The organism is Bacillus sp. V5-8f (genome assembly GCF_002863565.1).
Lineage (GTDB): Bacteria > Bacillota > Bacilli > Bacillales > DSM-1321 > Peribacillus.
On record NZ_PGUW01000011.1, the window covers coordinates 173,015 to 219,946 of the forward strand.

43 protein-coding genes, 4 pseudogenes and 1 riboswitch (1 of these 48 running past the window's edge) are annotated in these 46,932 nt (G+C 40.1%); of the genes and pseudogenes, 26 read left to right on the forward strand and 21 right to left on the reverse strand.

The genetic code is table 11. The annotated features are described in order from the left end of the window. Window positions 1-118, forward strand: the final stretch of a protein-coding gene (locus CUU64_RS14075) for an SDR family oxidoreductase (protein WP_101634293.1). The gene continues 860 nt to the left of window position 1, outside the view; 118 of the gene's 978 nt are visible here — the last part of the coding sequence; the start codon falls outside the window, past its left edge; it ends in the stop codon at window positions 116-118. Between the two features lie 72 nt (window positions 119-190). On the opposite strand, the gene pepT is transcribed toward CUU64_RS14075, so the two are convergent. After that, window positions 191-1,420, reverse strand: coding sequence for a peptidase T (gene pepT, locus CUU64_RS14080; protein WP_101634243.1), 1,230 nt, complete (start codon window positions 1,418-1,420; stop codon window positions 191-193). Between the two features lie 34 nt (window positions 1,421-1,454). Further along, window positions 1,455-3,083 carry an ATP-binding protein gene (locus CUU64_RS14085; RefSeq protein ID WP_257985529.1) on the reverse strand — a complete coding sequence of 543 codons (1,629 nt, stop codon included), beginning with the start codon at window positions 3,081-3,083 and terminating at the stop codon, window positions 1,455-1,457. A 370-nt stretch (window positions 3,084-3,453) separates the two neighbouring features. Between CUU64_RS14085 and CUU64_RS14090 the strand changes: the two genes are divergently transcribed. Together CUU64_RS14090 and CUU64_RS14095 are read left to right on the forward strand one after the other, a co-directional pair. Next, a complete protein-coding gene (locus CUU64_RS14090; protein WP_101634245.1) occupies window positions 3,454-4,836 on the forward strand; it encodes a M20/M25/M40 family metallo-hydrolase in 1,383 nt (460 codons plus the stop codon). A gap of 91 nt (window positions 4,837-4,927) precedes the next feature. Next, the gene (locus CUU64_RS14095; protein ID WP_101634246.1) at window positions 4,928-5,308 is read left to right on the forward strand and encodes a YkvA family protein; all 381 of its coding nucleotides are present in this window, start codon (window positions 4,928-4,930) and stop codon (window positions 5,306-5,308) included. Here the strand turns inward: CUU64_RS14095 and CUU64_RS21720 are convergent. The 3 genes and pseudogenes from CUU64_RS21720 to CUU64_RS14105 all read right to left on the reverse strand — a co-directional run bounded on the left by CUU64_RS21720 (window position 5,268) and on the right by CUU64_RS14105 (window position 8,294). Next, window positions 5,268-5,486, reverse strand: coding sequence for an SDR family oxidoreductase (locus CUU64_RS21720; protein WP_142383633.1), 219 nt, complete (start codon window positions 5,484-5,486; stop codon window positions 5,268-5,270). The two genes, CUU64_RS14095 and CUU64_RS21720, sit on opposite strands and share 41 nt — an antisense overlap. Further along, window positions 5,426-5,749, reverse strand: a pseudogene (locus tag CUU64_RS14100) (SDR family NAD(P)-dependent oxidoreductase); the annotation flags it as partial. The gene CUU64_RS21720 and the pseudogene CUU64_RS14100, both read right to left, overlap by 61 nt. A 271-nt stretch (window positions 5,750-6,020) precedes the next feature. Further along, entirely contained in the window at window positions 6,021-8,294 is a 2,274-nt protein-coding gene (locus CUU64_RS14105; protein WP_101634247.1) for a hybrid sensor histidine kinase/response regulator, read from the reverse strand. Between the two features lie 299 nt (window positions 8,295-8,593). Between CUU64_RS14105 and CUU64_RS14110 the strand changes: the two genes are divergently transcribed. The 3 genes from CUU64_RS14110 to CUU64_RS14120 all read left to right on the forward strand — a co-directional run bounded on the left by CUU64_RS14110 (window position 8,594) and on the right by CUU64_RS14120 (window position 11,672). Then, a complete protein-coding gene (locus tag CUU64_RS14110) occupies window positions 8,594-9,652 on the forward strand; it encodes a sulfite oxidase (protein ID WP_101634248.1) in 1,059 nt (352 codons plus the stop codon). A gap of 86 nt (window positions 9,653-9,738) precedes the next feature. Next, window positions 9,739-11,013 (forward strand): MFS transporter, encoded by a 1,275-nt coding sequence (locus CUU64_RS14115; RefSeq protein WP_101634249.1) that lies wholly within the window; start codon window positions 9,739-9,741, stop codon window positions 11,011-11,013. Window positions 11,014-11,213: 200 nt separating this feature from the next. Continuing rightward, window positions 11,214-11,672: a hypothetical protein gene (locus tag CUU64_RS14120; protein WP_101634250.1), complete on the forward strand. Its 459-nt coding sequence runs from the start codon at window positions 11,214-11,216 to the stop codon at window positions 11,670-11,672. A 54-nt stretch (window positions 11,673-11,726) separates the two neighbouring features. Here the strand turns inward: CUU64_RS14120 and CUU64_RS14125 are convergent, their stop codons facing one another. After that, a complete protein-coding gene (locus tag CUU64_RS14125; protein ID WP_101634251.1) occupies window positions 11,727-12,875 on the reverse strand; it encodes a CAP domain-containing protein in 1,149 nt (382 codons plus the stop codon). A 599-nt stretch (window positions 12,876-13,474) separates the two neighbouring features. On the opposite strand from CUU64_RS14125, the gene CUU64_RS14130 reads away from it, so the two are divergent. After that, window positions 13,475-15,163, forward strand: a complete 1,689-nt coding sequence (locus CUU64_RS14130; protein ID WP_101634252.1) for a glycoside hydrolase family 13 protein — start codon at window positions 13,475-13,477, stop codon at window positions 15,161-15,163. Window positions 15,164-15,223: 60 nt separating this feature from the next. Here the strand turns inward: CUU64_RS14130 and CUU64_RS14135 are convergent, their stop codons facing one another. From CUU64_RS14135 to cidR, 3 genes are all read right to left on the reverse strand, one after another. Next, entirely contained in the window at window positions 15,224-15,595 is a 372-nt protein-coding gene (locus tag CUU64_RS14135) for a hypothetical protein (RefSeq protein ID WP_101634253.1), read from the reverse strand. A 16-nt stretch (window positions 15,596-15,611) separates the two neighbouring features. Further along, window positions 15,612-16,130 (reverse strand): acyl-CoA thioesterase, encoded by a 519-nt coding sequence (locus CUU64_RS14140; RefSeq protein ID WP_101634254.1) that lies wholly within the window; start codon window positions 16,128-16,130, stop codon window positions 15,612-15,614. A gap of 200 nt (window positions 16,131-16,330) precedes the next feature. Next, window positions 16,331-17,227: a cidABC operon transcriptional activator CidR gene (gene cidR, locus CUU64_RS14145; protein WP_101634255.1), complete on the reverse strand. Its 897-nt coding sequence runs from the start codon at window positions 17,225-17,227 to the stop codon at window positions 16,331-16,333. 241 nt (window positions 17,228-17,468) lie between these two features. Between cidR and CUU64_RS14150 the strand changes: the two genes are divergently transcribed. Continuing rightward, window positions 17,469-17,738, forward strand: a complete 270-nt coding sequence (locus CUU64_RS14150; protein ID WP_101634256.1) for an IDEAL domain-containing protein — start codon at window positions 17,469-17,471, stop codon at window positions 17,736-17,738. A gap of 120 nt (window positions 17,739-17,858) precedes the next feature. Here the strand turns inward: CUU64_RS14150 and CUU64_RS14155 are convergent, their stop codons facing one another. From CUU64_RS14155 to CUU64_RS14175, 5 genes are all read right to left on the reverse strand, one after another. After that, window positions 17,859-18,347, reverse strand: coding sequence for a GNAT family N-acetyltransferase (locus CUU64_RS14155; protein ID WP_101634257.1), 489 nt, complete (start codon window positions 18,345-18,347; stop codon window positions 17,859-17,861). Between the two features lie 42 nt (window positions 18,348-18,389). Next, complete coding sequence (locus tag CUU64_RS14160; protein ID WP_101634258.1) at window positions 18,390-18,569, reverse strand: SE1832 family protein; 180 nt, start codon at window positions 18,567-18,569, stop codon at window positions 18,390-18,392. 303 nt (window positions 18,570-18,872) lie between these two features. Beyond that, the gene (locus tag CUU64_RS14165) at window positions 18,873-19,271 is read right to left on the reverse strand and encodes a (deoxy)nucleoside triphosphate pyrophosphohydrolase (protein WP_101634294.1); all 399 of its coding nucleotides are present in this window, start codon (window positions 19,269-19,271) and stop codon (window positions 18,873-18,875) included. Between the two features lie 104 nt (window positions 19,272-19,375). Next, the gene (locus tag CUU64_RS14170; RefSeq protein WP_101634259.1) at window positions 19,376-20,704 is read right to left on the reverse strand and encodes a polysaccharide biosynthesis protein; all 1,329 of its coding nucleotides are present in this window, start codon (window positions 20,702-20,704) and stop codon (window positions 19,376-19,378) included. Between the two features lie 369 nt (window positions 20,705-21,073). After that, the gene (locus CUU64_RS14175; RefSeq protein ID WP_101634260.1) at window positions 21,074-24,364 is read right to left on the reverse strand and encodes an efflux RND transporter permease subunit; all 3,291 of its coding nucleotides are present in this window, start codon (window positions 24,362-24,364) and stop codon (window positions 21,074-21,076) included. A gap of 153 nt (window positions 24,365-24,517) precedes the next feature. Between CUU64_RS14175 and CUU64_RS14180 the strand changes: the two genes are divergently transcribed. Beyond that, on the forward strand, window positions 24,518-25,369 hold the full coding sequence (locus tag CUU64_RS14180) for a TetR/AcrR family transcriptional regulator (protein WP_101634261.1): 852 nt from the start codon (window positions 24,518-24,520) through the stop codon (window positions 25,367-25,369). A gap of 134 nt (window positions 25,370-25,503) precedes the next feature. On the opposite strand, the gene CUU64_RS14185 is transcribed toward CUU64_RS14180, so the two are convergent. Next, window positions 25,504-25,698, reverse strand: coding sequence for an alpha/beta-type small acid-soluble spore protein (locus CUU64_RS14185; protein WP_101634262.1), 195 nt, complete (start codon window positions 25,696-25,698; stop codon window positions 25,504-25,506). A gap of 416 nt (window positions 25,699-26,114) precedes the next feature. Here CUU64_RS14185 and CUU64_RS14190 point away from each other — a divergent pair, with 416 nt between their 5' ends. Together CUU64_RS14190 and CUU64_RS14195 are read left to right on the forward strand one after the other, a co-directional pair. Next, window positions 26,115-26,816 (forward strand): fibronectin type III domain-containing protein, encoded by a 702-nt coding sequence (locus CUU64_RS14190; protein WP_101634263.1) that lies wholly within the window; start codon window positions 26,115-26,117, stop codon window positions 26,814-26,816. 71 nt (window positions 26,817-26,887) lie between these two features. Continuing rightward, window positions 26,888-27,703, forward strand: coding sequence for a uroporphyrinogen-III synthase (locus tag CUU64_RS14195; RefSeq protein ID WP_101634295.1), 816 nt, complete (start codon window positions 26,888-26,890; stop codon window positions 27,701-27,703). A gap of 109 nt (window positions 27,704-27,812) precedes the next feature. On the opposite strand, the gene CUU64_RS14200 is transcribed toward CUU64_RS14195, so the two are convergent. Further along, the gene (locus tag CUU64_RS14200) at window positions 27,813-28,166 is read right to left on the reverse strand and encodes a hypothetical protein (protein WP_101634296.1); all 354 of its coding nucleotides are present in this window, start codon (window positions 28,164-28,166) and stop codon (window positions 27,813-27,815) included. A gap of 392 nt (window positions 28,167-28,558) precedes the next feature. On the opposite strand from CUU64_RS14200, the gene CUU64_RS14205 reads away from it, so the two are divergent. Beyond that, window positions 28,559-28,954 (forward strand): VOC family protein, encoded by a 396-nt coding sequence (locus tag CUU64_RS14205; protein WP_101634264.1) that lies wholly within the window; start codon window positions 28,559-28,561, stop codon window positions 28,952-28,954. A 343-nt stretch (window positions 28,955-29,297) separates the two neighbouring features. Here CUU64_RS14205 and CUU64_RS14215 read toward each other — a convergent pair whose 3' ends face one another. Further along, the gene (locus CUU64_RS14215) at window positions 29,298-29,591 is read right to left on the reverse strand and encodes a hypothetical protein (protein ID WP_101634266.1); all 294 of its coding nucleotides are present in this window, start codon (window positions 29,589-29,591) and stop codon (window positions 29,298-29,300) included. 279 nt (window positions 29,592-29,870) lie between these two features. Between CUU64_RS14215 and CUU64_RS14220 the strand changes: the two genes are divergently transcribed. The 6 genes from CUU64_RS14220 to CUU64_RS14245 all read left to right on the forward strand — a co-directional run bounded on the left by CUU64_RS14220 (window position 29,871) and on the right by CUU64_RS14245 (window position 36,190). Beyond that, window positions 29,871-30,293 (forward strand): MarR family winged helix-turn-helix transcriptional regulator, encoded by a 423-nt coding sequence (locus CUU64_RS14220; protein ID WP_101634267.1) that lies wholly within the window; start codon window positions 29,871-29,873, stop codon window positions 30,291-30,293. 431 nt (window positions 30,294-30,724) lie between these two features. After that, window positions 30,725-31,909, forward strand: a complete 1,185-nt coding sequence (locus tag CUU64_RS14225; protein ID WP_101634268.1) for an MFS transporter — start codon at window positions 30,725-30,727, stop codon at window positions 31,907-31,909. Between the two features lie 85 nt (window positions 31,910-31,994). Continuing rightward, the gene (locus CUU64_RS14230) at window positions 31,995-32,405 is read left to right on the forward strand and encodes a DoxX family protein (protein ID WP_101634269.1); all 411 of its coding nucleotides are present in this window, start codon (window positions 31,995-31,997) and stop codon (window positions 32,403-32,405) included. A 434-nt stretch (window positions 32,406-32,839) separates the two neighbouring features. Continuing rightward, window positions 32,840-32,915: riboswitch (glycine riboswitch) on the forward strand. Between the two features lie 90 nt (window positions 32,916-33,005). Beyond that, on the forward strand, window positions 33,006-33,284 hold the full coding sequence (locus CUU64_RS14235) for an ACT domain-containing protein (RefSeq protein WP_101634270.1): 279 nt from the start codon (window positions 33,006-33,008) through the stop codon (window positions 33,282-33,284). A gap of 16 nt (window positions 33,285-33,300) precedes the next feature. After that, complete coding sequence (locus CUU64_RS14240) at window positions 33,301-34,662, forward strand: PFL family protein (protein ID WP_101634271.1); 1,362 nt, start codon at window positions 33,301-33,303, stop codon at window positions 34,660-34,662. Between the two features lie 295 nt (window positions 34,663-34,957). Continuing rightward, the gene (locus tag CUU64_RS14245) at window positions 34,958-36,190 is read left to right on the forward strand and encodes a benzoate/H(+) symporter BenE family transporter (protein ID WP_101634272.1); all 1,233 of its coding nucleotides are present in this window, start codon (window positions 34,958-34,960) and stop codon (window positions 36,188-36,190) included. A 134-nt stretch (window positions 36,191-36,324) separates the two neighbouring features. Here CUU64_RS14245 and CUU64_RS14250 read toward each other — a convergent pair whose 3' ends face one another. Further along, on the reverse strand, window positions 36,325-36,504 hold the full coding sequence (locus CUU64_RS14250; RefSeq protein WP_101634273.1) for a hypothetical protein: 180 nt from the start codon (window positions 36,502-36,504) through the stop codon (window positions 36,325-36,327). Between the two features lie 104 nt (window positions 36,505-36,608). On the opposite strand from CUU64_RS14250, the gene CUU64_RS14255 reads away from it, so the two are divergent. From CUU64_RS14255 to CUU64_RS14265, 4 genes are all read left to right on the forward strand, one after another. Continuing rightward, window positions 36,609-37,586 (forward strand): glycosyltransferase, encoded by a 978-nt coding sequence (locus CUU64_RS14255; RefSeq protein WP_101634274.1) that lies wholly within the window; start codon window positions 36,609-36,611, stop codon window positions 37,584-37,586. Window positions 37,587-37,700: 114 nt separating this feature from the next. After that, window positions 37,701-38,354, forward strand: a complete 654-nt coding sequence (locus CUU64_RS14260; protein WP_308302381.1) for a DUF975 family protein — start codon at window positions 37,701-37,703, stop codon at window positions 38,352-38,354. Window positions 38,355-38,547: 193 nt separating this feature from the next. Next, a complete protein-coding gene (locus CUU64_RS22060; protein WP_180954608.1) occupies window positions 38,548-38,700 on the forward strand; it encodes a hypothetical protein in 153 nt (50 codons plus the stop codon). Further along, the gene (locus CUU64_RS14265) at window positions 38,681-39,514 is read left to right on the forward strand and encodes a prohibitin family protein (RefSeq protein ID WP_101634275.1); all 834 of its coding nucleotides are present in this window, start codon (window positions 38,681-38,683) and stop codon (window positions 39,512-39,514) included. Before CUU64_RS22060 ends, CUU64_RS14265 begins: the two co-directional genes overlap by 20 nt. A 171-nt stretch (window positions 39,515-39,685) precedes the next feature. Here the strand turns inward: CUU64_RS14265 and katA are convergent, their stop codons facing one another. From katA to CUU64_RS14280, 3 genes are all read right to left on the reverse strand, one after another. Next, window positions 39,686-41,140 carry a catalase KatA gene (katA, locus tag CUU64_RS14270; protein ID WP_101634276.1) on the reverse strand — a complete coding sequence of 485 codons (1,455 nt, stop codon included), beginning with the start codon at window positions 41,138-41,140 and terminating at the stop codon, window positions 39,686-39,688. 450 nt (window positions 41,141-41,590) lie between these two features. Then, the gene (locus tag CUU64_RS14275; protein WP_101634277.1) at window positions 41,591-41,845 is read right to left on the reverse strand and encodes a hypothetical protein; all 255 of its coding nucleotides are present in this window, start codon (window positions 41,843-41,845) and stop codon (window positions 41,591-41,593) included. A 153-nt stretch (window positions 41,846-41,998) separates the two neighbouring features. Beyond that, the gene (locus CUU64_RS14280) at window positions 41,999-42,223 is read right to left on the reverse strand and encodes an alpha/beta-type small acid-soluble spore protein (protein WP_101634278.1); all 225 of its coding nucleotides are present in this window, start codon (window positions 42,221-42,223) and stop codon (window positions 41,999-42,001) included. A gap of 1,210 nt (window positions 42,224-43,433) precedes the next feature. On the opposite strand from CUU64_RS14280, the pseudogene sipW reads away from it, so the two are divergent. The 4 genes and pseudogenes from sipW to CUU64_RS14305 all read left to right on the forward strand — a co-directional run. Beyond that, window positions 43,434-44,003: pseudogene (gene sipW / locus CUU64_RS14290) on the forward strand (signal peptidase I SipW). Window positions 44,004-44,042: 39 nt separating this feature from the next. Next, window positions 44,043-44,324: pseudogene (locus tag CUU64_RS23180) on the forward strand (TasA family protein); the annotation flags it as partial. 586 nt (window positions 44,325-44,910) lie between these two features. Further along, window positions 44,911-45,537, forward strand: coding sequence for a M73 family metallopeptidase (locus CUU64_RS14300; protein WP_101634280.1), 627 nt, complete (start codon window positions 44,911-44,913; stop codon window positions 45,535-45,537). Window positions 45,538-45,949: 412 nt separating this feature from the next. After that, a pseudogene (locus CUU64_RS14305) lies at window positions 45,950-46,932 on the forward strand (hypothetical protein); the annotation flags it as partial.

The following is a 46,932-nucleotide window of genomic DNA, read 5'->3' on the forward strand; positions in this document are numbered from 1 at the left end:
GCGTGTGGCCCATCCATTCGAATTGGCACCTACCTATGTGTATTTGGCTTCCGATGATTCACGCTTTGTCACAGGCCAAGTGCTCCATGTCGACGGCGGGGAATCTACGCATTCATAATCATATTTTTAAGGGGTCAGTCCCCCGTTGCGCTAACGCTTTACCGCTCCGGGGGACTGACCCCTTAACTTGTTACCTTTGTTCAAACAACCTGGCTATTTCAATGATTACGTTAGTGGCTTTTTCCATATTGTCTACTGAAATATATTCAAATTTGCCGTGGAAGTTTTCACCGCCCGTGAAGATATTCGGGGTAGGCAGTCCCATGTAGGAGAGCTGGGACCCGTCCGTGCCGCCGCGGATCGGTTTTATGATCGGGTTGATGCCCAGGTTTTCCATAGCCTGATGGGCAATGTCGACAATTTCCTTTACCGGTTCAATTTTTTCTTTCATATTATAGTATTGATCATTCATTTCAAGATGGATGCTGTCTTTTCCGTATTTGTCCCCAAGCTCATTCACAATGTGCTCAAGAGCAGCTTTTCGATCGTTAAAAGCATCCCTGTCAAAGTCACGGATGATGTAATGAAGTTTTGTTTGTTCCACATCGCCATTTATGCCAAGAAGATGATAAAAACCTTCATAGCCTTCCGTAAATTCAGGAGCTTGTTGTTCAGGCAGCCGTCCGTTCAATTCCATGGCAATTTTAGCCGAATTTACCATCTTGCCTTTTGCTGTGCCGGGATGGACGTTCGTTCCTTTGACCGTAATTTTTGCCGCAGCCGCGTTAAAGTTTTCAAACTCAAGCTCACCAAGGGGCCCACCGTCCACTGTATAAGCGAATTTGGCATCGAAGGCGGCCACGTCGAATTTATGCGGGCCTCTTCCAATTTCTTCATCAGGGGTAAAAGCAACCCTGATTCTTCCATGCTTGATTTCCGGGTGTTTAATTAAATAAGCCATGGCAGTCATAATTTCGGCGATGCCGGCTTTGTTATCTGCCCCGAGGAGAGTCGTGCCATCTGTTGTTATTAAGGTGTGCCCTTTGTAATTAGAAAGCTCCGGAAATTCTTTCGGTGAAAGAACGACTTGCAAAGCTTCATTTAATACGATTTCATTGCCGTCATAGCTTTCTACAATTTGCGGGTTGACGTTCGCTCCGGTAAAATCAGTGGCTGTATCGACATGGGCCAGAAATCCAATCGTCGGAACATTCTTATCTGTATTGGAGGGGAGAGTGGCCATCACGTATCCATTTTCATCAATAGTAACTTCCGTCATTCCAATTGCCTTTAATTCATCAACCAGCATTCGTGCAAGAGTTAACTGCCCAGGCGTCGAAGGACAACTTGAGCTTTCTTCGTTTGATTGGGTGTCTACTTTTACATAAGAAGTAAAGCGTTCAATTATTTCTCTTTTCAATTTCTTCATCTCCTAGAATGTAAAATTGTTCCGTTCACGTAATTGGCAAAGCAATTTTTATTTTTGTACCAGAATCTACTTCACTTTTGATGGAAATTTTACCCCGATGTGCTTCAATGATCCTATAACTAACGGTTAACCCTAGTCCTGTACCTTTTTCTTTGGATGAATAAAAAGGCTCCCCCAGATGTTTTACCCGATTTTTCTCAATACCGCATCCATTATCTTTTACTGTGACCGTCACCCATTCCTCTTCTACCTGGAAGTCTATTTGTATCTTCTTAGAGGATGCCTCGAGGGAATTCTTTATAATATTAATGAAGACCTGCTTTAATTGATTCGCTTCACAGGATATCAAAGGGAGTTCATGTCTCACATCGAATACCATCTGTGCACCGTAAAGGTTCGCTTGTGGCTCTAATAAGGCCTTTACATCTGACATTAAATGAACAAGGTTATGCTCTTGGAATTTCATTTGCTGTGGTTTCGCAAGCACCAACAATTCACTTACGATTTGGTTGATCCGGTCCAACTCATTTAACATAATGGAATAATAATGCTGATGCTGGCTTTCCCGATCGTTGAGCAATTGGACAAATCCTTTTAACGAAGTCAGGGGATTTCTTACCTCATGAGCCACACTTGCCGCCAGTTCCCCAACGATGGAAAGCTTTTCGGTCTTCCTCAGCCGTTCTTCTGTTTCCCGAATATGGGTAACATCCTTTGCATAACTGATAATTCCTGCGATCTCATCATCGATAAGAATGGGGACGAAAGTGCAAGAAAATATCGCAATCTTGTCCTGGATACAAAAATGTACATCGCCTGTGTTTATTCCGGTTCTATGTTTTTTAACGTATGCAAAGGAGTCCATAAGTTTGTTCTTTTCTTTTTCTGAAGGGAAGATAAAGTCATTTATGGATGCACCTATTAATTGATTGTGGGACAAGCCAACAATAGATTCAAACTGGGGGTTCACATTAGTGAGGATTCCATTTAAATCCATCATATATACAGGATCGGGATTGTAATCAAATAATGATTTGTACTGCTGCCTGTTTTCCGATAATTTTTTCTCGGCCATGATCCGCTCGGTAATATCTCTCCCCATAACCACCAGGCCTTTTCTAGAACCATCATGATGGAAGAGGGGTACTTTAATTGTATCAAACGTTTTAAAACCGCCATTAGGCAATGGAATTATCTCTTCACACCTGGTGACTTTCTGCGCTTTCCACGCTTCTTCATCGGAAACTTCACAATACTTTAGCACTTCGTTATAAAAGTTTGAATATTCCGCCAGCTCCGAATCCCTTTTCCCTTTATAATCAACGCCCTTCAATTCGAAAAGATTTAATCCGAATTCATTGGCCTCAATCCATTTCCCGTCCCCATCTTTGAAATTCACAAAATCAACCATGGAGTTAATCAGCGTATGTAGGCGCCGTTCTTCTTCCTTTAATGCTAGGTATTTTTCATTTTTAGATAAAAAGAAATAGAGCAGCAAGCCAGTAATAAGGATAAAAAATAGCCCCTTTATCTTTTCGACTATTATTAATAGTTCCTGATCATTAATGTAACGATATAGAATGAAATCTGTAACAAACACCCATAAGGCACCAAAAAGTAGATATAAAAGCAAACCCTTATGTTTGGACATCATAATGTTTCTCCCTTACGATCATTTCTCTCTGTAATAATGAAATAAGTAAAACTCCTAAATTTATATTATATCAAAGCTGCAACTATAAAATATATAGAAAGTGCATTTAACTGTTGCAGAAGGGATGAAAAAACCCCGTTGATTTTTTCTCCCCCAAAAAATGTAGTTGGAATCCTCTAACCATTCCTTCGATTTATTTTAGAACACTCGTTCTTACCTAACAATCCTTACCAATATATTTAATAGAAAATGACATAAGGCCTATGTATGCAAGGGATTATATGGGGATTTTTGGTAGAATCATACCTATTTTAAATATTCGCAATATTATAAAATAGGCACTGAATCTACTAATTAAAGGAGGAATTCTATGAAAAAGCCTTTTATTTCGCTAGCGCTCGCTTCATCACTAACATTCAGCGCCGTCGGGACCCATGCCGTTTTCGCTCAGCCCGCCGAAGTAAGCCAGAAACAGACTGTCCATCCACAGGATAGGAAAGTCATTAATAATATTAATGTGAATAATATCTATAATACAATCGAATATCTATCAAAAACGCCGCGGGTGGCAGGTACAGAATCGGAATATAACGCAGTGCAATATATTAAGAAGCAATTTGAATCATATGGATATGAAACCGAAATCCAGCCATTCACGTTTGAAGCATATACACCTCCAAATACGGTCAAATTGACGGTTGACGGTTATGAGGGGGAGCTCAATCCAACCTCATTCACATATACGGTAAACGGCAATGTTTGGGGTGAACTGGTGGATGCCGGGTTAGGCACACAAGATGCACTTCAAAATAAGAATCTAACAGGAAAAATCGCTCTTATTCAACGTGGCCAAATCACTTTTGCTGAAAAAATATTAAACGCAAAAGCAAAAGGGGCGATAGGTGTTATTATTTATAACAATTCAGAGGGCGTGATTAACGGTACTCTTGGCGAGAATAACGAATATGTACCGGCCGTGGCGGTAACGAATGCTGAAGGGGAGGCCCTTGCTGCCAAATTAGGTAGTACTGCTACAATTACAATTGACGGAGCCAGTGTCGACAATAAAACCTCCCATAATGTAATTGCAACGAAACAACCTACAAACAAAAAGAAGGCAAATAGCAATATTATCGTGCTAGGCTCACACCATGATTCCGTAGCGGCGGCGCCTGGTGCAAATGATGATGCATCGGGGACAGCCATGACATTGGAGCTTGCCCGGGTGTTTAAAGAGCTCCCTACCGATACGGAAATCCGCTTCATCACGTTTGGTGCCGAAGAAGTGGGCCTTCTTGGTTCGGAACATTATGTTAATAACCTTTCAGAGGATGAAATTGATCGTACCATCGCCAATTTTAACCTTGATATGGTCGGCAGCAAGGATGCAGGAGACCTGGTGTTGATGACGCATGATGGACAGCCTAACCTTGTAACGGAGCTGGCACAAGCGTCCAGTACCCGTTTGAATGGAACACCGACACCTTATGAAGAGGGCGGGCGAAGCGATCATGTTCCATTCGGGGAAGCTGGAATTCCGGCTGCATTATTTATCCATGATCCTGCTGAGCCATGGTATCACACTCCAGAGGATACCATTGATAAAATAAGCAAAGAAAAACTCCAGGATGTCGCTGAAATCGTAGGTACAGCCATGTATGAAAGTGCCCGTTTTGACAATCAAGGGCCAAAAGAGAAAAAACAAAAACAACCAAAGGCACCACACTTATACTATGAAGAAGAAATAGAATAAAAGAAGGGGTCAGTCCCCCACCACTTTAAAGCAGTGGGGGACTGACCCCAATTTTGGTATAATAAAAAGAAAACCTGTTTAGGAGAACGGAATGATCAGTAGAATCAAGGCATGGGCAAGACGTCTAAAGAAACAATTATTCACCCTTTATTTTTCATATAAAGATCCCAGGGTTCCCTGGTATACAAAATTATTTACTGTTTGTGTAGTGGCTTATGCATTCAGTCCTGTTGACTTGATACCGGATTTTATTCCAATCCTGGGTTATCTGGACGATATCATTATCGTGCCACTGGGAATCACGATTGCATTACGTTTAATACCGGAGAATGTTATTAGTGACTGTTCAGAAAAAGCTTCGGAACTAATGAAAAAGGGAAAGCCTAAGAATTGGATTGTAGGGTCTTTGATTATTCTAATTTGGTGTCTGATTATAGTTTGGGCATTACTAGAGCTACGCCGCTTTTTTTAGATATGTTTCTACGAGCCAGATATAGTCCGCCGTTCGGATGGAGTACCTGGCCAGACATATAGCTGGAATCATCTGATGCTAAAAAGACATATCTTGTTGCCACCTCAAATGGCTGGCCTGCCGTGCAAATTGCTGGCACATAGCTTCCTCCCGCAGGTCTCCCGGAACCAACAAACATTCTCTGCCCAGCTGTTCAATCCTGCTTTTTGTTTCATTTGCATCCTCGTGCTCATTAAGATAATTAATGACAACATGAGCGCCTTCTTTCGCAAAAGCGTAGGCAACCGCCCGCCCTATGCCGCTATCCCCGCCTGTAATAATCGCTACTTTATCCTTTAATTTGCCGCTTCCTGTAACATTCGGATTTTCGGAAAAGGGCTTGGGAACCATAACGTGTTCTAGTCCAGGGTGCCTGTTCTGAGGCTGGGCAGGAAAAGCAATCTGAACCTCCTTGCATTTTGTCTCCTTACCTAGATACTTATAGACTGGGTACGTCCAGTTTCACCTCTCTAGATGAATTATAACAATCAGACAGAATTGTTCATTCAATTAATTACCTAAACGTTATGAAAGATATATTCTTTGACGCATTGATACATTCCTCATTAGCTTGTTCTTTATAGTCAATTGTAAGTGCCGCAAACTGTCGTACAAATTCTTAGGAGAACAAAAATAAGGACCTGAATCTCAGATCCTTGCAGAACTGCCTTATTTAACTTTGTAACGTTTTATTTAAAATGCTCAGCAAAATTTGAATATCAATAGGCTTTGTTACGTAATCTGTAAAACCCTTGTCGATTGTTTTCTTAATATCATCTGGCATGGCATTTGCACTTAAAGCAATGATGGGTACACCTGCGATGTTTTTACTTTTCTTCAGAGAATCAAAAACTTCTTCGCCATTCATATCTGGAAGGTTTAGATCTAGTAAGATAATATCTACATGTTGTTCGTTTGCTAATCTTAAACCTTCAATACCAGAACGGCCCACTATTAATGAAAAAGCAGGGTCTGATGCTAACACGCGGTCCAGTAGGTGAATGTTTGATTCATTATCCTCAATATATAAAACTCGTTTACGTGCAGTGCTACTTGGTTGAGAATGTGTATGTTCCAACATGAGCTTTTCGTGATGTACTCCAAGTGGTATTTCGATGCCTAATTCAAACCAGAAATCACTACCTTTTCCGACAACGCTTGATACACCGACTTCACCACCCATTAACTTTATGAATTGCTTCACCAGGGAAAGCCCAATTCCAGCTCCTTGTTCTGCCGTTCCGTCAATTCTATGAAACGGTAAAAATATATTGTTATATTCATCTTGAGGAATACCAATGCCATTGTCCGTTATATGAACAATAAGCTTGTTGGATAATGTTTGAATTGTTATTGCCACTTCACCATTGACCCGGTTGTATTTGATAGCATTTGTGAGAAGGTTCAATAATACCTGCTTCAAACGAAGCGGATCTGCGTATACAAAGATCTTGTTTTCATCATCAACCTGTTTATTTATTGTAATATTTTTACTCATCGCCTGTGGTTGAATACTTTTTATGCTTTCAGTAAGAACACTATTGAAATTTATAACTTCTGATTTTAGCTTTAATTTTCCTGAATCAATTCTGGATAAATCAAGAACCTCATCAATGAGATGTAATAGGTGTTTACCTCCATTTATTATTTCTTGTATAAAATCCAATTGTTCATCGGTTAAGGATTCATCCATTTCCAGTAATTGTGCAAATCCAAGTACACCATTCAGCGGAGTACGCAGTTCGTGACTCATTTTAGCCAGGAAATCAGACTTTGCCGTGTTTGCTCTTTCTGCTTCTTCCTTAGCTCTGGTAAGGGCCTTTTCCATTTTCTTTCGTTCTGTTATATCGGTGAATTCAAATATATTGCCGCTAAATTTGTCCTGCATATTAAATGGTATATAGCTGGATTCGAAAGTGTACCCGTTCTTGGTCTCCATTTCTTTTGTAATTTTTACTCTTTCTTCAACCGTAAGGCTATCCAGTTCAATTTTGGTAGTGTTTGTTTTTTCTTTCCACAAGTCATAAAATTGTCTGGCATGTTTACCGATATAAAAGTCTATTTCTTCCTCCAGTTCAAGCATTTTATGGATCTTTTTGTTAACTAAGGTTACCCTTCCCTCATGGTCAGTGGCAACGACACCACTTTCCAAATTATCAAGAAGTGTCTTTTGAAAAGCATAAGATTCTCTCAATTCCATTTCTTGTTCCTTCTCAATGGTGATTTCGAAGAATGATACTAGAGCTTTCGTTTCCCCAGATAAATTTAAAGGATTTGAATTTAATCTGAACCATCTCAGTTTCCCGTTCCGCTGTATGGAGGCTATTACGCCCAGTACCGTTTTTCCGGTTTTGATGGTTACGAACCCGGGCCAGTTTGCATAATCCAATGTAGAGCCATCTTCATTAAAGAACTCTATCCCATATTGGGCAGCAGAGGCTTCATCGTAAAAACCTGTTGTAAGCCCGGTTAATTTTTCTACATTATCGTTTAACGTAGTGATTTTCCCACTCTTATCTACGATCAAGATTGCTTCTGTCATATTTGTTACTACTGAACGGTACATTAATTCCCTATGCCTAATCTCCTCCTGTTGAACTTTTTGGTCCGATATATTGATGGATGTTGCAATAACCTCCACTACTTCTCCATTTTCTATTAAAGGTCTAAGGGTGGTTAAATAATAAACCCCATAGATAAAGGTTTCATATTGCAGGAATTCACCTTTCCATGCTTTCTCGAAAAACTCTGTTTTAGCTTTAGCGATATCTTCTGGATAAAAGTCGTAAATTTCTCGTCCGATGACATCATTGGGCGTCAGTCCCAACCTATAAAGTAATTCACCTTCACACATGGTATGTATGAAAGAATTACCGAGTTTTTTTACTTTAAAAATCATTCCTGTATTGCTTAGGTCTAATTGCGAAATGTAATGGGAATAAGGCATCTTTATCTCCTCACAATATATCTAAAAAGTAAAATGTACTTAACAGAAGCGAATGACAACTCTAACTCTTTCATTATAAACAAATACATAAATGAGTTTATTTGGTATTATTTTGAAATTGGTATAGATGTTATTGGAATTTCCCGTAAGCAAAATACTTTCAAACCATACAAATTTAATCAAAATAAATATCTTCTATGTATTATCGGCTCACGTCATTCCATTATGAAAAACGGGTCGTGAAATTACCTTGCGTTTCATAAAGATTAATACACCGATATCATATTACGGAGGACACTATGGAACATAATCGATTCTTAAAGGCTAGGCCCTATCTCACCACCCGAAAGTTAAGTCCGGAGAATCAAGAATCCCCAGTACATTTTATCAATGCAACAACATATCCCCATGACTATTTCTATAGGCGAAATCATTTTCCATACCCGGAACTTATATCGACATCTTTAACAATCGCAGGGCTTGTAGAAAAACCAACGAGCATCTCGCTTGAACAAATTCGCAGTTTACCGTCTAATCGGCTAAAGGTAGTCCTAGAATGTGCAGGAGATAAAAGAAATCTGTTTGAACCAAAAGTATATGGGGAGCAATGGGAAAAAGGTGCCATTAGCCAGGGGTACTGGAGAGGTGTACCATTAGGAGTTTTGCTTGAATACACTGGTCTCATAACAGGGGCAAAGGAAGTCGTGTTTGAAGCACACGATTATGGAAAACGGAAGGGTCTAGATCAAATTATTCCTTTCGCCAGAAGCCTGCCTCTGGAAAAAGCCTTGCATACTGATACACTGGTTGCTTATGAATATAACGATAAACCGATTCCTTTTAAGCATGGTTTTCCTTTCAGGCTAATTGTCCCCCAGTGGTATGCAATGGCGTCTGTGAAATGGGTCAAATCAATTACGGTAATTGATAAGCAATTTACAGGCCCGTTCCAGGCAATTGATTATGTCTACTATCCTAAGAAGGAAGAGGATACTGGCAAATTCCCTGTAACATCGTTAAATGTAAATTCGACAATTCAACAGCCATTAAATATGGAGATTTTAAACACCGGTAAGCATCTTATAAGGGGCATTGCCCTCACAGGACAAGGCAGGATCAGAAAGGTTGAAATCAGCTTTAATCGGGGAAAGACATGGACCCCAGCTATAGTGGAATCTGGTGAACAATATGCTTGGGTACGCTGGAAATACCTGTGGGAAGTACAGGAAAAAGGTGAATATACCATCTCATCTAGGGCCACGGATACATCCGGACGAACACAGCCGGTCACCTCGTATTGGAACAGAAAAGGCTACGGATATAATGCAGTGGATATGATAAAAATGAAGGTAGAGTGAATATTTTAAATATTTTCAAAAAATATCCCCCTCACTCCTTATTCAGGTTATAATAAAAGCATTATCAGTAAAGGTGGAAGCTTACGTTGACAAGGATTCACTATGGGTGGGTTATCCTTGGGATAACCTTTTTTTCAATTATTGTCGCCGGAATTATCCGTTCTTCTTCAGGTGTATTTCTTGTACCGTTTGAAGAGGAATTCGGTTGGGACCGGGCGTTTATTTCCTTATCATTCGCTATAAGTCTAGTGATCTACGGTTTTTCCGGTCCCTTTATAGCTGCAATGTTTGAAAACGTAGGAGTTAAAAAAATGATGCTGCTTGCCATGTCGGTGCTGATGCTCGGTATCGGATTTACCTTTTTTATGGAATATTCCTGGCAATTGATCCTGATTTGGGGCATTATTTTCGGTTTGGGTTCCAGCGTATTTTTAACCGTCCTTAGCACTTATGTGGCTAATCGCTGGTTCGAAAAAAGAAGGGGCTTGGTAATAGGCATTCTCACGGCAAGTACGGCTACCGGCCAGTTGATATTTCTGCCTGTTCTTGCGTCGATCATTGAGAAATCTTCCTGGCGATGGGCAATGGGGCTAATCCTTGCTCTAAGCATTGTTATGATACCATTGATATTGGTATTTATGAAAAACCATCCAAAAGAGATAGGGCTTACGCGTTATGGCCAGATGTCGGCTGAAACGGAAGCAGCAGCTTTCCAAAAGAAGAACCCTATCCATAACGCGTTTACAGTCCTGAAAGAGGCTGTAAAGGTAAAGCAGTTTTGGCTCCTTGCAGGTAGTTTTTTTATTTGCGGGTTGTCGACGAGCGGCTTGATTGGCACGCATTTTATCCCTTTTTGTATCAGCTTCGGGATTCCTGAAGTGACCGCAGCCGGGTTAATTGCTTTTATGGGGATTTTTGATTTAATTGGGACAACGTTGTCAGGGTGGTTGTCGGACAGATACGACAATCGCTGGCTATTGTTTGGGTACTATGGGTTTCGGGGACTTTCCCTGCTATTGCTTCCATTTGCCCTGGCTGAAAACTCAACTTTCTTTTTAATCGTATTTGCCATTTTTTTCGGTTTGGACTGGATTGCAACAGTACCCCCGACAATCAATCTCGCCACTCAGGCGTTTGGAATAGAAAAAAGCGGCATTGTCTATGGATGGATTTTTGCAGCCCACCAGGCCGGGGCAGGAGTGGCAGCGTTTGGTGGCGGGCTCATTTATACGATTTGGAATTCATACCAGCTGGCTTTTATATTAGCAGGCGTTTTTTGCTTGCTCGGTGGCGCGTTTGTTTTAGGGATTAAAAAAAATCCAGGAATTGCAGGTGAACTGCCAAAAGAACAAGCGCTATAATTAAACAAAAAGCTGTGCAGGATATAGAATCCACACAGCTTTCTTTCTAAATGAATATACGGAAAGTAGTGTAAAAGGTCCTTTTTATTTTCCGTAAAATTCACTATATTTTAACTATACATATCTTGCTAAAGTACTAGAAGGGCTATAAACCTAATGGCTTATAAAATAGTCAAATTTGTAAAAGAAAGGAATATAGTATGGACGGGAATTTTTTTGCTGACTATAAGAAGTTTATTGTACTGCCTGAAGAAGAAGTTAGTAAAGAAGAATATAATCCAAAGGATTATGCCTCATATTATATTCTTACAATATCACTTTATGATTCCCTGATCTCAAGCTGGAGAGAGGCTACAAAACACGAAATAGACATAGAAAAAAGTATTGAAACCGTATTGGAAGAGTTCAATCAAAGACAAAAAAAAGCATACCATCTCCAATTGCTGGAACTTGGCGATACGAAGCCTTATTTTATTTTGGCCCTGTCCTGTAAATCAAAATTTGAGGATGGGGAGACGGATGCACGTATTTTCTATTTTATAGACAAGATGATTTCGAATTCCTTTTATGTCGGCCAAAGCTGGTACAAGCTGATCGGAGAAAAAGGCAGAGTGGAACGGAAACTGTTTTGTTATTCGTTTAGAGAATATCCTAAATAAACGGGAAATGAGAATAAAAATGCTGTGTCCAATATGAACACAGCATAGACTCTATTATTTCGCATAAAAATTTTCTGTATAATAAGGGCGGGAGTTGGAATCGAAGGCGACCCCGACTCCCAACAGTTCAAAGTCTTTTTGCAGGATATTTTTTCTATGCCCCATGGAGTTCATCAAGCCTTCGTGGGCAAAGACCGAACTAAATTGGCCGGTTGCAAGGTTTTCACCGGCAGTCATAAACCTTACCCCATCGTCCTCCATGCGGTCAAATGGAGATTCTCCTTCAAGATTGGTATGGCTAAAATACTGGTTTTTTGCCATATCGGCACTGTGCTTGCGCGCTGTTTCTCTTACATGGGAATCCCAATTGAGAATGCTAAGATTATGGTTAACTCTTGTAGCGTTTGTTAAGTCGAATAATTGATATTCAAACCCTTCCATGAGGGCTGGGCTGCCCGGTGAATAAAAGTCCCTCTTGTTATTCTCGAGATCCTCGCTAATCATTTGAATGGAGGTTACTGTGTTCTTTTGGTGCTTATCATAAAAAATGGTGGTATAAGTACCATCGATTCGAAATACATCATAATCCCTGTCTTCTTCAAATTGATAGTAGGCCATACCCTTGCGGATTTTCGCCAAAGGTTCGCCTAGCTGTGAAAGAACTGTTTCTTTAGGCGTGCCTCTTTTGATTCCTTTCGTGGATGCGATGAGGTCCTGGTTTGTATACAACCCTGCTACTTTATTATTCTTATCATAAGCAACCATGAAGAAGTGCTGGTAGTTTTTGTGATAAGTACTCCACCTGACTCCGTACTCATTAACGGATGAACGTTTAGGGGCACCGGTTTTCTTTTCTACCTCAGCCTTTGTGTCACCAAGCCCTATATTGTACACTGTGAACACATCTTCTGTCGGTGTGGCAAGGTTTGGCCTTTCAAGTCTTTGCGACTCAACTTCCTGTTCCTCCTTAGGAAGTTGTTCAATCGCACTATCTATTTGTCCCACAAGCTGAACGAAACCATCTCGCAATGTATGAACTGCGTCCTCGAATTCCTGGCTTTGGGTAACGGATGTAATCTTAGATTCTATATTTTCTATAGATTGTTGAAGGTCCGTGTTATTGGCTGGTTTTCCAAATTCAGACCAGGAAACATAAATGACAAACGATAATAATAGTAAAAGAAATAACCGCCTCAGGCTCATCTCCTCCGTTTCTACTCATATTCTACCCAAAATTGGGGGAATATAAAAAGTATATGTCTTCTCTAAGCTGCTGTATGTTCCCGCTTTTACCTTCCATTTTTGTAAAAAAAATTTGTGAATCGATAGAAAAAGATATTCCCACCTGACTGCTCTAGCCCAGCCATCAGAGGAGATGGGAGAGATGGCAGCGAGAATGCTGTTTCAAATCCTGGAAAATGATTAGATGGTAGAAGGCCGGTTTATAACGGATGGTATTGTTGAAAGAATGCGGGTATAAAGGAAAGTGACAACATTTTTTATGTGCGCATTTACGTAATTTGCGAAATTAGTAGTGTTTATGCCGTTTCCAATTCTTATGCTTCCATTGGTTAATCAAACAAGTGCGGTTCGCCTCTTATATAATGGCTCTTGCTCCGATGAACATTGCCTATATTTCATCCAGAAATGAATCATCAGAGGGGTTATGAAGGGGTCGATTTAAAAAGCAAGGATAGGAAAAGATTGTTTATAAAATGTACAAGAGAAATTATCTGAAACAATTGCCTTTCCAGTGGCACCTGGAATAAATTGTACTATACCATACGATCGGAGTGAGAGGGATGACCAGAACCTGGTGGAAAGAATGCGTCATTTATCAAATTTACCCTAGAAGTTTCAAAGATTCTAACGGTGATGGAATTGGCGACTTGAATGGAATAAGAGAAAAGCTCCCTTATCTCAAGGAATTAGGGATCGATGTCATTTGGCTGTCCCCTGTATACAAATCCCCGAATGATGACAATGGCTATGATATTTCTGATTATAGGGATATCATGGACGAATTCGGGACGATGGAAGATTTCGACAACATGCTTATTGAAGCCCATAACGACGGGATCAAAATCATGATGGATCTGGTTGTCAACCACTCGAGTGATGAGCATGCTTGGTTCCAGGAATCCCGAAAGTCCAAGGATAATCCGTACCGAGACTACTATATCTGGAAAAAAGGCGTCAATGGGGAACCTCCAACCAATTGGGGGGCTGCATTTGGCGGTAGTGTTTGGGAATATGATGAACAAACAGGTGAATATTACTTGCATTTATTCAGTAAAAAGCAACCCGACCTAAATTGGGAGAATCCAAAACTTCGCGCAGAAGTATACGACATGATGCGTTTCTGGCTTGATAAAGGGATTGACGGGTTCCGAATGGATGTCGTGAACTTCCTTTCAAAAGATACCAACTACCCACAGGGAGAGATCCGGGAAGGAATGAAGTATGGGGATGGCGGCCAGTATTTTATAAACGGGCCACGGATCCATGAATTTTTACAAGAAATGCATAAAGAAGCCCTGAGCAAATATGACACCATTACTGTCGGAGAAATGCCTGGTGTAAACATCGAACAAGGCAGGCTATACACTGGGGAAAACAGAAACGAATTAAATATGGTGTTCCACTTTGAACATGTTGGTCTAGGTGATGGAAAATTTGGCAAGTGGGATCCAAACCCCTGGAAGCTCACAGATTTAAAGAGAATCTTCACAAAATGGCAAAAAGGATTGGAACATGATGGATGGAACAGTCTGTATTGGAGCAACCATGACCAGCCAAGGGCAATTTCGCGCTGGGGAAATGACTCGGAGGAATACAGGGTAGTTTCTGGAAAAATGATTGCAACCTGTCTGCATATGATGCAGGGCTCTCCTTATATTTACCAAGGGGAAGAAATCGGAATGACAAATGTGAAATTTCCAAGTATTGACGACTACCGCGACATTGAAACGTTAAATGCGTACCGTGATTTAACTGGCGGATCATTGACTCACGAAGAAATCTTCAAGGGAATACATGAACGAGGCCGTGATAATGCCCGGACCCCGGTACAATGGGACGCAAGCAGCAATGCCGGATTTACCACAGGTACTCCTTGGATCAACGTTAACCCGAATTTTAATGATATCAATGCTGCAGCTGTGCTACATGATGAAAATTCCATATTCCATTATTACAAAAATCTAATTCAGCTTAGAAAGCAAAATGAAATCATTGTCTATGGAACCTACGATTTATTACTGGAAGATGATGAACAGATTTATGCTTACACAAGGACACTCGGAGATGAAAAACTATTGGTCATCTGTAACTTCAGCTCAGATTCTCCAGTATTTACGTTACCTGACGGCGTTGAATTCTCTACAAAAGAATTGCTCATATCAAACTATAACGAGACCAGTGTCAATGATCCCATTGAACACATTACATTAAAACCTTACGAAGCAAGGGTTTATCGTTTAATAAAATAAAACGGGGTCAGTCCCCCGACGCGTTAAAGTATTAACGCGATGGGGGACTGACCCCTATCTTTATTGTATGATACTAGCGCCTACGAGGGATTCCGGTGTCATTCCAAGGATTAATAGGCTTATATTTGCATATCCGGTTTCTCTAAAGTTATTCAATGTTTCCTTCAAAACAGAGGCATCCATATCTTCCTTTAACTTTTGAACTTCTTTTTTATATAAGCGAAGCACAGAGCCTTGGACAAAATTCGGGGCACAATGGCTTGGGTCTTCATCCATTATTAAGCACCCCATATATTGATACTTGAATTGCAACGCACGTGTGAGGTTAACTACGTCCACCAATTTTTCAAAAAGGCCGGGATAGGAATTCTTAAGATTATCAATAGCTTGCTTGGTTTCTTTTAACTCGTCATGACTGGTTATCGTAATCATCTTTTTTCCTCCTTTTTTATTTATCCCAAGGTTTTTCCAGAGTAATATAGCGGGCTAATTCCTTACTCTTCTCTCTCCTGAATCTCCGCATTTCTGCTCTTTCTTTCCCTGTCTCATAGAGGAACTTTTCTTCCTCCGTTTCCGGGATCACTGCAGGAACTTCAACTGGGCGTTTATCCTCCCCAAGTGCTACAAAGGTTAGAAATGCCGTTGCGGCAATTCTGCGATCTCCCGTTAAAATATCTTCCGCAATTACTTTACAAAAAATTTCCATTGATGTTCTTCCTGTATATGTTACAAATGATTCCACACACACGGAATCACTTTGATGTATTGGACATAAAAAATCTATTGAGTCAGTGGAAGCCGTTACACATTCCTTAACGCGGGAATGTCTTCTTGCTGATAGAGTAGCGGCGTCATCAAGCTTCTTCATTAAAACTCCACCAAAGAGAGTATTATAGTTATTCAAATCCACAGATAATACTTGAGCAGTATTAACAATGCGGCTGTCTTTAGTTTTCTTAGCTTCCATTTCGAGCTCCCCTTTATGTGAATATCATGATGTATATAATGAAAACTCTATATCTAGTGTACGACCAAGGATTCTGTCAGTAAAATGGATAAAAATCATATGTTCCATAGACAATATCTATGTAAAGGTTTCCAATTGGCTATAGGACCATTCCGGTAAAAAAGACGGTCCCCGTAAAGAAGGACCGTCTGCAAAAAACATTACGTATTAAAGTGTTCATTACTCAGTTTTTCTTTAGTGAACTGGAGCCATTCCCTTGCAGCATAGGAGAGGTATAGATCTTTACCCCATATAATGGCAAGGTTCCAGCTGATGGAAGGATTTTTGATCCTGACAGATTTGACTTCATCCGACAAATGATGGCAAATGCTTTCCGGTAAAAGAGATACACCAAGCTTTGCCGCAACCATATCGGTAATAAATGACCATTGGGAGGTCTCAGAAATAATATGAGGATCAAAGCCTGCGCGTTTACAAGAATCAATGATTCTATCGTGCAAAACAAAATCTTTATTAAACAAGATAAACGATTCGTCTGCCAAATCCTCTAAATTCACTTCGGTACGGTTGGCAAATTGATGGGATGGATGCAGGATCAGATTGAAATCTTCTTCCATAAACGAAAAATGGTTAAACACCTCATTGTTGGTAGGAAGAACAATAACACCTAAATCCAGGAGATTATTCCCGACATATTCTTCTACTTTTTTCGAACCGTGCTCGATTATTTCAAAAGTAATACCTGGATACTTTTCATGAAAGGAACCGACAATTTTAAGAAAGGATCGCGCATCGAATATTGGAGGCAATCCAATACGAATATGCCCTTTCTTTAACCCTAGAAGGCTGTCGAGCTCATTTTCCAGGTTATTGAAAGCTTTATCAATCAACTTTGCCTGCTCCAAAATGATTCGGCCTGCATCTGTCAGAACCAATTTTTTCCCAGACCGATCAAAAAGCGAAACTCCAAGCTCTGTCTCAAGGTTTTTAATCATTTTGCTAATGGTTGGCTGGGTGATATATAAATGTTCGGCAGCGCGCGAAAAGCTATTAAATTTCGTTACTTCAATAAAATATTGTAAATGCTTGATATCCAATGCCTTTCCACCTGCTTAATTAGAATTCTGGGTCACTGTATTTCTTATTATTAGCATAACGATTGGACATGTACCATAACAAAATCTTTATTTGTAAAAATCTTAATAAGTATTAATAAAGTAAGTATTGTGTGTTTTCCACTTTTTAGAAAATGAAATTTGAAATGTTTTGTTATCTTTTTGTAAAAAGGGGTAAGTAGATAATAAATAAAATCAAAATCAAAGAAAGCAGGGAAAAGATATGAATCCAGAATACAAATCGAGAAAGTTTTTAAAGGACCAGTATATTAAGTCAACATCTGAATTAAAGGATACGGAAGACTTAAAAACCAAAAAAATCCTCGCTAACGAACATACAGAATATACAGCAGGGGCCAATCGAATCATCCAGAAAGTGCAGCAGCAATATCTTCAAAATAAACGATACATGGAAATTGACAAGGCACTTGATGAAAGGGATAAAGAAAGATTTATTGCTTTGACATCTAAAGGATGGGAACGAGTTCTATAAAAAGAGGAAAAGATCACATGGGGACTAATGCTTTACTAAAAACTTGTCCAGAGATACATGGTCAATTAATGGATGGCTGAGTACTCTGGACAATCTTATTTTTGGTAGAGACTTCTTCTTTTACAGCATCAATTGATAATAAACGACATCTTGCCATTCACCAAACTTAAAGCCAACCTCTTTGATGCAACCTGCAAACTGAAATCCGAATTTTTCATGCAGTTTAATGCTGGTTTCATTCCCAACGGTAATCAAGCTTATTACAGTATGATATTTGAGCTCTCGGGCCCTTCTGAGAATTTCTGTCACTAGAGCAGTGCCTGCCCCTTTACCTTGATGTTTCTCTGTAAGATAAACCGACAACTCAACAGTACCGGCGTACGCTGCTTTCGGATTGTATGGCGATATGCTGCAGTAGCCTGCCACTTCACCGTCTATTTCTGCGACAATCAGCGGGTAGTTTCCGCCATACTTCTCAAACCAGGCCTTTCGCTGCTCCAGGCTCTGTTCATCTAAATCAAAAGTTGCTGTCAGGTTATGGATCGCATAGTTATAGATTTCAAGCATTGCTGGAAGGTCCTCTATAACGGCTTCGCGAATATGTAACATCTTGTACCCCCCTCTAAAAAAACAAACCTTTGCCTAATCTTGCTATTTTAACTCTTCTAGTTGTGCATTGAGCTTCTTTAACTCCAACTCTATCTCATTAAGCTGCTTAAGCAGAGGGGATATATTACCACCTACTGATTCCATTCTTTCTAAATCACTCTGCAAACGTACATAATCCGCTTTTAAATCTTGTATTTTGTACTCTACCTCAGCTTTGTTCATGTTTTTCACCTCATTATTCATTACACCATAAAAATGAATCATTCTACTACAAAAATATTATGAATGTAAAATTTAAGATTTCAGTATTAGTTATTAGGATACTTTTCTCCCAAAAAAGCTATGGACTGGTTGATCAAATCTTTCATTTGATTCATTCTATTTTTGGTTTCGCTTAAATAAACAAATCTTCGCTTGAAAAAGGATTTTTTCGCTTAAATCCCAGATTTTCCGCTGAAATACAAATGATAAAAAAATACATCAACTAGCACACAAAAAACTGGCATCCGCCGATACAGGTGCCAGTTACTTAGTTTCATCCATCAACTTTTCAACAGCCGGTTTATCAGCAGGAGCCCATCTTAATGAGCTTAGATTTTGCCTCTTAAGCCAGATAAGTTTGGAATGCTCTATTGCTGTTGGTTTTCCAGCGACAATTTTGCATTTGATTGCCAGTAAGTTAATAATAAATGTTTCATATTCATGGGTATGTTCATTCAGTATTTTAAACGTTTCTATCTTGCAACCTAATTCTTCCTCTATTTCCCTTTGTAATGCCGCGTAGATATCCTCATCTTTTTCCACTTTGCCCCCAGGAAATTCCCACATATTTGGCATCGTCATGTTAGGAGACCTTAACGCACATAATATTTCATCTTGCTCATTTTCAATGACAGCTGCTACCACTTTTATGGCCTTTTTCAAATGAATCACCCTACAGATTAGATACCTCCTATCATATAGGTCGAAAAGGGGAGAAGCAAGGGGCTACTCCGCTTGGAGAGGCGTGTAATGTTTCACCCTGAGTGTTAATAAACATTATGCCTTGGTTTTGTCAGCCAGACATTTATTCCGACTTTTTTACATATTGTGAAATAATGCATGAGCGTTAGTAGGACAATTCCCATGTTCATCCCTATTATGACGCCCGCCATATTTAAATGTGACTGGGAGCCGAGGATGTACATCATCGCAAACGAGACAATATGGGCCCACACAGAATGAATAAAAGTGTCCTTCACTAATCCTAAGCCAATTAGATAGGCTTGCATCGGAATTACAAAGAAATGGAACAGGAAGTATGGCCATAAAAGCTTTAAATAAAATGCAGCAGCCGTTGAATGGAAGAAGGTGGAGGTTAAGGGTTCTGCAAAAATGTAAATGGCCAAAACAGATGGAATTCCGTAAATCATTGTAAACGACATTGATTGCTGCAAAAGGTGTCTAAGTCTTTCGTAATTTTTATTTGCATAGGCATCTGAAACGTTCGGGATTAACATGACCATCAGTGAATGGGCGATAAAGGCTGGAAAAAAGCCAATAGACATAGCAACGCCTGTTAACATCCCAAAATGCTCGGTCGCTCTAACAGATCCAAACCCTGCTGTAATCAGGGCGGACTGAATTAAAAATGGCTGAATGGCATTTGTGATCGCATTGAAAATGCGAAGACCTGTGGTCGGCAGTGACACCGCAAGCAGCTTTTCGTGTGCATATTGCCGTGTCATCATGGCGTTCGAATTTCTTTTCATAGTTTGCATTTGAAGAATAAACAGGCTGACTAAATAGACAAATACAATAAATTCACTTGCTGTTAGTGCACTAAGTGCAATGAGTAAGGAAGTGTCCCGGTCATAATGAAAATAATGAAAAACTCCTAAAAGCATGCCAAATTGAATGATCTTTCTAAGAAAATTAGAAACTGCAATTTTTCCCATCTGTTGCACGCCCATAAAATATCCTTTGGCAATGGATGAAAAGGCGGAGATTGGTATGATTGCAAGCATTAGCCACTTAACGTAAGGGTGGAATCCGCTGAGAACGGCAGGAAAAGACAGTACAATGAAAGTGGGTATAAATATGATAAGCATTACGGATGTGGCCAATCTTAAGGCATGCTTTAGCAAATGATAATGGAGGTCTCGTTTATTCTCAGCCACGAACTTGGAAATTGATATAGGCAGCTCAAGGCTTGCAATTATAAAGACCAGGAAGATAATTGGCAAAATCGACATGTAATGCCCCATGCCTTCTTCCCCCAGCTCTCTAGCAAGGATCATATTCACAAATAACTCTACACACTCACTAAAAAAAGCCACGACCACCAGCAAAGCAGTTCCCTTGAAAAAAGAATTAATCTTGTCTCACTCCCTTCTATACAAAAGATATGAGACAAGTCCTAACATTATTCTGGGGACAGACCCCCATTGCTTTACAGCATTACCGCGCTGGGGGACAGACCCCAGTATTTAATAAAGTTTCGAAACCTCCTTCCGAACCATTCGGAACTTTATTTCCCAGGTTATGTAAGCTTCGGAAGCCGGTTTCGAGAATCCATTTTACTGAGAAGATTAACGAGCTACAAGTTGTTTATTCAGCATTTTGTATTGTATACATTTTATCGAATACCCGAATGTTCCCGACGAGCAGAAATAAGAAAGTGTTTTATAAACAAAAAACCCCGAAGAGGGGACAACTGTTTCTGTCCTGCTCTTCAGGTTTTGTTGTTACGCTTCCTTCGGTTGTTTTCTTGATTTTCTTCTTAGTTTACTGATAGCTTCATATACAATCGGTACAATTACCAAGGTTAGAAGGGTAGAGCTCGTTAATCCTCCGATAACTGTAACGCCAAGCCCTTTAGAGATGATCCCGCTTCCTTCCAGGCCTAAAGCTAATGGAATGAGGGCTCCAATCGTTGCGATTGCTGTCATAAGGATTGGACGAAGGCGGGTGACACCAGCGTCAAGCAAGGCTTCGCGTGTAGTCATGCCTTCATTTTCTTTATGAATAACACGGTCAATCAACACGATGGCGTTTGTCACTACAATTCCGATTAGCATCAATGCTCCGATCATTGCGGATAAGCTTAATGTCTCGCCGGCAATCAATAATCCTAACAGTGCCCCGATTACTGTAAACGGAAGGGAGAATAATATCGCAAATGGAGCAAGTCCCCCTGCAAAAGTTATGACGAGTACGAGATACACAATGGCAATAGCTGCTAACATGGCAAGGCCAAGCTGTGTAAAGGACTCCTGAATGTCTTCTGTGACACCGCCCATGCTGACGTCAACACCAGATGGAGGATCCAGTTTATCGATCTTTTCTTGCAAATCAGCAGAAACTTTTGCTACATCATCCGTCGTTAGCTCGCCGCTTACAGAAACATATATTTTCCCGTCACGTCTAGTAACAGTATCAGACGTTGTACCTTCCTGGACGTCTACAACATCCTCAATTTTGATGGAATTTCCAAGAGGTGACTGCACAGTTTTATTTGTTAAATCATCTACAGAGTCAATTGATTCTGTTTCGACTTGAACATATACATTCAAGTCTTCTCCGTCTTTTTCAACTGGTGTTAGAACAGGTCGTTCTCGCTCAGGTGCAAGGGCCATTGCCACTTGGCCTGCTGTCAAACCGAGCTCGCTAAGTTTTTTCTGGTCGGCAACAAATTTGTATTCATCGTAGCTCTCTGCAATGCTGGAATCAACCTTAGTCAGGTTTTTATTGTCTTTTAAAATATCCTCCAGTTCCTTAGCCACCGGTTCAATATCCTTCATGTTTTCACCGAAAACCTGCACTTGAATTTGATTGCTGGCTCCGCTTTGGCTAAAGTCTTGGGACCTCCATTCACCTATATCAGTGAAGGCTTGCAGTTCTTTAATAACATCTTCTTTTTCTTTTTCAAAGTTTTCAGTATCGCTGTCATATTCTACAAAGAACATGGCACTGTTCGTATCACCTGGCATCATAGGGTTTTCTGCTCCGAGTGAAAGCTGGACAGTTTTTACATTTTCACGGTCTAGATAGAATTTTTCTGCGCTTGATACCACATCTTCAGCCTGTTCATCGGTCACGCCTGGATTAGGATTAAACGTCGTGATCATCATCTTCTGTTCTTCTTCAGGAAGGAAACTTACCCCAATGGCCGGGATGAGTGCTAAGCTTCCAACTAGCATTAGTACCGCGATACCAGAAGTAATGATTTTATGATTTAGCGTCCAGTTTAGAACACGTTTATAGCCAAGTGCCAGTCTTCCGGGTCCTTTTTCATGGGTTTTTGCTTTCATACCTTTTTTAAACATGGAGTGTGCCAGCATTGGAACAATTGTGATAGCCACAAATAGTGATGCAGCCAAAGCGAAAACAATCGTCAGTGCGAAAGGCATGAATAACTCACCGACCATACCACCGACAAGGCCAAGAGGCAAGAACACAGCAACCGTAACAACGGTAGAAGAAAGGATGGGAATAAACATTTCCTTCGTAGCCTCACGGATTAAATCTCCGCCTTTTAATGGTTCGTCCTTCAATGACATCCGCCTGTAAATATTTTCGATAACAACGATCGAGTCGTCTATAACACGTCCGATAGCGACAGTCATAGCTCCTAGCGTCATCATGTTTAAGGTAATATCCATTTGGTTCAAGAGAAGAATCGCGATTAACAAAGATAGCGGAATGGATATAACAGAAATAATAGTAGATTTAATATCCCTTAAGAATAACAGGATAATGATCATGGCGAAAACTGCACCAATTATAGCTTTGCTAAGCATGGTGTTAACTGACTCTTTTATTGGTGTCGCCTGGTCGAAGGAAGTCACAACTTCCAACCCATCAATATCCTTTTCAAACTCTTGAACTGCTTCGTTTACTCGTTCAGCCACATCAACTGTATTAGCATCAGAAGCCTTTACAATAGAAAGTCCGATGGATTCTTTCCCGTTAGTTCTAGAAACCGATTCTGTTTTGCCAACTTCTTTAATGCTGGCAATTTCACTTAATTTAATAGTTGGCAATTGAACATTGGCAGGCGCTTGCCCTTGTGCAGGTGTTCCAGCAGGTACCTGGTCCTGACCAGTGGCTGGCGTTTGCTCCGATTGTGCGTTGGCAGATGCTTGCCCTTGTGACTGCTGGTCAGGTGCCTGACCCTGACCAGCAGTTGGAGTTTGCCCGGATTGCGCTGCAGAATGCATACCAGGAGTTCCAGCAGGTGCCTGACTCGTGGCTCCACCGGCAGGCGATTGTGCATTAGCGGCTCCTGTAGAAGGAATTAATGGAATTTCCAGGTTTTTTAGGTCTTCGATCGTTGTCACATTGCCATCGATTTGAACGGATTTTTCAGTATCTTTAAAAGTGAATAAACCAAGAGGAACAGTTACATCTGAACCTTGAATGATTCCTTTTACGCTCTCTTCGTTAAGTCCAAGCTCCTGCATTTTTTTCTCGTTGAAGGTCAATTGAACTTCTTCGAGTTGCTGTCCAGAAATTTGAACGTTTGAGACTCCCTCGATCCCTTCTAAAGCGGGTGCGATTTCATCTTCAACAGTGTTTGTGAGCGCTGCGAGTGACTCTTTTTCATTTGCTACACTCAGAGCTAAAATGGGAAAGGCATTAATATTGATTTTTTGAATGTCTGAATTCTGAACTCCTTCAGGTAAATCCAGGTCTGAAAGGGCCTCCTCCACTTCATTCTTTGCTTCATCCATATCAACTTCGTATTCAAATTCAATCTGGACGGAAGATGCATTTTGATAAGAAGTGGAACTCACGACCTTGACAAGGTTTAAATTTGAAACCGCCTGTTCAATAGGCTGTGATACCTTTTCGTTCACCTCATCTGGTGTAGCTCCTGGGTAAACGGTTGTAATGTTAAGCATTGGAATGTTAATATCAGGTATACTTTCAAGTTTCATTCGTAAACCCGAATATAATCCCGCTACTACCACGATGATGGTAATAAGCCAAACAGCAAGCTTATTCTTCAAGGTGAAATTGATGATTTTATCCATCTTTACCCTCCAGTAAATTTTTGTATTTATTGACCGATCGGTCATGATAGTTAATAATATATCTGACCGAGTAGTCAAAGTCAATTAATAACTAATGAAAATACATTTTACTACCAATTAATCAGTAAGCAATTTGCTTTGGAGGTGAACGATTTGAAAGAAAAAGAAAAAGTCATTATGGAAGCAGCAATTAAGCTTTTTGGAAAAAAGGGATATGACGCAACATCTGTTCAGGAGATTGTGAATGAAGCAGGTATTTCAAAGGGCGCCTTTTATCTTTATTACAAATCGAAACAAGCATTGCTGCTTGCCATTTTCCAGTACTACTATGACAGGTTTGTAAAGGAATTCAATGATTTAAAGGGACAAGATCTTCCGCCTAGGGAGATTTTTATCAAGCAAATGGAAGCCCAGTATAGATTTATTTTAGAGCAAAAGGAATTCCTGATCATGCAGGCTCGGGAAAGAATCTTTAATGAATCAATAGGTCAAATGCTTAACAGGATGAGAAATGTCATTTCTAAAACCCATAAGGAAAGCTTGAGCTCTGTCTATGGCGATAGAATTGATCCGTATGAATGGGAGCTCACTCTACTTGTCCAGGGAATCATGAACCCATTTTTGGAACTGCTTATTTTTGATAAGATTCAAATAGATTTGTATGACTTGGGAAAATACATCTTAAGCCGGACAGACGATCTTGCAGAGGGACTGATAAGATCAAAACACCATTCTCTTGTGACTGAGGATATTGTGATGGATATGGACATTCCTTTTCATAAAGCGAAAATTGGTAAAGAGGAATTGTTAGCCGCCATACAAGAAGCTAAGGGGAAATATCCGGATTCCCCAGACCTATTAATAACAATAGAGGTATTGGAAGAAGAAATAAAGAAGGAACAACCAAGGCTTCCTGTCATTGAGGGCATGCTTGCCAATTTAAAAAAGCAGAATAAGCTGAAAGGGCTGCAAACCCAACTCCATGAGGTATTTAATTTGGAATAAAAGATACAAACACTGCTCCATGATGTCTGACCGAGTGGTCATGATTTGGTGTTCAGGTAGTGTTATATCCAGTAAAATCCTGCAAAAACAAACAAGAGACCCAAAATGGGTCTCTTTTGCTTTGAAAAACAACATTATATACCTTGTTGATTTCTAAGCTGTGATTCTGCCAGAGCAACCATTCGCTTGGTCATTTCTCCCCCGACAGAACCGTTTGCTCGTGCGGTTGTTTCTGCACCAAGTTGAACTCCAAACTCATTGGCGATTTCTTGCTTCATCTGATCAAGTGCATTTCCTGCGCCTGGTACCAAAAGTTTGTTTCTTGACATGATACATCACTCCCGACGAAGTAATTGAGGCAATGAGAATGCCCCTTTTTAAGGTAACCATTTTAGCTATCCACGATTCCTTTTCTGTGTATCCTACATACCGACAGTATATTCCATTTTTCAGCATAAAATTTTCCTATTGTAGAAGATTGTTAATTTTGTTAAAGGAATCATGAAGAAAATTAGGAAAAAGGTCTTTCATGCATGTGCAAATCTATGGGCAAATAAACAGAATATTTTAAATGGTTGTTTTACTTCTTCAAAACCGTCTCTAGACCTAATTTGAAATACCTAAATTAAAGTTAACTGCTTTACAAATCTTAACAAGTATTTTAAAAAGCCCATTACAACAGGTAAACAATGATCATCCTAAAAAGCCAATCTTTGTTTTTCATCATCAGCCTATGAAAAACACCATGTACGGAAGTGAATGGGGCTTTGAAGAAAACAGGGATCTACTGTATAACACATTTAAAAAGTATCCGCAGATTATCAGTTTTTCAGGCCACACCCATTATCCATTAGATGAGCCTAGGGCTATCCATCAAAAGGATTTTACTTCAGTTGAAACGGCATCTTTAAAAGATATGTGGGTCGAAGCCGGATACATACAGGGTGAAATGCCTCCTGGCGCTGAAACCTTTAGCCAGGGCCTGATTGTTGAAGTGCATGGTGAAAAGGTTGTCATCCACCGTCGCGATTTTCGTGAAAATAATCCAGTAGGACAGCCATGGACGATTGACCACCCTTCAGATAAAGGATCTTTTCAGTATACTGAAAGAAGAGATGAAAGAAAACCTCATTTTCCTAATAAATCTAACTTAGTGGTGCTGGATTCTACAGATACCGAAATGAATATTTTAGTTCCACAGGCGGAGGATAATCTGCTGGTGCATTCTTATAAAATTGTCGCAAAGAACAAATCGGGTCAAGTAGTAAAGGAAATTGCAGCTTTTTCCGAATTCTACAATGATCCAGTTCCGGATGAATTAGTATTTCCAATCAAAGGATTACAGTCTGGTACAAGCTATACGATTGAAGTATACGCCATTGATTCATTTGGAAATAGCAGTACCCCTTTAAAGGCCGCGGCAAAAACTAAAACGAAAATCCTTTGATAACAGGCATTCCACCTTGGATAGATGGTACAATAAGTGTAAATACGCTATTGAAGGGACGGGGAATGCATTTGGGAAAATTAGAAGGGAAAAAAATCGCACTGGCGGGACAGCGCAAAAATGAAGAATTAAGCAAGCTGGTTGAAAATTTGGGGGGCATCCCGCTTGTCCGACCTGCACAGGGTACTGTATTTCTCGATGAAACTAATATTGAATCAGACATCAAAGAATTAGTTGGGGGCAATTTCGACTGGTTCATTTTTACGACAGGTGTAGGCACGGATACCCTTCATACCATCGCTGGAAAGATGGGGCTTGACCGCGAATTTGTAGAAGCTTTACGTAATGCTAAAGTAGCTGCCAGGGGTTATAAGACGGTGAATGTCCTGAAAAAGCTCGGTATTACACCGCTTGTCCGGGATGATGATGGAAGCACTGCCGGATTGGTAAGGGAGCTTTCTGCACATGATGTGAAAGGGAAGAAAGTAGCCCTTCAATTGCATGGAGACCCAGCTCCAAGGCTTATAGGATTCCTAGATGAACAAGGCTGTGATTATAGAGAAATCCTTCCTTATAAACACGTTCCGCCACAAACAGAGGTAATGGAGCAATTACTTTCGGAATTGTTGAACGGAGATATTGATGCGGTCAATTTTACTAGCACGCCGCAGGCCCGTTTCTTAATGAGCTTCGCGCGGGAAAAGAATGTTGAAGAACAAATTCTTCATACATTCGCTACTAATGTTGTCGCAGTAGCAGTAGGTAAGGTGACGGCCCAGGCATTAAGGGAAGAAGGGATTGAGCGGATCATCGTCCCTGAAAACGAACGGATGGGAAGTGCCATTGTAGCATTAGGGCAATATTACCAGGGGCAGCAAGAGGTGTAAAAAACCTTCTGTTTTGATACTCTTGTTTGCTAACTTAAAAGCTTAAGAAAACCAAAAGATCAGAAGCAGGGATCAAATTGACTACCTGCTTCTCTATTTTATGAAATGCTTAGAATTCACCATCCGCCTGTGAAAACGGTATATTAAGTCTGCTTTCCACGGCCCGAAGCCTTTGGTTCAATCTTTGAAGGCGGCGGGTATGACGTTCATCATTTTGATTGAACCTGTCGTGTTCCTGGTTAATCCGTTTAATTTCTCTATTGATTCTGGTAATTTCCTGGCTTATTCTGGTCAATTCTCTTGTTTGCCGTTCATTTTGCCTTTCAAGGGCGTCCAACCGCCTGTTTATGCCCTGGAACTGTGACTGTTCTCTGTCGGGGTCGAAATCATCCTGAAATGATTCATACGGATGAAAGTATTCCTGCTGTTGTGTATACGGTACAGCTTCATGTTCAAATTCCATATACGGATTAAATTGTTCCTGATTTTGAATATAAGGGATATATTGATGTTCTAAAGGTAAATACGGATTAAATTGTTGTTGTACCTGTCTGTAAGGATCTTCAGGGACAATAGGAGTGAAATCATCCTCCGGAATAAACTGGCCATTTTGATGTGGTGGAAATCCAGGGTGAAACAGATAAGGATTCATAAGGGTCAACTCTCCTCTTTCACGTTAAAGTAGGGATAAATCCCTTATAAGGTATGTGGGCAAAGGGTAAGTGCCACGGCAAAAGCCTATGAAACCCATATTGAAAAGAGTTTGAGCGATTATTCTGTGTAAGATATTGGGGTTAAAAATAAAGAAAAAACTAATCTTATTGTAAATATAGGCTCTAAAAGAAGGAGTGCTTTATGACCAAAAAAATTGGACATGTTACGGTCTTGGTTAGGGACTATGATGAAGCTATAGAATACTATACAGACAAACTGGGATTTGTGCTGTCTTCTAACAATGATTTTGGAAATGGTAGGAGATGGGTAACAGTTTCACCTTCGAAAGAAAGTGCCACAGCTATTGTATTCGTCCTAGCGGATACAGATAAAAAGGACGAGCGCGTGGGCAGCCAGGCAGCCGACCATGTCTTCCTCGTAATTGAAACAAATGATTGTCATGGAGATTTCGAGAAGATGAAATCAAAGGGTGTCAAATTTTACGGGGAACCTAAGGAAGTTCCATGGGGGATTGAGGTCGTTTTTGAGGATTTGTACGGGAATCGATTTGATTTACTTCAGCATAATGGATTATAGGAGTGGCTATTAGTGTTGGACGGCATGTTCCCACTAGAGATATAAAGTATTCATCGTTGCGGCGGATCCTCACAAAATTAGGTAGACAGTGAGACTACACCAATTTACATACCTGCAAGCCGTTTCTTTACCTAAAAAAAGCTGACAATGTCCGCTTTTTCGAATTATATGGGGAAGTTTTAGTAACCATATGGGTAGGGGACAACAAAAGGAAACACAAAGGCATAGTAAGGATAACGACGGCGCCGAAAGCGTCTAAATCTGCGTCTGTAGCCTCTAGGATATCAGCCATATCCATCAAATCCATGATATCCACCATACCCGCCATGTCCACCAAATTCCCTCATGTCGTCCTGTTCGCCATCTCATCTTCAGGTACTAACATAGTTACACCCGTGTGGTCCATATTATCCAATATTCCTTCAACTCTTGAACCATCCTGCATATGGGCTGTAACGGAATAATTCATATATCTTTGGCATCTTCTTCTTAATTCGTCATCATCTTGATTCATCTGTTGCTGTCTATTCATCTCTTGGGGAGCCAGGGAAGCACTATTTACCTGGTTGTAATTGTAATTGGTACTTATTCCTCCCCGAGGATCTAAGGGAAAACCATTGACATTGTTATAAACCATATACATACCTCCTTTTTCAAAGATATGATATTCGCCTAGAATGAAAAAGTGACAGTTATTGTTTTTGGAAGAGAGTTGAATGGATTCATGTATAAAACTAACGAATTCAAATTTTGAAATTGTTAAACCCTAAGTGTAGAATTAGCTGTGCTTCAAATTCTAAAAGTATACGAAAGGGAATAACAGCACAGTAAAAATGAGAATAGTCCACCCATAATTATTGAAAAAATGGTTTAATTAAATGAAAGTCAACCAGTAGAAGGAAGCCGCAGGTGAAATATGGTGAAATTTAATGACTATATAAGTATCCTTATCCACCAAACGGATTTATCCCTCACAGGCCTTATTAAGAGTAAATTGGCCCCGCTTAACCTTGCTCCTGAACAAAATTTGATTATGCTTCTCTTATGGGAACAAGATGGGCTAAGCCAAAATGAAATTGCGGAAAAGCTGAGCAAGGATAAGACGAATATTGCGAGGATGGTATTCAATTTGGAAAAGAAAGGATTTATCAGAAGGGACATTAGCCAAACCGATCGTCGTTCATTAACGGTCTTCCTAACAGATGAAGGGCATGAACTGGGCAAAAAGGTAATACCCATAACGGAAGAATTTAATCGGACTGTTTGCAATGGGATTACAGAGGAAGAATTGAAGACCGTAAGAGAGATTCTTGGGAAAATGCGCCAGAATGCGAAATAAACATAACTGCAAGAGTAACATTCTGGCCAAAGCAACGAAAAGTTAAGCAATTTGCTTGAAACTATCCTTTTGCGGGAGTAAGATAAAACGGCATCAAGCAATTAGAAATAGAGCTGCTTGGTGGAGAAATGCAGAGTAATGACATTTTATTAACGAAAAGAAAGGGAGTTGAAAGGATGAATAACGCCAATTAGTTGCTGTAGCAACATTGTGAAGTAAAGATATTCGTTTTAGATATTCTTTTGTCCATTTTAGGAATGAAGTCACCCCAAAAAACGAGTCTTTTTGCTAAGTTTTAAATATACTAAGACTTTTTCCTTGATATCGGGAAAACGCTTTGCTATTTTGCTTCGGAAATGGGGAATTATTTAAGTTATGGTAAAATAGTTAAGTTGTGATTTTAATCTGGTAAAAAGAAAGAAGAGATCAATATGGAAAAACCGAAATTATGGACGAAGAATTTCTTAAGCGTTTCGTTTGCAAGTTTTTTTATTTTCCTTGTGTTTTATATGCTAATGGTAACCCTTCCTATTTATATTTCGGATGAGCTTAACGGGAGTGGAAATGTTATTGGATTGAACACGGCAATTTTTGTTCTTTCCGCAATCATTTTTCGTCCGTTTGCAGGTCAGTGGCTTGAATCGGTAGGCCAGAAAAGAGTTTTATTGATCGGGGCTTCGATTTTTTTGGCCGGATCCGTGTTGTATATAGCTACTAAGTCCGTTTTATTGCTTTTATTGCTGCGTTTTTTCCATGGCATTGGGTTTGGGGTGGCGACGACCGCGACTGGTGGGATAATCGCCAACGTTATACCTGACCAACGCCGGGGCGAGGGTATGGGCTATTATTCGACATTCATGAATATCGCAATGGTTATTGGCCCTTTTTTAGGCCTTTCCGTTGTTCATGGTGGAAATTATACTTTATTGTTTAGTTTGGCTATCCTATTTGCTGTCCTGGCTTTGGTATGCTCCATTACACTTTCGCTTACGGAAGAGAAAAAGGCACAAAAGGTAACAGCGGGTTTCCGATTGGCAGATTTATTTGAAAAGACTGCTATGCCAATTGCACTCATAGGTTTTACGCTATCGATTGTTTATTCGGCTGTTCTGTCGTTTATCTCTATTTATTCAAGAGAACTGGGCTTAGCTGAGACAGCCAGTTTCTTCTTTGTTGTGTATGCAATATGCCTTCTCCTCTCCCGTCCTTTTACCGGGAAATGGTATGACCAGTATGGGGCAAATGTAGTTGTCTATCCATCCATTTTTCTATTCGGTGTCGGGATTTTGTTGCTGAGCCAAGCTTCGACCAGTTTCATGCTATTAGTGGCTGGAGGAATTATCGGCGTGGGGTTTGGAACTTTAATGTCTTCATTCCAATCGATTGCGATCCAATCTGCCGCTCCAAAAAGAAGGGGGCTCGCAATGGCGACATATTTCGTATTATTTGATCTAGGCGTTGCAGCCGGTTCATTCTTGCTGGGAATATTAGCTGCTTATATTGGGTATGGCTCTGTCTATATGGTGAGTTCCCTGATTGTCTTCTTTTCAATTGGGCTATATTATTTGCTTCAAGGCAGAAGAGTGAGGAAGCAACTTCCTGACAACGGAAAGTAACGTGGGTAGGCTGCTAAATAAAGTATGAGGATTTAGGGAATAATTTAAGAATCAGTATATGTATCTTTATTTAGGAGTGATAGTTGTGGAAGATTTCGGCCTTTTAATTATAAGAGTTATTGTTGGGCTATACTATGCTGCACATGGTGCGCAAAAAGCGTTTGGTTGGTTTGGGGGCGGAGGGCCTGAAGGAACAGCAGGCTTCTTTGAACAAATCGGGATAAAGCCAGGTAAACCGATGGCGCTATTAGCCGGTTTGGGAGAATTTGTGGGAGGCATCTTATTTTTGCTTGGATTTCTCACTCCTTTGGCAGCACTGTTAATCATAGTCCCTATGATCGTGGCGATTAAAACTGTTCATGGGAAAAATGGCTTGTTTTCAGATAAAGGCGGCATTGAATATAACGTCGTCCTTATCGCAATTGCTTTAGGAATCATGTTAACAGGTCCAGGTGAAATATCTCTGGATGACGCATGGAACTTGTATTTCTGGTAAAATAAATGCAAATCAGACTATGCTCGCATGTTTATGCCGGCATTTTCTATGTGATTGAAAGTTAACGGCCTTTATTCTAGAAGGGCCGTTTTTTATTGGAAGAACTTATGTCCCTGGTTTCCATCACTTCGCGGAGAATTTTCTAAAAAAAGAAAATTAAGTGGCATAAATTCAATAATGATGCGTCTAGATAAATAAAAGATATTAGTGGAAAGCGGATGGGGCGTTGGACAACAACGATCATGTTTTCATAAGTATTTATCCTTTTTTTATTGAGCTGAAATGGTTAACCGCCAATTAATTCTAAATATATTTATATGACATAATTTTTTAAATTGCAAAAAGATTCTATTGACCTTATTTTTCGAGCTTGTTATAATCGTTTTATTATTTTTAAATAGCAAGCGATGATCGTTGTGGGTAACACTATAACGGGAGCAGCTTCTGGAGAGACCGCATATGCGGCGCCGAAGGATTCACGATCTCAGGCAAAAGGACAGAAGAGTAACTTATGGCGTATCTTAGGTTATTCTGCTGACTGTTGAGATTGGAGTTTATCCAATCTTTTTTTATTATAATGTAAAAAACTTCTTCAAGGAGATGGACAGGATGAGACGTGCAGTAGTAAGTGTGGTCGGGCAGGACAAGGTAGGCATTATTGCGAAAGTGACAACGGTTTTATCAGAGAATGACGTCAATATTCTCGATATTAGCCAGACGATATTACAAGACTTTTTTACGATGATGATGATCGTCGATGTTACAGGAAATGAAAATCTGGATCGTCTTCAAGATTTGCTTAATAATGTAGGGGACGAGCTTTCATTGAAAATAAACATCCAGCTGGAAGAAATATTTCAAGCAATGCACCGTGTGTGACTAGGAGGGGAAATGGATGACAATTGCACTTGATGAAATGATGGAAACGATCCGGATGATTCAGATGGAAAATCTGGATATCCGCACCGTTACGATGGGAATCAGTCTTCACGATTGTTCCGATTCCGATTTTGAGGTTATGAACAAGAAAGTATACGAGAAAATTGTCAGCTATGCGGCAAATTTAAAGGCAGTCGCTGAAGATGTGGAAAAAGAATATGGAATTCCCATCATCAATAAGAGAATATCCATTACACCTATTGCCGAAATCTTAGGCAATGCTACGAAGGAACAGGCAATTGAATTGGCTAAAACTCTGGACAAGGCTGCGGTTGAACTTGGTGTCGATTTTATCGGCGGATATTCTGCGCTTGTACATAAAGGAATCACAAAGGGTGACCAGACGTTGCTTGACGCCCTTCCGGAGGCTTTAAGCGTAACAGAGAGAGTTTGTTCTTCGGTTTCGGTAGCTACAACTAGAACAGGAATCAATATGGATGCAGTTCGCCAGATGGGCCAGATTATTAAAGAGGCTGCTGAACGGACAAAAGACCAGGATGGAATGGCCTGCGCCAAACTGGTTGTATTTTGCAATCCGGTGGAAGACAATCCGTTTATGGCGGGAGCTTTCCATGGAGCCGGTGAAGGAGAAGTTGTCCTGAATGTGGGGGTGAGCGGCCCCGGGGTTGTGCTAAATGCACTAAAACGCCATCCAGATGCAGATTTAGGTGAAGTCTCAGACGTTATCAAAAAAACCGCCTTTAAAATCACCCGAGCCGGGGAGTTAATTGGGCGTGTTGTCGCAGAACGGTTGGGCGTTCCGTTTGGAATCATGGATTTATCGCTGGCACCGACGAATGCAATGAATGATAGCGTTGCGGAAATTCTGGAAGAAATTGGGCTTGAACGTGTGGGCACTCATGGAACGATTGCTGCGCTGGCGCTTATGAACGATGCAGTGAAAAAAGGAGGCGCCATGGCAAGCTCGTATGTGGGAGGCCTTAGCGGTGCGTTTATTCCAGTCAGTGAGGACAATGGAATGATTCAAGGAATTGTGGATAATGCTCTGACTCTTCCGAAGTTGGAAGCAATGACATGTGTTTGTTCGGTCGGCCTTGATATGATTGCCTTGACCGGTGATGTGTCGGCAGCAACCTTGTCAGCACTGATAGCTGATGAAGCAGCAATCGGTATGATTAATAAGAAAACGACAGCAGTCAGGGTTATCCCCGTACCTGGGAAATCAGAAGGGGATATGGTAGAGTTTGGAGGATTGCTCGGCCGTGCGCCTGTGATGGGAGTCAATCCATATAGTTCCGAAAAGTTAATCCGGCGCGGCGGGCGTATCCCAGCGCCACTTCAGGCACTGATTAATTGATTGGGTAACTATATAATTAGTGAGAGAGTTGGCTCTACGAGTGGTAGAATCAACTCTTTTTCACGTTATTGATATGTCATGTGATTTTGTTGATAAAAGTTTGACTTTGTTAGGATGTTATTTAAAACTGTTTAAACATGTTGAAATGTCGAGCATAATTATTGGAAATAATCTTGAAATTAAGATACGCAGTCAATTAAGTTCATATAAAATTTAGAAAAACCTGCTTGACATATTACCATTTCTGTACCAATTATTATAGTAACGTAAAAGAGAGTGGACAGGAGTGATACAGATGGGGTTGCCTGACAAATTTATGGAACGGCAAAGTGGTTTAAATTCCGGAACACAAATGAAAAAGGACCATTTTTTACAGCATTTAACGGTCCAGAATGTATCATCAGGACTTATTTCGAGCACGCTGGTTATGACAGGCCCTGCAATCATCATTTTAGAAGCTGCAGCTGCAGGCCATTTCACGGATCAGCAAACAATCAATTGGATGTTTGCCGTATATTTTTTCGGGGGGCTGTTCGGTATCCTTATGGCAATGCTAAATAAAATTCCCATTACCGGCGGTCACTCCATTACAGGTGTTGCTTTTTTGGCAACTGTGACATCCCATTTTACATACCCTCAGCTTATCGGCGGTTACGTTATGTCCGGGCTCTTGATTTTTCTTGTGGGCATTTCAGGATTGTTTACAAGAATCATTAAGTGGGTTCCAAAGGAGATCATTTCTGCGATGCTGGCAGGTTTGGTAACCGGTTACGTGGTTAAACTCGTTCCTTCTATTAAAGAGTTACCATTGGTTGGGGTAGCAGCACTGTTAGGTTTCTTCATAACTACGAAATTCAGCAAGCGATTGCCAGCTGTAATGGTAGCGGTAGCCATCGCTTTCGCTGCTCTGGCTGGGACAGGTGGTTTAAATATAAGTACTGTAGACATCCCGTTTTCCTTTCCGTCCTTGCAAACGCCTGAATTTTCTTTGATGGGACTGCTTACACTCGCGCTTCCTCTTGCGATGTTGATTTTGAGTAATGATGCGGCTCCAGGTATCGGGGCTTTGGAAAGTTCCAACTTTAATCCTCCGATTCGAAAAATCGTTTCTATCAGTGGGATTTTTTCGATGATTACTTCTTTTTTTGGAGGGCAAAGTGCTAATATCGCAGGCATGATGACAGCAATCAGTGCCGGACCTGATTCAGGTCCTAGGCCAAAGCGATATATAGCAGCTATCGTATCGGGCATCGTAATTCTATTGTTTGGAATCTTTGCATGGAAAATCGTCCCGTTCATTCAATCATTGCCAAAAGCATTTATCTCTCTTCTAGCGGGTTTTGCACTGATAGGAGTTTTGCATTCAAGCCTGCAGATGGCATTTGCCGGAACGAAATATCGTTTAAGTGCGTTATCGGCGTTTATTATTGCACTTTCAAACATATCTGTTCTACATATAAGTGCACCGGTGTGGGCTCTTATATTCGGTGCAGTTATAGCACGTACTGTAGAAAACCGGGATGTATAAGGAGCACCTACGCAAATCACAGCCTTGAACGAAGGTTAGCCCGTAGGCATTTTCCGCCGACAGGCTAACCAATCATTCATAAGTTGGGAAGAATCTAGCTACCTGTGAGGATTTGAAGAGATTCACGAATTTTCTTACCGTATTTCCTTTGATTCTTCATTATAATGTTCGCTCAAATAAGGGTTTTCAGTTGTTGCATAGTTGACAGAGAGAAGACTGATATCCGGATCCAGGCCGTATAAACCTTTTTCCAGCTTATCCACTGATTCCCCGCTTTCAAACTGCGGTTCTTTCTCTTTATCATATACCATCATCTTCACCCTCCTATTGGTTGGACTTTCTTGCACTACAACATACATTTCCCTTAAAAAATATAAATATACCGCTGCATTTTTACGTAGCTTTTTAGGAGAGAGTTATGCATATATTATTTTTTGCTCCCTATTTTAACCAGCCAAGAGGAAATTCTACCACAATCAAAAGAATAGTTCATTTCCTGCATAAGGAAAATATAAATACATCGGTCATCCCTTATTTAGAGAAGGATAATTGGTACTTTCCGAAAGCTGATATCTATCATATTCTGCATGCGACCCGTTTCTTGAAATGGTCCCGGGAGAATGGGTTCGTGTTGGACCGGCCTTACGTGGTCACGATGGGCGGTACGGATATCAATATTGATTTGCAGAAAGATATGGACAATGAAATGTTTGCCTTCCTGGACAATGCCAAATATATTACCGTGTTTACGGAGGATGCAAAGGAAAAAGTGAATCATTTATCCGCGAAATGGATGGAAAAAACGATTGTCATTCCTCAAGGCGTTTCGCTGCCGTGGAATATTTCAAAAGGGGGCCAGGAAATGAAACCTTGCATTCTTCTCCCTGCTGGTTTACGTCCGGTTAAGGATGTTCTTCACGTTCTTCCTGCGCTAGATCGGCTAACAAAGGACTATACTGGCATCGATTTCACTATTCTTGGAGCAAATTTGGACGAGAGTGTTTTTATGGAGGTCCAAAGAGCGGCAAGCATGAGAAAGTGGATGAAGTATGCAGGTGTCGTTCCTTATGAGGTTATGAAGATTTGGTATGAACAAGCCCAAATCGTCATAAACACTTCCCAATCGGAAGGCCAGTCCCTTGCTTTGATGGAAGCTATGGCAATGGGCCGCCCTGTTATCGCGCGTAAAAATGAAGCCAATGAGGCTTTGATCAGTCATGGTAAGACTGGCTGGCTTTATGACACCATGCCTGAATTTGCCGAAGCAGTCGAAACGATTGTCAACGAACGTGACTTGAGAGACAAGGTGGTCCACCAAGCCAAGGAATGGATATTAAAATATTATTCACCGGAAAAAGAGGCCAGGGAATATAAAAGGTTGTATCATACTATATGATATGACCTATGTATAAACACTTATAATCTCTAAGCCCTGGAGTTTTTCTTGGCATAGTATGTGTCCTCCTAAAATACATTGATGATATGGCACGCATGAGGAGGATACATGCACATGGAAATTAGTATTACACACGTCAAGAAAAAGGCCCTGTCAGCTTTACACGGAAAATGGGGAAAGGGTGTACTGCTTACCTTTATATTATTCTTCATAACAGCCATAGTGCCGGCCATTATTGAGATTATGGTAAGCGGAGGGTTCTCCAACTGGTTAAGTCAGGAGCGAGTGCCGGTTGCAGCGGATGTTATTAATATTGTTATCGCTATCATTTTAATTCCGTTATCCGTATCTGCTTATTGGTTTTTTTTATCGATTGCAAGAATGGAAAGACCTTTGGTTTCAGAAGTGTTTGGTGTATATAAGGATGGAAAAGCCTCCCTCCAATTAATTCTGGTTTCACTCTTAATGGGAATCTTCGTATTTTTATGGTCTTTACTGCTTATCATTCCTGGAATTATCAAGTCACTTTCCTACTCGCAAACTTTCTTTATCATGAGGGATCATCCGGAATACTCGCCATTACAAGCAATAAGCGAAAGTAAGCGGAGAATGAAAGGATTCAAGTGGAAGTACTTTTTGATGAACCTAAGTTTTATCGGCTGGGGCATTCTTTGTGTTTTTACAATGGGGATTGGTTTTTTATGGCTTGCTCCTTATATATCAACCTCCATGGCAGCATTTTATAATGAATTAATAGAGGTGGAATGACCGGTTAGTGAAGGGAACGGGAGAAGTTTTCTTCATGTAAAGGGCTATATGGCGGAGTGGATGGGAGTGAAAGCGAAATCCACTTTTTCCATGTAGCCCTTTTTCTGCCTCAGGAAAATTTGTGAATTAGTAATTTAATGAAGTATATCACTATTTCTATCATGACTGTAAAATAAGAGGAGGGGGGAATGTATTGAAGGTATTTGTCGGCTCAATTATTGTTGTGATTTTATTATGTATAGGGATCTGGTTGTTGTTATCACCTTCATTTAAAAAGGTCGGTGATACAGCCCGAAAGGTAAAAAAGAAATTAAGGGAGGACAAAGATGGAAACGGCAACAAATAAAAAGAGAAAAAATGGTAAAGTTATCGGCGGCATTATTGTCGGTGCAGCCATTATGCTTGCAGTCTTTATCACTACATTATTTATCGAGAAAATCCCAAATGGCTATGTGGGAGTTGTTTACAGCCCTAACGGAGGGGTTCAAGATGAGACGCTTGGCCAGGGCTGGCACCTTGTGGGCTTATTTGACAAAGTGACAATCTATCCTGTAAGAATGCAAACCGTTAACTATAATGATATCCAAGTCGCTACTTCGGACGGTAAAAACGTAACGATCGATTTTGCGTATAATTATAGTATCCAGCCAGACAAGGTAGTAGATGTATTTAATAAGTTCGGCCCGATCGAGGTTGAACAAATAGAGGATTCGTATTTAAGGACACGGCTTTGGGATGCCGGGCGTAAAGCCATCGCTAAGTATTCGGTTATAGACACTTACGGGGAAAAATCTTCGGAAGCGGCTGTCGACGTACAAAAGATCTTTGCGGATGACATTCTTGAGTTGGGATTTGCAGTAGATAACTTGACTCTAGGTGTACCTAAACCGGATAAAGCCACACAGGCGGCGATTGATAAGCGGGTGGAGGCAGCACAGGAGCTGGAAAGGAAGCAGATAGAGCTGAAAATTGCCAAAGCAGAAGCGGAGAAAAAACAAATTGAAGCAAAAGGAATCGCTGATTACAACGAAACGATAAAAAAATCGATATCTAAAGAAGTCATCCAAAATAAATGGATAGAGAAATGGGACGGTAAGATGCCGAAAGCAACTGGGTCCAACCAGATGATTCAGATTCCTATTGACGAGAGTCAAAAGTGAGCAAATAGAACTGGGGTTAATATGGGTCTGTAAAATCAGGCCCTTTTTATCGTGGGGAAATTTGAAGAGAAAGAAGAGGTATCCGTCAAATATGGATACCTCTAATTGAGAATATGAGAATGAAAATGAGAATTTATAGTATACTATATTTTTTATCAATTTAGCTACTGACTATACTTGAACTGGTACTGACAACCCAAGACCTTGCGCAACGCGAGTTCCATATTCTGGATCAGCTTTAAAGAAGTGCTGGATTTGGCGAAGCTTAATTTCTTCAAGGGCAACTGGCTTCATAGCTCCTACGATATTTTCCACCAAGCGTGCGCGCTCTTCTTCACTCATCAGGCGGTATAAGTCACCTGCTTGTGTATAGTGGTCATTATGGTCATAGGCAACACTTTCAGCAACACCAGAGATTGGAAGCGCTGAAGTTTTATGTTCAGGAGCTTCTTTTGGTCCGCTAAAGCTGTTTGGTTCATAATATACAGAACCTCCGCCATTGCTGTCGAAACGCATTTGTCCATCACGCTGATAGTTGTTCACTTCAGCTTTTGGACGGTTGATTGGAAGGGCATTATGGTTTGCCCCAACACGGTAGCGGTGTGCATCTGAATATGCGAACAGACGGCCTTGCAGCATCTTGTCCGGAGACGCTTCGATACCAGGTACGAAAGATCCTGGTGAGAATGTAGCCTGTTCTACTTCAGCGAAGTAGTTTTCAGGATTTCTGTTTAATACCATACGTCCAACTTCCATTAACGGGTAGTCTTTTTGTGACCAAACTTTTGTTACATCGAATGGATCGAAGCGGTAAGTATTTGCATCCTCAAGTGGCATGATTTGTACATATAGCTTCCAAGCCGGGAAGTCGCCGTTTTCGATGGCATTGAATAGATCCTCTGTATGGTAATCAGGGTTTTCCCCTGCAAGCTTGGCAGCAAGGTTTACATCAAGGTTTTTAATGCCTTGTTCTGTCTTGAAATGGTATTTCACCCATGCGCCTTCGCCTTTTTCGTTCACCCATTTGAATGTATGGCTTCCGAAACCGTGCATATGGCGCAATGTTGCAGGAATACCACGGTCAGACATCAAAATAGTTACCTGATGGAGAGATTCTGGAGAAAGTGACCAGAAATCCCATACGGCTGTAGGATTCTTTAAGTGAGTTTTTGGATCCCTCTTTTGAGTATGAATAAAGTCAGGGAATTTAATCGCATCACGAATGAAGAAAACTGGTGTATTGTTTCCGACCAAGTCATAATTTCCTTCTTCTGTGTAAAATTTAACGGCAAAACCGCGCGGGTCACGGACAGTATCGGCAGAACCAAGTTCACCGGCAACAGTTGAAAAACGGATGAACATTGGTGTGCGCTTCCCTACTTCAGAGAGGAACGCAGCCTTTGTGTATTTGGAAACATCGTTTGTGACTTCGAAGTAACCATGTGCACCGGCACCTTTAGCGTGCACAACACGCTCAGGAACACGTTCTCTGTTAAAATGAGCAAGCTTTTCAAGAAGGTGGACATCCTGGATCAATGTAGGACCGCGCTGGCCTGCTGTCTGGGAGTTTTGGTTATCGCCTACCGGGGCTCCCCAACTGGTGGTGAGATGTTTATTCGTACTCATAAAAAGGATCACCTCTAATAGATTTTTTAATATATGCTTATAATAGCATTTAGTAAAAAAAAATCAATACTTTTTTATAATAATTATAAATAAATAAGTAGTTTAAAGGTAGATCAGTTTTTCCTTCTGGTAACTGGGGAACAAGCATATCTCATCTTTATAACTGCCGAGTGTAGACTGTTTAATTAGTTTTATCAACATAATAAGAAAGATTAAGAGGAAGGAGGATACTGAGCAGAAATACTTTATAAAAGAAAAATAACCCCTATACACGGGGTTACGTAAATGCATTTTTATTAATTAAACTATGCTAGAGGCTGTAGTTGAGAATTGACAAGCAGGGGGGTTAGTCCCTTTAAACTCGTAGAGACTTCAAGAAACATTTATTTACTTTTCCCTCGCTGCCGGCCGGATGCTCATACGGGTGATAATTGACAGCCGCAATCCTAATTAAAATGTTTGTTGTTGCTGAAGCTGCATCAGACATTGCTGTGCAAGCTGCTGAATTTGTTGCAGCTGTTGGACAGCATTCATTTCCCGCTGTGCAAATACTTGGGCTTGCATTCCGAATTGAGCCCCATTTTGTTGTTGCTGAAATAGCATTGCATTCTGTCTTTCCTGTTGTTGCAAGATTTGGGCAACCTGTTGAATTTGCTGAAGCGATTGTTGTGCCGCGATTGCAGCTTGATAAATTTGTTGTGGCATTCCTCTTCACTCCTAATCCATTTTTTAGTACAAGATATAGAATGGCCTTTTGAACTTAAAAATATTCCAGGGCATGATCCATGTTTCAAGACGAATGAAGGCTGCCTGCTTTCACAGGCAACCAATCCATATATCATTAGGTTTTATTGATGCTTAACGAGAAGAGTTCGGTGGTGCAACTTGTCCAGACAATTGGGATTGAGCTGTAGCGATCAGACGTTTTACGATTTCACCGCCTACTGAACCGTTTGCACGCGCTGTTTGGTCAGCTCCAAGCTCAAACCCAAACTCAGCTGCGATTTCATACTTCAGCTGCTCAATTGCCATTTCTGCACTTTGTACTAAAAGGCGATTGCGGCCTCCACGACGATTAGACATGTTTCGTCACCTCCTCATTACCTATGTTCTCTTATTGTTAAAAACAAATGCATTCAAAATTTGGGAATACGTATCGTTGAACAATTCTACTATTATAAGATGTTAATTGTTTTTCCCCACTTGAAAGTATATTCGGTTGCCAAGGGAGGTGGGGAACAGATCCAAAATGCGTTCATTCTTAAGGAGGATTTGCAAAAATACTATTAATGAAATATTTGATTAAGTTAAGGAAGTACTGACATCCTGTTTGATTTACATAGGGAAAAGGAGAAGTAACGATGGATGGAAGAAAGATTCGGGAGTTACGAAGGGAAAGAAACATTTCAATAACAGAACTGGCGGAATTCATGTAATTCAAAAAAATCGCAAAGGAACTACAAGTAGATGTTCATTCTTTATTAATAACGATCAAACAAAACCAAATCCCGTCCGTTTAGATAAAGAAGTCATTGATCTGGCAATGGAAATGAACAAATCCAATATTGATAAGGAAAAGCTGCGACAGTTAATACAGTTGTTAAAATGAAGGCTGCAAATCGGTAGGTAAACTATTGATTTGCAGCCTTTATTTTTTTATTCCGCATTAACCGTCAGTAGGTTCCGACTGAAGAAAACCTTCTTTATGTTACTGCAGCTTTTCTATACTTTCTTCATCATTTTATTTCTTTTCTACATAAGTAAAGTCAACTCTCCATAACTGGAAATCAAATTATTCTTTATTTATAAGGAAACAAGCGATAATTGTTCTTTATTAAGAATATTAGGCCGTTTTAGGGGTTTTTCAAACAATTAACCATGATATATACTCAATTCATGAGTTCTTTACAAAGAACAAACTAAACCGATAAAACGGATGATTAAGGAAGTTGTTCGCTGTATTCTACCATAAACCTTTAGAGGTTTGTTCGTAATCTAGTAAAAAATAAGTTTGTTCACTTGTAAGAACAAACGAAGGAGTTTAGGAGCATCATAGGCTTGCTGTTAGAGCAAATATGTGGATTGACCATTGGGACAGGCAATTTAGATTGAAACATGGCGGTCAATGATTTAGAGGATATAGAAAGTAAAAAAGAAGCAGGATACAGCAATGATTGAGGGTTCAACAGTAACAGTGAAGAAAGCTGAGAAGATTAATGAGGTTGAAGGAGAAGAGATTGATTCTTTAGCTATAAATAAGACAGTAAACAGATTAAATAAAAGGCGGGGAAAAATGAAAAAGGTAATGAAACTCACCAGTAGCGCAATTAGTTTTCTACTATTCTTAGTTCTTATAGCAATGATTTTTATGGTTATTTCTTCGAAGGCATCGGGCGGAGAACCACAAGTATTTGGATACCACTAAAATCAGTTCTCTCAGGTTCGATGGAGCCGACATTTAAAACCGGCTCGATTATAGCCATCAAACCGGTAGAAGATGCAACCAGCTTAAAAGAAAGGCGATGTGATTACATTCCAGGAGCAAGAAGACAAGGTTGTAACTCACAGAATCATTGAGGTCATCAAAAATGGTGAAAACACCATGTATCAAACAAAAGGTGACTATAATGAAGACGCTGATACTCAGCCAGTATTAGCACCAAATGTAATTGGAACATACACAGGTTTCACGATCCCTTATCTGGGATATTTCATAGATTTTGCTCAATCCAGCAAAGGAACAGCTATCTTGCTTATCGTACCAGGTGTACTGTTACTCCTTTACTCTGCGATCACCATCGTTGGAGCACTAAGAGAACTCGACAAAACAAGCAAGAATCAGGAAACTGAAAAACCAGCTTAAGATTGATTGTACTCCTTGGAAACGTGAGGGTTCAATTTAGTAGGCGGCGGAACTTGGGCAGCATTCATTGACACGGCAAAAATCAACAACCATTTTGCGTCAGGGGAACTAGATCTGGCTGTTGGAAAAAGTGGTTCTAAACCTATTAGCTTTGACCTTAGCAACTTGAAACCTGGTGACAATGTACAAAGGATTTTTAAATTAAACAATGCCGGTACATTAGCAATTAAAGAGGTGTTGTTGGATACCACTGCTGGTAACTTTTTTGATGGTGGAGATAAGTCTTCTCAATACCGAATTTTTATCTCAGTTTGTAGTTAACTTTGCACAAGTTGATGGTGAATCTACTCATTGAGAGCCTAGAAATAACGTTGTTAAATCTAACGAAACATTAACTTTAGCCGATCTAGTTGGAGGTCCATCTGTATATGGTGATAAAATTAAAAATGAGTATAAAGGTGCAGGCGGTAAAATCAATCTTGCTCCACTAACAGTAGCTGCAGGGGCAGAGGCTGAAAGAGGTATCCCTGTAAATCCTGTAGACAGTGATGAAGTGTTTATTCAGATTACCTATAAGAACGAGCTTGCAAAAGATGCTAACGGCGAATATCTCCAAAACAAATATATAATGACAAAATTGACTTTTTCTTCAACCTTGAAGCAACTCAATGGGATGTTGTACATGTAGATACTCACAACGGTAATGGTGCTGTGAACAATGGTGTACAAAGTTCTTCAGAGGGGCCTAATACACCTGATCCAAAAACTATAGATGCAATACTAGGACATACTCAAGAAACAACAGAAGTAAACGCCGACGACCAATAATTTATGAAATTTTTTCTATTCATGTCATGAATTTTTTTTACATAAGCGAGCCATTTCTCAAAGTAAGGAAGGTTAAACAATGAGGAGTATTCTTTTAACAATCACTATCCTATTATTATGTTCACCGATACAAGTGTTTAGTGAAGCTAACACTGAAGAGGCTAATTCATTAGAAGAAGCCGACATCTCAGAGGCACAAGAAGTTCTTTTTAATGTCAGCAACTTTAAGCCAGGAGATTCCTTTACACAAGTTCTTATTGTTAAAAACAGTGGGCAAGAAGATTTTGAATATAATGCAAAAAGTAATTTCACTGCTGGATATAAGGATCTTTATGAACAATTACTAGTGAAAGTAGAAGATGCTAATAAAACAGTTCTATACGAAGGTTCATTGTCTAGTTTCAGTAAATTTGCTTCACGGTCTTTAGTGAGTGGCGGCACAGAAGATTTATTTTTTACGATTGTAATTCCTGATTTAGATAATAAATTTCAAGGTACCTTCTGTGAATTCGAATTTGGATTATATGTTGAAGGGACAATCGGTGGTATTCTACCGGCTGATGGCCCAAAGGTTCCGAGTATAGGACCTGGTATGACTGATGAGATTATAACAAGCACAAGTGCAGCTTTATTTACAGGTGGAATGATGTTTTACCTGCTTCAGAGAAGAAGAAAACAAATTAAGAATAATGAAATCCGACCTTGATGAAATGTTACATAAAATTGAGGTCTTTTTGTGTTTTTGATTTACTAACTGTATCAAATCCTTTCAGTTGATTTTAAGCGAGAATTAATTTGTTCTATATTTAGGTTTATTATAAAGAACCAAAAAATGAGAAATAGAACTTTATGATGAAACATAGAATCGTTAAGGGAATATTCAATTTTATTCTTTTTAAAGAACTAATATGTTCTTTTTATAGGTTGAAAACTGAGTGTCAGGTAGATATAATTTAAACTAATAGTTCTTCATAAAGAACAATTGCTAAAAAGGTTTATTTACAAAGGATAATAAAGGGGCCTATCTCCACTTTTTTTAGAGGTGGAGAAATGAAATTACATAAGCCAAGAAGGTTTTTAAAAGGAATGCAATTATTTAACCGGGGGTGGACATGTCCATGAGGAAAAAAAGATCAGCAACAGAGAGACAAAGGAAAAAGCGGAACAGGAACGCTTATCGCATCGCCAGTATGTTGTCTATAGCATCGTTCGGTATCGTGCAAACAATCCCTTCTTCTTACTCAGCCTTTTCAGATGTGGCAAAAGTAGAGAACGGATTCGTTTCAGCTTCCTTTGTTTTTCCAAGCACAATCGAAGATATAGTAAATGAAGTAACGAAACAGAAAGAAATTGTGGATGAGGCTAAAAAACAGGCAGCAATCATTCTAAAACAATGTACATCTACACCCGATTCCAAATCGGCTAAGGAATGTGCAACCGAAATTGAAAAGTTGCTGGAATCAGCAAGTAAGGAAGCGAATATGGGGTTAGAAAAAGCTGCAGAGATTGATCCTTATGTAACTCGAGCAAAAAAAGAAGCGAAGAAAGATAAGTCTATGAAGGCAATTCTTACTCTTGTACAAGAGGGAGAAAAGCAGGTTCAAGTATTGAGGCAAAATATAAATACAGGTATAAGAGAAATGGAAAAAATGGCTGACGATGCTGATGAGTATGTAGAGGCTAAAATACTTGAGGAAAAAATAGCAGAGGAAGCACTCCGGAAACAGATGGAATTAGAAAAACAGTTAGCAGAGGAAGCACTCCGGAAACAGATGGAATTAGAAAAACAGTTAGCAGAGGAAGAAGCGAAGAAGCAGGCTGAATTAGAAAAGCAGTTAGCGGAAGAAGAGGCGAAGAAACAGGCCGAATTAGAAAAGCAGCTGGCGGAGGAAGAAGCAAAGAAGCAGGCTGAATTAGAAAAGCAGCTGGCAGAGGAAAAAGCAAAAAAACAGGCTGAATTGGAGAAGCAGTTAGCGGAAGAGGAGATGAAGAAACAGGCTGAATTGGAAAAGCAGTTAGCAGAAGAGGAAGCGAAGAAGAAATTAGAAGAAGAGAAAAACAAAACTGAAACAGGAAGTGAAACATCAAAAGGTGATCAATC

Excerpts from the sequence above, each read along its gene's own strand:
- CUU64_RS14255 (WP_101634274.1), top strand. The coding sequence starts at position 36,609 with ATGCATATATTATTTTTTGCTCCCTATTTTAACCAGCCAAGAGGAAAT.
- katA (WP_101634276.1), bottom strand. The coding sequence starts at position 41,140 with ATGAGTACGAATAAACATCTCACCACCAGTTGGGGAGCCCCGGTAGGC.
- CUU64_RS14240 (WP_101634271.1), top strand. The coding sequence starts at position 33,301 with ATGACAATTGCACTTGATGAAATGATGGAAACGATCCGGATGATTCAG.
- CUU64_RS14185 (WP_101634262.1), bottom strand. The coding sequence starts at position 25,698 with ATGTCAAGAAACAAACTTTTGGTACCAGGCGCAGGAAATGCACTTGAT.
- CUU64_RS14110 (WP_101634248.1), top strand. The coding sequence starts at position 8,594 with ATGGAACATAATCGATTCTTAAAGGCTAGGCCCTATCTCACCACCCGA.
- CUU64_RS14140 (WP_101634254.1), bottom strand. The coding sequence starts at position 16,130 with ATGGAAGCTAAGAAAACTAAAGACAGCCGCATTGTTAATACTGCTCAA.
- CUU64_RS14135 (WP_101634253.1), bottom strand. The coding sequence starts at position 15,595 with ATGATTACGATAACCAGTCATGACGAGTTAAAAGAAACCAAGCAAGCT.
- CUU64_RS14085 (WP_257985529.1), bottom strand. The coding sequence starts at position 3,083 with ATGATGTCCAAACATAAGGGTTTGCTTTTATATCTACTTTTTGGTGCC.
- CUU64_RS14245 (WP_101634272.1), top strand. The coding sequence starts at position 34,958 with ATGGGGTTGCCTGACAAATTTATGGAACGGCAAAGTGGTTTAAATTCC.
- CUU64_RS14300 (WP_101634280.1), top strand. The coding sequence starts at position 44,911 with ATGAGGAGTATTCTTTTAACAATCACTATCCTATTATTATGTTCACCG.
- CUU64_RS14160 (WP_101634258.1), bottom strand. The coding sequence starts at position 18,569 with ATGAACAAAGCTGAGGTAGAGTACAAAATACAAGATTTAAAAGCGGAT.
- CUU64_RS14175 (WP_101634260.1), bottom strand. The coding sequence starts at position 24,364 with ATGGATAAAATCATCAATTTCACCTTGAAGAATAAGCTTGCTGTTTGG.
- CUU64_RS14200 (WP_101634296.1), bottom strand. The coding sequence starts at position 28,166 with ATGGAATTTGAACATGAAGCTGTACCGTATACACAACAGCAGGAATAC.
- CUU64_RS14280 (WP_101634278.1), bottom strand. The coding sequence starts at position 42,223 with ATGTCTAATCGTCGTGGAGGCCGCAATCGCCTTTTAGTACAAAGTGCA.
- CUU64_RS14205 (WP_101634264.1), top strand. The coding sequence starts at position 28,559 with ATGACCAAAAAAATTGGACATGTTACGGTCTTGGTTAGGGACTATGAT.
- CUU64_RS14260 (WP_308302381.1), top strand. The coding sequence starts at position 37,701 with ATGGAAATTAGTATTACACACGTCAAGAAAAAGGCCCTGTCAGCTTTA.
- CUU64_RS14235 (WP_101634270.1), top strand. The coding sequence starts at position 33,006 with ATGGACAGGATGAGACGTGCAGTAGTAAGTGTGGTCGGGCAGGACAAG.
- CUU64_RS14090 (WP_101634245.1), top strand. The coding sequence starts at position 3,454 with ATGAAAAAGCCTTTTATTTCGCTAGCGCTCGCTTCATCACTAACATTC.
- CUU64_RS14220 (WP_101634267.1), top strand. The coding sequence starts at position 29,871 with ATGGTGAAATTTAATGACTATATAAGTATCCTTATCCACCAAACGGAT.
- CUU64_RS14105 (WP_101634247.1), bottom strand. The coding sequence starts at position 8,294 with ATGCCTTATTCCCATTACATTTCGCAATTAGACCTAAGCAATACAGGA.
- CUU64_RS14225 (WP_101634268.1), top strand. The coding sequence starts at position 30,725 with ATGGAAAAACCGAAATTATGGACGAAGAATTTCTTAAGCGTTTCGTTT.
- CUU64_RS14130 (WP_101634252.1), top strand. The coding sequence starts at position 13,475 with ATGACCAGAACCTGGTGGAAAGAATGCGTCATTTATCAAATTTACCCT.
- CUU64_RS14215 (WP_101634266.1), bottom strand. The coding sequence starts at position 29,591 with ATGGTTTATAACAATGTCAATGGTTTTCCCTTAGATCCTCGGGGAGGA.
- CUU64_RS14095 (WP_101634246.1), top strand. The coding sequence starts at position 4,928 with ATGATCAGTAGAATCAAGGCATGGGCAAGACGTCTAAAGAAACAATTA.
- CUU64_RS14155 (WP_101634257.1), bottom strand. The coding sequence starts at position 18,347 with ATGTTACATATTCGCGAAGCCGTTATAGAGGACCTTCCAGCAATGCTT.
- CUU64_RS14275 (WP_101634277.1), bottom strand. The coding sequence starts at position 41,845 with ATGCCACAACAAATTTATCAAGCTGCAATCGCGGCACAACAATCGCTT.
- CUU64_RS14150 (WP_101634256.1), top strand. The coding sequence starts at position 17,469 with ATGAATCCAGAATACAAATCGAGAAAGTTTTTAAAGGACCAGTATATT.
- CUU64_RS14120 (WP_101634250.1), top strand. The coding sequence starts at position 11,214 with ATGGACGGGAATTTTTTTGCTGACTATAAGAAGTTTATTGTACTGCCT.
- CUU64_RS14250 (WP_101634273.1), bottom strand. The coding sequence starts at position 36,504 with ATGATGGTATATGATAAAGAGAAAGAACCGCAGTTTGAAAGCGGGGAA.
- CUU64_RS14190 (WP_101634263.1), top strand. The coding sequence starts at position 26,115 with ATGTACGGAAGTGAATGGGGCTTTGAAGAAAACAGGGATCTACTGTAT.
- CUU64_RS21720 (WP_142383633.1), bottom strand. The coding sequence starts at position 5,486 with ATGTTTGTTGGTTCCGGGAGACCTGCGGGAGGAAGCTATGTGCCAGCA.
- CUU64_RS14125 (WP_101634251.1), bottom strand. The coding sequence starts at position 12,875 with ATGAGCCTGAGGCGGTTATTTCTTTTACTATTATTATCGTTTGTCATT.
- CUU64_RS14265 (WP_101634275.1), top strand. The coding sequence starts at position 38,681 with ATGGAAACGGCAACAAATAAAAAGAGAAAAAATGGTAAAGTTATCGGC.